This is a genomic window from Albidovulum aestuarii (genome assembly GCF_029961185.1).
GTDB lineage: Bacteria > Pseudomonadota > Alphaproteobacteria > Rhodobacterales > Rhodobacteraceae > Albidovulum > Albidovulum aestuarii.
Genome location: NZ_JASBQQ010000002.1, coordinates 501,084 through 558,754 on the forward strand (window position 1 = coordinate 501,084; position 57,671 = coordinate 558,754).

At 62.5% G+C, this 57,671-nt stretch carries 53 protein-coding genes (2 of these 53 cut by a window edge); 20 read left to right on the plus strand and 33 right to left on the minus strand.

Annotation, left to right across the window (positions count from 1 at the left end):
* Positions 1-244 carry the end of an acetylornithine deacetylase gene (gene argE, locus QKW60_RS07250; RefSeq protein WP_282367592.1) on the plus strand. 905 nt of this gene lie to the left of the window's left edge, so 244 of the gene's 1,149 nt are visible here — the last part of the coding sequence; its start codon lies off the left edge, out of view; it ends in the stop codon at positions 242-244.
* Positions 245-258: 14 nt separating this feature from the next.
* Here argE and QKW60_RS07255 read toward each other — a convergent pair whose 3' ends face one another.
* The 5 genes from QKW60_RS07255 to QKW60_RS07275 form a co-directional block, all read right to left on the minus strand.
* Entirely contained in the window at positions 259-1,200 is a 942-nt protein-coding gene (locus tag QKW60_RS07255) for a hypothetical protein (RefSeq protein ID WP_282367593.1), read from the minus strand.
* 10 nt (positions 1,201-1,210) lie between these two features.
* Entirely contained in the window at positions 1,211-2,527 is a 1,317-nt protein-coding gene (locus QKW60_RS07260; RefSeq protein WP_282367594.1) for a TRAP transporter large permease, read from the minus strand.
* A gap of 9 nt (positions 2,528-2,536) precedes the next feature.
* Positions 2,537-3,007: a TRAP transporter small permease gene (locus QKW60_RS07265; RefSeq protein ID WP_282367789.1), complete on the minus strand. Its 471-nt coding sequence runs from the start codon at positions 3,005-3,007 to the stop codon at positions 2,537-2,539.
* A 127-nt stretch (positions 3,008-3,134) separates the two neighbouring features.
* Entirely contained in the window at positions 3,135-4,100 is a 966-nt protein-coding gene (locus tag QKW60_RS07270; protein WP_282367595.1) for a TRAP transporter substrate-binding protein, read from the minus strand.
* 54 nt (positions 4,101-4,154) lie between these two features.
* Positions 4,155-5,402, minus strand: coding sequence for an NAD(P)/FAD-dependent oxidoreductase (locus QKW60_RS07275; RefSeq protein WP_282367597.1), 1,248 nt, complete (start codon positions 5,400-5,402; stop codon positions 4,155-4,157).
* A gap of 205 nt (positions 5,403-5,607) precedes the next feature.
* Between QKW60_RS07275 and QKW60_RS07280 the strand changes: the two genes are divergently transcribed.
* A complete protein-coding gene (locus QKW60_RS07280; RefSeq protein ID WP_282367599.1) occupies positions 5,608-6,516 on the plus strand; it encodes a LysR family transcriptional regulator in 909 nt (302 codons plus the stop codon).
* Positions 6,517-6,541: 25 nt separating this feature from the next.
* Here the strand turns inward: QKW60_RS07280 and QKW60_RS07285 are convergent, their stop codons facing one another.
* Complete coding sequence (locus tag QKW60_RS07285; RefSeq protein WP_282367601.1) at positions 6,542-8,233, minus strand: thiamine pyrophosphate-binding protein; 1,692 nt, start codon at positions 8,231-8,233, stop codon at positions 6,542-6,544.
* A 105-nt stretch (positions 8,234-8,338) separates the two neighbouring features.
* Here QKW60_RS07285 and QKW60_RS07290 point away from each other — a divergent pair, with 105 nt between their 5' ends.
* Positions 8,339-9,076 carry an aspartate/glutamate racemase family protein gene (locus tag QKW60_RS07290; RefSeq protein WP_282367790.1) on the plus strand — a complete coding sequence of 246 codons (738 nt, stop codon included), beginning with the start codon at positions 8,339-8,341 and terminating at the stop codon, positions 9,074-9,076.
* Between the two features lie 150 nt (positions 9,077-9,226).
* The gene (locus QKW60_RS07295; protein ID WP_282367602.1) at positions 9,227-10,246 is read left to right on the plus strand and encodes a hypothetical protein; all 1,020 of its coding nucleotides are present in this window, start codon (positions 9,227-9,229) and stop codon (positions 10,244-10,246) included.
* Positions 10,247-10,252: 6 nt separating this feature from the next.
* Here QKW60_RS07295 and upp read toward each other — a convergent pair whose 3' ends face one another.
* The 6 genes from upp to QKW60_RS07325 all read right to left on the minus strand — a co-directional run bounded on the left by upp (position 10,253) and on the right by QKW60_RS07325 (position 16,438).
* On the minus strand, positions 10,253-10,885 hold the full coding sequence (gene upp / locus QKW60_RS07300) for a uracil phosphoribosyltransferase (protein ID WP_282367604.1): 633 nt from the start codon (positions 10,883-10,885) through the stop codon (positions 10,253-10,255).
* Positions 10,886-11,265: 380 nt separating this feature from the next.
* Positions 11,266-12,246, minus strand: a complete 981-nt coding sequence (locus QKW60_RS07305) for an adenosine deaminase (RefSeq protein WP_282367606.1) — start codon at positions 12,244-12,246, stop codon at positions 11,266-11,268.
* A gap of 144 nt (positions 12,247-12,390) precedes the next feature.
* Entirely contained in the window at positions 12,391-13,599 is a 1,209-nt protein-coding gene (locus QKW60_RS07310) for a phosphopentomutase (protein ID WP_282367607.1), read from the minus strand.
* Positions 13,599-14,906: a thymidine phosphorylase gene (locus tag QKW60_RS07315; RefSeq protein ID WP_282367609.1), complete on the minus strand. Its 1,308-nt coding sequence runs from the start codon at positions 14,904-14,906 to the stop codon at positions 13,599-13,601. Before QKW60_RS07315 ends, QKW60_RS07310 begins: the two co-directional genes overlap by 1 nt.
* A complete protein-coding gene (locus QKW60_RS07320; RefSeq protein ID WP_282367610.1) occupies positions 14,906-15,298 on the minus strand; it encodes a cytidine deaminase in 393 nt (130 codons plus the stop codon). The genes QKW60_RS07315 and QKW60_RS07320 overlap by 1 nt, the downstream gene beginning before the upstream one ends.
* 54 nt (positions 15,299-15,352) lie before the next feature.
* Positions 15,353-16,438: a cupin domain-containing protein gene (locus QKW60_RS07325; RefSeq protein ID WP_282367611.1), complete on the minus strand. Its 1,086-nt coding sequence runs from the start codon at positions 16,436-16,438 to the stop codon at positions 15,353-15,355.
* A gap of 134 nt (positions 16,439-16,572) precedes the next feature.
* Between QKW60_RS07325 and QKW60_RS07330 the strand changes: the two genes are divergently transcribed.
* The 4 genes from QKW60_RS07330 (at position 16,573) to QKW60_RS07345 (ending at position 24,040) form a co-directional block, all read left to right on the plus strand.
* On the plus strand, positions 16,573-18,852 hold the full coding sequence (locus QKW60_RS07330; RefSeq protein ID WP_282367613.1) for an NADP-dependent malic enzyme: 2,280 nt from the start codon (positions 16,573-16,575) through the stop codon (positions 18,850-18,852).
* Positions 18,853-19,081: 229 nt separating this feature from the next.
* Positions 19,082-20,974 carry a propionate-CoA ligase PrpE gene (gene prpE, locus QKW60_RS07335; RefSeq protein ID WP_282367615.1) on the plus strand — a complete coding sequence of 631 codons (1,893 nt, stop codon included), beginning with the start codon at positions 19,082-19,084 and terminating at the stop codon, positions 20,972-20,974.
* 172 nt (positions 20,975-21,146) lie between these two features.
* The gene (locus QKW60_RS07340) at positions 21,147-22,664 is read left to right on the plus strand and encodes a response regulator (protein ID WP_282367616.1); all 1,518 of its coding nucleotides are present in this window, start codon (positions 21,147-21,149) and stop codon (positions 22,662-22,664) included.
* Positions 22,661-24,040 carry a sigma-54-dependent transcriptional regulator gene (locus QKW60_RS07345; protein WP_282367617.1) on the plus strand — a complete coding sequence of 460 codons (1,380 nt, stop codon included), beginning with the start codon at positions 22,661-22,663 and terminating at the stop codon, positions 24,038-24,040. Before QKW60_RS07340 ends, QKW60_RS07345 begins: the two co-directional genes overlap by 4 nt.
* A 4-nt stretch (positions 24,041-24,044) precedes the next feature.
* Here QKW60_RS07345 and QKW60_RS07350 read toward each other — a convergent pair whose 3' ends face one another.
* Positions 24,045-24,899: an NAD kinase gene (locus QKW60_RS07350; RefSeq protein ID WP_282367618.1), complete on the minus strand. Its 855-nt coding sequence runs from the start codon at positions 24,897-24,899 to the stop codon at positions 24,045-24,047.
* Between QKW60_RS07350 and QKW60_RS07355 the strand changes: the two genes are divergently transcribed.
* Together QKW60_RS07355 and glyA are read left to right on the plus strand one after the other, a co-directional pair.
* Positions 24,898-26,352, plus strand: coding sequence for a multicopper oxidase family protein (locus QKW60_RS07355; RefSeq protein WP_282367620.1), 1,455 nt, complete (start codon positions 24,898-24,900; stop codon positions 26,350-26,352). The two genes, QKW60_RS07350 and QKW60_RS07355, sit on opposite strands and share 2 nt — an antisense overlap.
* A 146-nt stretch (positions 26,353-26,498) precedes the next feature.
* Entirely contained in the window at positions 26,499-27,794 is a 1,296-nt protein-coding gene (gene glyA / locus QKW60_RS07360; protein ID WP_282367621.1) for a serine hydroxymethyltransferase, read from the plus strand.
* A gap of 113 nt (positions 27,795-27,907) precedes the next feature.
* On the opposite strand, the gene QKW60_RS07365 is transcribed toward glyA, so the two are convergent.
* Positions 27,908-29,668: a CAP domain-containing protein gene (locus QKW60_RS07365; protein WP_282367623.1), complete on the minus strand. Its 1,761-nt coding sequence runs from the start codon at positions 29,666-29,668 to the stop codon at positions 27,908-27,910.
* 200 nt (positions 29,669-29,868) lie between these two features.
* Positions 29,869-30,234 (minus strand): hypothetical protein, encoded by a 366-nt coding sequence (locus QKW60_RS07370; protein ID WP_282367625.1) that lies wholly within the window; start codon positions 30,232-30,234, stop codon positions 29,869-29,871.
* Positions 30,235-30,320: 86 nt separating this feature from the next.
* On the opposite strand from QKW60_RS07370, the gene QKW60_RS07375 reads away from it, so the two are divergent.
* A complete protein-coding gene (locus QKW60_RS07375) occupies positions 30,321-31,094 on the plus strand; it encodes an alpha/beta fold hydrolase (RefSeq protein ID WP_282367626.1) in 774 nt (257 codons plus the stop codon).
* Here the strand turns inward: QKW60_RS07375 and QKW60_RS07380 are convergent.
* Both QKW60_RS07380 and QKW60_RS07385 read right to left on the minus strand, forming a co-directional pair.
* On the minus strand, positions 31,083-31,265 hold the full coding sequence (locus QKW60_RS07380; protein ID WP_282367627.1) for a CTP synthetase: 183 nt from the start codon (positions 31,263-31,265) through the stop codon (positions 31,083-31,085). The two genes, QKW60_RS07375 and QKW60_RS07380, sit on opposite strands and share 12 nt — an antisense overlap.
* 72 nt (positions 31,266-31,337) lie before the next feature.
* Complete coding sequence (locus tag QKW60_RS07385) at positions 31,338-31,676, minus strand: hypothetical protein (protein WP_282367628.1); 339 nt, start codon at positions 31,674-31,676, stop codon at positions 31,338-31,340.
* A gap of 27 nt (positions 31,677-31,703) precedes the next feature.
* On the opposite strand from QKW60_RS07385, the gene QKW60_RS21000 reads away from it, so the two are divergent.
* On the plus strand, positions 31,704-31,913 hold the full coding sequence (locus QKW60_RS21000) for an entericidin A/B family lipoprotein (RefSeq protein WP_336619153.1): 210 nt from the start codon (positions 31,704-31,706) through the stop codon (positions 31,911-31,913).
* Positions 31,914-31,932: 19 nt separating this feature from the next.
* On the opposite strand, the gene QKW60_RS07395 is transcribed toward QKW60_RS21000, so the two are convergent.
* Both QKW60_RS07395 and QKW60_RS07400 read right to left on the minus strand, forming a co-directional pair.
* Positions 31,933-32,112: a hypothetical protein gene (locus QKW60_RS07395; RefSeq protein WP_282367630.1), complete on the minus strand. Its 180-nt coding sequence runs from the start codon at positions 32,110-32,112 to the stop codon at positions 31,933-31,935.
* Positions 32,113-32,464: 352 nt separating this feature from the next.
* Positions 32,465-33,466, minus strand: a complete 1,002-nt coding sequence (locus QKW60_RS07400; RefSeq protein WP_282367792.1) for a GlxA family transcriptional regulator — start codon at positions 33,464-33,466, stop codon at positions 32,465-32,467.
* A gap of 146 nt (positions 33,467-33,612) precedes the next feature.
* On the opposite strand from QKW60_RS07400, the gene QKW60_RS07405 reads away from it, so the two are divergent.
* Positions 33,613-34,620: a GlxA family transcriptional regulator gene (locus tag QKW60_RS07405; protein WP_282367632.1), complete on the plus strand. Its 1,008-nt coding sequence runs from the start codon at positions 33,613-33,615 to the stop codon at positions 34,618-34,620.
* A 107-nt stretch (positions 34,621-34,727) separates the two neighbouring features.
* Here QKW60_RS07405 and QKW60_RS07410 read toward each other — a convergent pair whose 3' ends face one another.
* The 9 genes from QKW60_RS07410 to QKW60_RS07450 form a co-directional block, all read right to left on the minus strand.
* Positions 34,728-35,159 (minus strand): hypothetical protein, encoded by a 432-nt coding sequence (locus tag QKW60_RS07410; protein WP_282367634.1) that lies wholly within the window; start codon positions 35,157-35,159, stop codon positions 34,728-34,730.
* Positions 35,160-35,751: 592 nt separating this feature from the next.
* Positions 35,752-35,958 (minus strand): hypothetical protein, encoded by a 207-nt coding sequence (locus QKW60_RS07415; RefSeq protein ID WP_282367636.1) that lies wholly within the window; start codon positions 35,956-35,958, stop codon positions 35,752-35,754.
* A gap of 100 nt (positions 35,959-36,058) precedes the next feature.
* Positions 36,059-36,799: a glutamine amidotransferase gene (locus QKW60_RS07420; RefSeq protein WP_282367794.1), complete on the minus strand. Its 741-nt coding sequence runs from the start codon at positions 36,797-36,799 to the stop codon at positions 36,059-36,061.
* Positions 36,799-37,959: a M20 aminoacylase family protein gene (locus tag QKW60_RS07425; RefSeq protein ID WP_282367637.1), complete on the minus strand. Its 1,161-nt coding sequence runs from the start codon at positions 37,957-37,959 to the stop codon at positions 36,799-36,801. Before QKW60_RS07425 ends, QKW60_RS07420 begins: the two co-directional genes overlap by 1 nt.
* Before the next feature lie 66 nt (positions 37,960-38,025).
* Positions 38,026-39,357 (minus strand): NAD(P)/FAD-dependent oxidoreductase, encoded by a 1,332-nt coding sequence (locus QKW60_RS07430; protein WP_282367639.1) that lies wholly within the window; start codon positions 39,355-39,357, stop codon positions 38,026-38,028.
* A gap of 11 nt (positions 39,358-39,368) precedes the next feature.
* On the minus strand, positions 39,369-40,187 hold the full coding sequence (locus QKW60_RS07435) for an ABC transporter permease (protein ID WP_282367641.1): 819 nt from the start codon (positions 40,185-40,187) through the stop codon (positions 39,369-39,371).
* Positions 40,184-41,080, minus strand: a complete 897-nt coding sequence (locus QKW60_RS07440; RefSeq protein ID WP_282367642.1) for an ABC transporter permease subunit — start codon at positions 41,078-41,080, stop codon at positions 40,184-40,186. Before QKW60_RS07440 ends, QKW60_RS07435 begins: the two co-directional genes overlap by 4 nt.
* A gap of 10 nt (positions 41,081-41,090) precedes the next feature.
* Positions 41,091-42,230: an ABC transporter ATP-binding protein gene (locus QKW60_RS07445; RefSeq protein ID WP_282367643.1), complete on the minus strand. Its 1,140-nt coding sequence runs from the start codon at positions 42,228-42,230 to the stop codon at positions 41,091-41,093.
* 64 nt (positions 42,231-42,294) lie between these two features.
* Positions 42,295-43,377 (minus strand): polyamine ABC transporter substrate-binding protein, encoded by a 1,083-nt coding sequence (locus QKW60_RS07450; RefSeq protein ID WP_282367644.1) that lies wholly within the window; start codon positions 43,375-43,377, stop codon positions 42,295-42,297.
* 174 nt (positions 43,378-43,551) lie between these two features.
* Between QKW60_RS07450 and QKW60_RS07455 the strand changes: the two genes are divergently transcribed.
* The 3 genes from QKW60_RS07455 to QKW60_RS07465 all read left to right on the plus strand — a co-directional run bounded on the left by QKW60_RS07455 (position 43,552) and on the right by QKW60_RS07465 (position 47,070).
* Positions 43,552-44,223, plus strand: a complete 672-nt coding sequence (locus QKW60_RS07455) for a GntR family transcriptional regulator (protein WP_282367645.1) — start codon at positions 43,552-43,554, stop codon at positions 44,221-44,223.
* Between the two features lie 137 nt (positions 44,224-44,360).
* The gene (locus tag QKW60_RS07460; protein WP_282367646.1) at positions 44,361-45,761 is read left to right on the plus strand and encodes an aspartate aminotransferase family protein; all 1,401 of its coding nucleotides are present in this window, start codon (positions 44,361-44,363) and stop codon (positions 45,759-45,761) included.
* A 10-nt stretch (positions 45,762-45,771) separates the two neighbouring features.
* Positions 45,772-47,070: an NAD(P)/FAD-dependent oxidoreductase gene (locus QKW60_RS07465; protein WP_282367648.1), complete on the plus strand. Its 1,299-nt coding sequence runs from the start codon at positions 45,772-45,774 to the stop codon at positions 47,068-47,070.
* An 83-nt stretch (positions 47,071-47,153) separates the two neighbouring features.
* Here QKW60_RS07465 and QKW60_RS07470 read toward each other — a convergent pair whose 3' ends face one another.
* Positions 47,154-48,494: an NAD(P)/FAD-dependent oxidoreductase gene (locus QKW60_RS07470; protein WP_282367649.1), complete on the minus strand. Its 1,341-nt coding sequence runs from the start codon at positions 48,492-48,494 to the stop codon at positions 47,154-47,156.
* Positions 48,495-48,823: 329 nt separating this feature from the next.
* Between QKW60_RS07470 and QKW60_RS07475 the strand changes: the two genes are divergently transcribed.
* Complete coding sequence (locus tag QKW60_RS07475; protein WP_282367650.1) at positions 48,824-49,891, plus strand: YeeE/YedE family protein; 1,068 nt, start codon at positions 48,824-48,826, stop codon at positions 49,889-49,891.
* On the opposite strand, the gene QKW60_RS07480 is transcribed toward QKW60_RS07475, so the two are convergent.
* The 4 genes from QKW60_RS07480 to QKW60_RS07495 form a co-directional block, all read right to left on the minus strand.
* Positions 49,839-51,116, minus strand: coding sequence for a DUF3422 family protein (locus tag QKW60_RS07480; RefSeq protein WP_282367651.1), 1,278 nt, complete (start codon positions 51,114-51,116; stop codon positions 49,839-49,841). The genes QKW60_RS07475 and QKW60_RS07480 overlap by 53 nt on opposite strands.
* Positions 51,117-51,291: 175 nt before the next feature.
* A complete protein-coding gene (locus QKW60_RS07485; RefSeq protein ID WP_282367652.1) occupies positions 51,292-52,725 on the minus strand; it encodes an NAD(P)(+) transhydrogenase (Re/Si-specific) subunit beta in 1,434 nt (477 codons plus the stop codon).
* Positions 52,726-52,738: 13 nt separating this feature from the next.
* Positions 52,739-54,313, minus strand: coding sequence for a Re/Si-specific NAD(P)(+) transhydrogenase subunit alpha (locus tag QKW60_RS07490; protein WP_282367653.1), 1,575 nt, complete (start codon positions 54,311-54,313; stop codon positions 52,739-52,741).
* A gap of 112 nt (positions 54,314-54,425) precedes the next feature.
* Positions 54,426-54,866, minus strand: a complete 441-nt coding sequence (locus tag QKW60_RS07495) for a methyltransferase family protein (RefSeq protein WP_282367654.1) — start codon at positions 54,864-54,866, stop codon at positions 54,426-54,428.
* Positions 54,867-55,096: 230 nt separating this feature from the next.
* On the opposite strand from QKW60_RS07495, the gene kynU reads away from it, so the two are divergent.
* The 3 genes from kynU to QKW60_RS07510 all read left to right on the plus strand — a co-directional run.
* On the plus strand, positions 55,097-56,263 hold the full coding sequence (gene kynU / locus QKW60_RS07500) for a kynureninase (RefSeq protein WP_282367796.1): 1,167 nt from the start codon (positions 55,097-55,099) through the stop codon (positions 56,261-56,263).
* A 153-nt stretch (positions 56,264-56,416) separates the two neighbouring features.
* Positions 56,417-57,253: a tryptophan 2,3-dioxygenase gene (gene kynA, locus QKW60_RS07505; RefSeq protein ID WP_282367655.1), complete on the plus strand. Its 837-nt coding sequence runs from the start codon at positions 56,417-56,419 to the stop codon at positions 57,251-57,253.
* A gap of 254 nt (positions 57,254-57,507) precedes the next feature.
* Positions 57,508-57,671: the 5' portion of a Hint domain-containing protein gene (locus QKW60_RS07510; RefSeq protein ID WP_282367656.1), read on the plus strand. Its footprint extends 3,112 nt past the window's final position; 164 of the gene's 3,276 nt are visible here — the first part of the coding sequence; it begins with the start codon at positions 57,508-57,510; the stop codon falls past the right edge of the window.

Sequence of the window (57,671 nt, forward strand, 5' to 3'; positions counted from 1 at the left end):
GCTGGAGATCGCGGCGGATGCGCAGGCGGTGCGGCTTGCCTGCGACCTTTCTCCGGTGGCGGGCATCACCAAGGTGGCCTTCGGGACGGAGGCGGGCGTCATCGGCGCGCTTGGCATCCCGACCGTCGTCTGCGGTCCCGGCTCCATGGCCGGTCAGGGCCACAAGCCGGACGAATATATCGAGCTATCGCAGTTGAGCGCCTGCAAGGCCATGCTGGACCGGGCCGTCGGCACCCTGACCTGACTACCGGGTCCCGGTCAGCCCCGCGCCATCCACCTGTAGAACCCCGACAAGAGAAGGGGCGTCGTGTACATCGGAATCTGGTAACAGCCGATGAACATCAGCACCTGATCGGTCACAGAGGGCGGCAGCGCGATCAGGAAAAGCGCGATGTTCCGATTGCCCGCGACAATCGCCAGCGATGGCAGATCGTGGCCCACCCCGCACCGCCCCAGCGCAAAGGCTGCAAGGACCTGACCGCCGATATTCACCACAAAAGCGAGCGCGAGCCAGCCAAGAAGCACGTCAGGCGCCGTGCGCAATGCAGGGCCGATGGCCGACATCAATCCGACGACGACCACCGCCATCGCCAGCGCCGACGCCCCGTCGAGCGCGGCCATTCCCGCAGGGCCGGGATTGACGAGCACAGTCTTGCGCAAGGCGAATGCGGCAAGGGCCGCCACGGCAATAACCATCAGAAGCCGCGCGGCAGGCAACAGCACCTCCGCCCCCCGCCCCAGCGCGGGCATCAGGTGAAAGACCGGTATGACGGTCAGCGGCAGCAAGGCCGTGCCCACGATCAGCAGCCGGAAGGCCGGCGCAGGGTCGGCGCCCGAGAGGATTGCGAGGTTGGGGCTTCCAGCAATCGAGGCAGCGCTGAGGACCAAGACCACCGCCAGCGCGGCAGGCGTCGTCGCGATACCCGCCGCATGGGCGATGCCAACCGCCAATAGCGGCAGGACAAGCTGGTAGATCAGCACCGTGAGAACTGCCGGCAGCGTTCTTTGCAGCGACCCGGCAAGCCGCCCCGGCCCGACCCGCAATGCGGCGAGAAACAAGAGAAGCGCCACCAGATCCCGCAGCCAAGGCTTCATCGCCTGCGCCAGCCCCGGCAGCAAGGCCCCGGCCAGCAGGCCGAGGATCAGGAACAGTCGCCCATGCTTTGCGGCAAGACCCAGCCCCGCGACGACCGCGTTCACCCCTGCCGCCTCATCCGCCGGGTCGCTGGATGATGTTCTCAGGCAGCCACGTCGCAAGCCCGGGGAAGGTGATCAGGACAAAGACCATCACCACCATGATCAGGAACATCGGGATCGCCGCCTTAGCGATGAAGTTCATCTCATGCCCCGTCATGCCCTGCAGCACGAAGAGATTGAAGCCGATCGGCGGCGTGATCTGCGCCATCTCGACCACCACGACGATGAAGATGCCGAACCAGATGATGTCGATGCCCGCCTGACGGATCATCGGTTCCACCACCGCCATTGTCAGCACGACCGACGAAATACCGTCGAGGAAACAACCAAGCACGATGTAGAAGACGAGAAGCGCCATCAGAAGTTCCAGTCTGGTCAGCCCCAGCGACCCGATCCATGTGGCCAGTGCGCGCGGCAGGCCGGTGAACCCCATCGACAAGGAGAGGAACGCCGCGCCCGCAAGGATCAGCGCGATCATCGCCGAGGTGCGCGTGGCTCCCATCAGGCTATCCTTCAGGCTCTGCCAGTTGAGCGACCCCTGTGCTGCCGCCAGCGCCATCGCGCCCAGCACCCCGAAGGTCGCGGCCTCGGTCGCGGTGGCGAAGCCGAGATACATCGACCCGATGACAAGGGTGATCAGCAGAAGAACCGGGATCAGGAAGCGGGAATTCTTTAATTTTTCGGCCAGCGTCGTTTCCGGTTCGGGTGTCGGTTCAAACCGGGAGGACAGGCGCGAATAGATCGCGATATAGCCCATGAACATCGCGGCCAGCACTAGGCCCGGCAGGATACCCGCCATGAACAGCTTTGAGATGCTTTCGTTGATCGTCACCCCATAGACGATCAGTGTCAGCGACGGCGGGATCATCAGCCCCAGCGTCGCTGCCCCGGCAAGCGTGCCGATCACCATCGGCTCAGGATAGTTGCGCTTCATCAGTTCGGGGATCGACATCTTACCGACCGTGGTCAGCGTCGCCGCCGATGAGCCGGAGACGGCGGCGAAGACGGTGCAGCCCACCACGTTGGTGTGCAAAAGCCCCCCGGGCAGCCGTGCCATCCACGGTGAAAGACCGCGGAACATGTCCTCGGACAGCCGGGTTCGGTAAAGGATCTCACCCATCCAGATGAAAAGGGGCAAGGCGGTCAGCGACCATGAGGAGGAGGACCGCCAGATCGTCGTCATCATCGCGTCGCCGACGGGCCGGGTGGTGAACAGCTCCATTCCCACGAAGGCGACGCCCAAGAGCGCCAGGCCAATCCAGACGCCCGACCCAAGAAGCATAAAGAGCGTGAAAAGAAAGATCGCCAGAGGCCAGAATTCCTGTGCCATTCCCGCCCCCTATTCCGCGTGGCTCTGAACCGCGACATTGTCACGGATATTGTCGCGCCCGGTCAGGATTAGCGTGATCAGGTTGTCGACGAAGGCCACAGCCAGCAGGCCCGCCCCGAATGCGACCGGGATCTGCACGATCCACAAGGGCGTCGCGTCCTGCCCCTGGCTGACATCGTTCAGCTTCCACGACCAGTAGACCAGCCGGATCGCGTACCACGACAGGAAGAGGGTGGCCGCCGTGCCGACCAGCAGGCACCAGAGCTCGCCCCAGTACCGGCGTTCCCCGAGCGCGTTGAGGAACAGGCCCACGCGGATATGGGCACCGGAATTGAGCGCTCCGGCGAAGGCGAGGAACGAGGCCGCCGCCATCAGGTAGCCCGCATAATCCGTGGCCCCCGGGAAGGTGAAGGATGACCAGCGCGCGATCATCTGCACCACGATCACGCCCAGCATTGCGACAAGGCAAAGTGCGGCCATCGCAGCCGAAGCGTCATAAAGCCGGTCGAGCGCCCGGCGCAACACGCCGGTACGGGGTGATTGATCCACTTGGATATCCTCCGTCGCGGGTGGTGCTGGGCCTTTACCCGGCACCACCCATGCCCTGTTACTGGGCCATATAGGCGTCGACCACGGCTTTGCCGGCGTCACCGGCGGCGGCAATCCACTCTTCGGTCATCGTGGCACCAAGACCCTTGAGCCCGTCCTTGAGTTCGGCCGAAGGCTCGGACACGGTCATGCCGTTCTCAGCCAGCGTCGCCAGATACTGCGCCGTCAGTTCGCGCGCCCGCGCCTCGCCCGAGGAAGCGGCCTGCGCACCGCAATCCATGATCGCAGCCTTGCCCGCATCGTCGAGCCCGTTGAAGCTGTCCTTGTTCACGAAGATCGTGTTGCGCGGCAACCAGGCCTGCACGTCATAGAAATGCGTGAGGCTCTCCCAGACCTTGGAATCGACGCCGGTCGAGCCCGAGGAGATGAAGCTTTCCGCAACGCCCGTGGCAAGCGCCTGACTAAGCTCCGCCGCCTCGATCTGCACGGGCGTCATGCCCGCAAGTTCGGCAATGCGCGCGGTCGCGGCATTGTAGGCGCGGAACTTCACGCCCGCCATGTCGGCAACCGCATTGACCTCTTTCTTGAAGTAGAAGCCCTGCGGCGGCCACGGCACGGAATAGACATAGACGAGGTTCTGTTCATCCAGCGCCGCGACAATCGCGTCCTTTGCGGCTGCGGCCAGCTTGTTGCTGTCATCGAAGGAGGTCGCGAGGAAGGGGATCGAATCCACTCCGAACATCGGGTTTTCATTGGCATGGGCCGAAAGGAGACGCTCGCCGATCGGGGCCTGCCCGGTCTGCACCGCGCGCTTGATATCGCTGCCCGAGAAGAGCGAGCCGTTCGGGTGGACCACGATCTCCAGCGCCCCGCCTGTGCCTTCCGTCACGCATTGGGCAAAGGTCACGCCATTCTCTGTGTGATAGTTCGTGGCCGGATAGGCCATCGGCATGTCCCATGTCTCGGCGGCAGCACCGGTAGCGGAAAGCGCCGTCGCGGCGAGCAGATAGGTCAGTTTTTTCATCTCGTTCTCCCTGATTGATTGTTGTGGTCGTTCCTTTGGCTTCTTTGTCCGGTGTTATTGAAAGCGGTCAGGCGCATAGGGCGCAAGGTTTATATTCGGGGCCGTGCCGGCAATGAGCTGCGCAAGGATGCGGCCCGTCTTCGGCCCACCGGTCAGCCCGACATGGTCATGGCCGAAACCGAGGAAGGCCCCTTTGATGCCCGGCACCGCGCCGATGACAGGCGTGGAATCGCTGAGCGAGGGACGATGCCCCATCCATTCCACCGTCTCTTTCCACGCGATCCCCGGGATCGCCGCGCGGATCGAGCGTTCCAGTAACCGGAAAGGCGCGCGAGAGGGCGGCGCGTCCAGCCCGCCGAACTCGACAATGCCTGCCAGCCGCAAGCGCCCCTCCATCGGCGTGACGACGAACTTGCCCGAGGCCACCATCACCGGCGAGCGTGGTATGATGTTCGGCTCCCACAATTCCAGATGATAACCGCGCTCGGCTTCCAGCGGCACCTTCAGGCCCAGCTTTTCGGCGATGGGTTTCGACCAGACCCCGGTCGCGAGAACCGCAGCGTCGCAGGCGATGGTCTCGCCCCCGACCCGAACGCCGGTCACGCAGCCTTTTTCCCGCACGATATCAGTGACTTCGCCGATGACCAGCCGCGCACCCTCGGCCTCGGCATGGGCGGCAAGGTCCTTCACATACCGGCCGGGGTCCGCGATGCGGCCATGGTCTTTCAACCGCGCGGCGCATCCCAAGGCGGGCGAATAGGCCGGGTCATAGGCACGGAACGCCTCGCCTTCCAGAAGATCCCACTCGATGCCGTGCTCGGCCCGAACCGACCAGCCAAAGGCGTCGCCCTCGTAATGCGCCCGGTCGTTGTACAGAAAAAGGTAATCCGCCGGATGCAGCCATTTCTCGGCCCCCGTCCCCTTCGACAAGGCCTGATGCTCGGCAAGGCTGTCACCGATGATCGGGGCCATCGCCGCCGCCCGGCGTCGCACGGCGTCGGCATTGGCATGACCAAGGTAACTGATGAGCCATGGCGCGAGTTTCGGCAGATAGCCCCATTTCAGGAACAGGGGCTGGTTCGGATCAAAGAGCATTCGCGGCGCTTTGCGCAACAGACCCGGCACCGTCACCGGCACGATGGAGCAGGAGGCAAGCACCCCGCCATTGCCATGGCTCGTGCCCTCGCCCGGCCCCTTGCGGTCGATCAGGATCACCCGGTGCCCGCCCCGTTGCAGCCAGATCGCGGTCGAAACACCGACGATGCCTGCGCCGATTATGGCGACTGTCGATCCGGCGCTCATACCGTCCGCCCCCTTGGCTGGACGTCTTCGTCGCGGACCCGCCCGGCCTGCGTTACAGCGCGTTGCGCCTGCGGGCCAATGATCATCCTGTCAAAAGCGTCCATGCTTGGCAGCCTCCCGGTTGCGACCAGAATGCCTGCCACATTGCATCATCTCAAATACTAATATTTCGCGACTCCATAATCAAAAATGATATAGTTACGGAATGAGTGCCCCATTCCGCCAATTTCAGGCCTTCCATGCCATCATCGAGCACGGCACCGTAACGGCCGCCGCCGAACACTTAGGCATTTCACAGCCCGCGATCAGCAACCTGCTTGCGCAGTTAGAGCGGAGCACGAAGCTCAAACTGTTCGAGCGCACGCGCGGGCGGCTGGTTCCCACACCCGAAGCGCATGTGCTCTTTGACGAAATCGATACCGTCGTGCGCGGCCTCGACCACGTGAATCAGGCTGTCGTCGACCTTCAGAACCAGACCGCCGGACAATTGCAGATCGCCACGAGCCACGCGCTGGCATTCGGCTTCATGCCTGCCGAGATCGCGAAATTCAGCGCCGGGCGGCCAAATCTGACCATCGCGTTTCAATCGCAGTATTCCAGCAAGATCCAGGAATGGGTGACGGCCGGTCTCTTTGAAATCGGCATCTGCGAGATGCCCGTTCGCATGGAAGGCCTTGAACAGCACCCATTCACCATTGAGACCTCATGCGCGATCCCGCGTTTCGCCGACGTGGCTGAACATGAACGGTTGAACCCGATGTTATTGAACGATTTTCCGTTCATCATCATGGGTGCCGATCACATGGTAACGCGCCGTACGCGCGAAGCGTTTCACACGGACGGCGCAAACTTTCGTATTCGCGGCCATACCGACCTCTTTCACAACGCGCTCAACCTCGTGAAGCAGGGCCTCGGAGCCGCGATGATCGACCCGTTCACGCTGGCCGCCGATGGCGGCGGGGAATATCTGGTCCGCCGGTTCGAGCCCGCAATCTACCTCGACATCGTGCTCATCACCGCCCGCGGACGGCCACTTTCCATCATTGGCCAGCAATTTCTTGATCAGGTCGTGCCGCGGCTGACGCAAATCGCGGTAAACACTGACGGTCAGTAATCCGCACCCGGGCGCTCTTCCAGCTTCATCCCATCCACCGTCTGACCGGGGCGGCAGCTTCTTCCAAAGGCTGGGTGACGATATCGACCAGTGTCGGCCCGTCATGCGCCAATGCTTCGCGCAATACGCTTTCCAGACGGGCCGGGTCCTCCACCCGCCAGCTTTTCACGCCGAAGGCGGCGGCGATGGCGGCCTGATCGCTGCGGCTGAAATCCACGTTGTAATAACGCGCGCCCTTGTCGGCCTTCTGGCTGGCTTTGATCCAGCCGAAACTCGCGTTGGAAAAGACGATGTAGGTGATATCGGCCCGTGCCCGGCAGATGGTCTCCAGCTCGCCGCAGCTGAACCCGAATGACCCGTCCCCCATCAGCGCCACGACCTTGGCGTCCGGCCGCCCGTACCATGCGCCAAGCGCGGCGGGCAGCGCGTAGCCGAGCGCGCCGTGGGCGCGGTTGGTGATGAAATGCCGCCCCGCCTGCGGCAGTTGGTAATAGGCCGAGAAATAGGGGCAGCTTGTACCGGGGTCGGAAAGGATCACCGCGTCCTCGGGCAGAACGCGTTGAAGCGTCGCGATCACCCGTTCGGGCCGGATGGGGGCGTCGTCGCTCTCGGCAAGCGCCCGGAACCGGTCGAACTTGCAGCGGCGGATTTCCGTGACCTGCGCCGCGCCGCCGAAATCGGCGCGGGTTTCGGGGCGCTGATCCAGAAGCCGGTTTATCTCGGCCAGAGCCAGCTGCAGATCGGCCACCACGCCGACCTCGGTCGGATAGTTTGCGCCGATCACCATCGGGTCGCTGTCGAAATGCACGATCCGTGCGCCGGGTCGCGGGGCCTCCCACCGCGCAGTGGTCGTGGACCCTGCCCGGCAACCCATGAAAACCACGAGGTCCGCCGCCTCCATCGCCGCCCATGTCTCATCCGTACCGCCGTTCGACCCGACGACGCCCACCGCATTCGGATGGGTCTCGGCCAGCGACCCCTGCCCCGAAATCGACGTCGCGACCGGGATGTCGAGCCGGGTGGCAAGGCGCGCCAGTTCCTCCATCGCGCCTGCGATCACCACGCCGCCACCACAGACAATGAGAGGGGATTTCGCCGACAGGATCGCCTCCAATGCGGCCTCGACCGCGCCGGGCGCGGGGGCGGCGGGATAGGCGGGGAATGTCTGCAAGGCTGGATCGGCCCAGAGATCGGCGGAGTCCACCGGATCGTATTGAATGTCATAGGGCAGACCGATATGCGCCGCCCCCGGCCGACTGGTCACCATCGCGCGGAAGGCCGCGCGGACCATGCGCGGAATGTGATCGGCCCGCCGGATCACCGTGTTCCACTTGGTCAGGGGCCGCATCATCGCCTGCTGATCGACCTCGGTCAGCGGATATTTCCCGTAGCTCGCGACCGAGACATCACTGGTGATGCCCAGAACCGCATAGCTCGACTCCGACGCCTCGATCAGCCCCGGCAGGATATAGGTCGCCCCGCCGCCCGACGGCCCCTCGCAGACGCCCGGCCGCCCGGTGACGCGGGCATAGGCATCGGCCATGTAGGTGGCCGACCGTTCGTCGCGGGTCAGGATATGAGTGATGCCGTGGTCCAGTTTCAGCAGGCTGTCATAAAGCGGCAGGCTGGTGTCGCCGCACAGGCCGAAGATATGGCGGACGCCATGCGCCTCCAGCATCCGCACCATCGCGTCGGCGCCGTTCAGGGTGTTGGACATCCGCTCCCTCAGCCGTGGGCTTGTTGCAGGACCGTTGCACGGGGCTGTTATTGCGTCAACGGGCGCGGTAGACTTTACAATGAGTTGCGAGAGGCGGTGGCTATGATCGAAACTGGCGGCAAGACGGTCTATGGCGCGACACTTGGCATCCTGATGCTTGAGACGCAGTTCCCCCGCATTCCCGGCGATATCGGCAACGCGCTGACCTGGCCCTTTCCGGTCCAGTACCGCATCGTGCGCGGCGCCACGCCCGACAATGTGGTGCGTGGCGACGCCGAAGCGCGGCTGGAGGATTTCATCGCGGCGGGCCGCGATCTGGTCGCCCATGGCTGCGACGGCATCGCCACGAATTGCGGGTTCCTCGTGCCCCTGCAAGACCGCATGGCCGAGGCCCTCGGTGTGCCGGTCGCCAGTTCGTCCCTGATGCAGGTGCCGATGGTCAGGCGCACCCTGCCGAAGAAAAAGCGGGTCGGCGTCGTCACCATTTCCCGCGCGACGCTCACGCAAAGACATCTCGCCGCAGCAGGCATTCCCGCCGATACCCCCGTCGTCGGCACCGACGAAGGCAAGGAGTTCACGCAGAAGATCCTCTCCGACGCCCCCGATATCGACTTCGCTCAGGCCCGTGCCGATGTCGTCGACGCCGCACTCCGCCTGCAGAAAAAGACGCGGGACCTTGGCGCCATCGTTCTGGAATGCACCAACATGGTCCCCTATGCCGCCGATGTGCGCCGCGCGACCGGGCTGCCGGTCTTTTCGATCTATACCTACCTCGTCTGGTTCCAGGCCGCCCTGATGCCGCGCCGGTTTTCGCCAGAACTGGATGATGGCGGACACGCATAATCCGACCGCACCGGCCGTCAGGCACGCCCCGGCCGCGCGGCAGGATCCGGCACCCCGCCCCCGCACAAATGCGCACCGCCGCAATTGTTCGCGCAGCCCCGATCGGCTATCCTCACCACCAACAGAGGCAGCGAGCAGGCCCACCCGCCGATGACGGCGCTCAAGGAATATCAGCGGCTGGAATGCACCGGCCTGTGGCGCGACACACCCGACGCGCAACGGCGCGAGGTCATCGTCGCGTTCGGCGATGCCACGCTCGTCATCTCGGATGCCCGCAACACCCGCGCGCTGGCCCATTGGTCGCTGCCCGCCATCATCCGGCTGAACCCCGGCGAACAGCCGGCCATATTCACCCCCGGCACCGATGCCGGCGAAGAGCTTGAGATCGAGGACGAGACGATGGTCGCCGCCATCGCCAAGGTTCATGCCCTGATCGAGGCGCGCCGCCCGCATCCGGGGCGGTTGCGCACGGTGCTGCTCGGGATCGTTCTGGCCCTCGTGATCGCGCTTGGCCTCTTCTGGATGCCGCGCACGGTGATCGAACACACTTCGGCCGCTTTGCCCCATGTCAAACGGCAGGAAATCGGCCTTGCCGCTTTGGCCGACATGACGCGCCTCACCGGGCTTGCCTGCGATGCGCCCGAGGGCCGCGCGGCCCTTGCGCGCCTTAGCACCCGGCTTCTCGGCCCCGGCGGGCGTATCGTCGTCCTGCCCGAAGGGCTCGACGCCACCGCGCATCTGCCCGGTGGCCTGATCCTCGTGCCGCGCCGCGCGGTCGAGGAGGAAACCAATCCCGATATCCTCGCAGGCCGGATCCTTGCCGAGGATCTGCGCCGACAGGCGGGCACGCCAATGGCCGACCTTTTGCGCCATGCCGGGCTGCGCGCAACCTTGCGGCTCCTGACCACCGGCGACCTGCCCGGTGAATCCGTCTCGGGCTACGGCGAAACCGTTCTCGCCGTCACGCCGCGCCCGGTCGACCTTGCGAAACTCGTCGGGCGTTTCAAGGCAGCGGGCGTCTCGTCAACCGCCTATGCCTATTCCGTCGACCCCAGCGGCGAGGCCGTTCTGGCCCTGATCGAGACCGACCCGTTCCGCACGACACCCGCGCCGGAACCGCTGCTCAGCGATAGCGACTGGGTCGCGCTTCAGGGCATCTGCGACGGGTAAAGCCGCTCACTTCGTCCCGAACATGCGGTCCCCGGCATCGCCAAGACCCGGAACGATATAGCCGTGATCGTTCAGATGGCTGTCGAGCGCCGCGGTGACGATCGGCACATCGGGATGCGCCTCCTTCATCCGGGCGACGCCTTCCGGGGCGGCCAGAAGGCACATGAAGCGGATATTCTTCGCCCCCGACTTCTTCAGAAGGTCGATGGCCGCAGCCGAGGAATTGCCGGTCGCCAGCATCGGGTCGAGCGCGATGACCAGCCGGTCCTCAAGGTTCGCGGGAACCTTGTAGTAATATTGCACCGGCTGCAGCGTCTCGGGGTCGCGGTAAAGCCCGACAAACCCGACCCGCGCCGCCGGGATCAGTTCCAGCACACCGTCCAGAAGGCCGTTGCCCGCCCTGAGGATCGAAATCAGCGCCAGCTTCTTGCCGTCGATCACCGGCGCGTCCATCGGGCACAAGGGCGTCTCGATCCGCTTCGTCGTCATCTCCATCTCGCGCGTGATCTCATAGGCCAGAAGCTGGCTGATCTCGCGCAGAAGGCGGCGAAAAGAATTGGTGGAAGTGTCCTTTTCCCGCATCAAGGTCAGCTTGTGCTGCACCAAGGGATGGGTGACGACGGTCAGATGGTTGTGCATGGCGGCCCCCGGGATGATGTCTGGCAATCACCCGAGGCCTGACCGATCCACCCGCCCGCGTCAAGTCCGGGTACTGTGGTCAAGGTAGGAGGTGTCTCGGCTTGCGAACGAAGCGGACGTTCAGGCAAGCCCACTTTCGCCCGGAATCAAGCCGAAGGCGCCGGGCGAGCGCCTGCCCGTCCCGGCGGGCTGGCGCTTTTGCAACCGTGCGCTTCGCGTGAAGGCGGAGGAGTTTTGCGACGATAAACTGCCCTGAATATAGGTCGCCGCGCCACCCCACGGGCAGTCGACCGCCAGGCTTACGCTGCGAATGGAGCAAATGCCCGCTGAAGGCCCCCAAGCGGACGTTGGAACTGACAGGGCAGGATGGCGGTGAGGACCTACCCCGCCAACCGCTTCGCCACCGCTTCACGCGTCGCATCGTCGCAGAAGGCCGCCGCGATGGAGGTCCTCGCGACCTCCTCGAACACCCCGTCATCCCAGTCGAACGCCTCGGCCAGCATGTGGTATTCGCGCGCCATCGTTGTGTGGAAGAAGGGCGGATCGTCGGTGGAAACCGTCACCTTCACCCCGCGTTCCCGGAGCCGGTGAATCGGATGCGCGCGCCAACCGGGATAGAGCCCGAGGGCGATGTTCGAGCCCGGACAGACCTCCAGCACAATCCCCTTCTCGGCAATCTCATCGACCAAAGCGAGGTCCTCGATAGCGCGGACCCCGTGGCCCACCCGTTCGACCCCCAGATCGCGGATCGCATCGCGCACGCTGTCCGGCCCGCCCCATTCCCCGGCATGGGCGGTCAGCCTAAGCCCCGCCTCGCGCGCCGCATCGAAGGACCACGCAAAATCCTTGGGCTTGCCCATCTTCTCGTCCCCGGCAAGGCCGAACCCGACGAGCCAGTCGCCCGCCGTCTCGGCGGCACAAAGCGCGGTCTCCTTCGCCTTCTCCGGCCCGAAATGGCGGATCGCCGTGACGATGCCGCGCAGCACGATCCCGTCACGTTTTTCCGCCAGACCGGCTGCCTCGCGGATCGCGTGCAGGTATTCCCGCCATGCGCCCACATCGCGCCCACCGCAGAAATCCGGGCTGAGAAACGTCTCGGTATAGATCACGCCAGAGGCGGCACTTTCCTCCAGCACGGCCAACGTCAGCCGGTGGTAGTCCTCGGGTGTCTTCAACGTCTCGGTCGCGGCCTCGTAGACTTTCAGGAAGTGCCAGAAGTCGGTATAGCTGTAATTGCCCCGCTCATCGAAAATGCCGGAGATATCCATCTTCTTCTCGGCGGCAAGGCCGCGGATGAAGGCAGGCGGTGCGGCACCTTCCAGATGCAGGTGAAGTTCCACCTTCGGGTGGGTCCGGGTCATGTCAGCACTCTCAGGCTTGGATCGGCGGGTCTTTCCACAGCCGTCAGCCCGTTGCAAGTCCGTGAACGCGGCGCGCGCCCTGTCGGGACGGATGCCATACGCAGGCCATACGCTTGCGGGACGGCCGCCATACGGGGATTCCGGTCACAGAAAGCTGCGCCCCGGCCCCTGTGGCGGCACCCCCAGATGCGCCGCGACCGAGGCCCCGACATCGGTGAAGGCGATCTGCCCGACGGGCTTCAGGCCCAGTCCGTAACCGACGACCGGCACCCTCTCGCGGGTATGGTCGGTCCCGGTCCAGGTCGGATCATTGCCGTGATCGGCGGTAAAGATCGCAAGGTCGCCGGGTCGGAGTTTGGGCAGAAACTCTCCCACCCTTTTATCGAACCATTCCAGCGCCTTGGCGTAACCAGAGACATCCCTCGGATGGCCGAAAAGCGTGTCGAATTCCACGAAATTCGCAAAGGTGAGGGACCCATCCTCTGCCGTCTCCACGGCCGCCATCAGATGGTCGAACAAAGCCGCATCCGGCCCCTTCTTCACGTCATCTATACCCCGCATGGAGAAGATATCACCGATCTTGCCGATACCATGCACTTTGCGCCCAGCGCCCTGCACCCAGTCGCACAAAGTGGGCGAAGGCGGCGCGATGGCAAAGTCCTTGCGATTGGCGGTTCTCTTGAACTTTCCGCACGTTCCGATGAAAGGACGCGCGATCACGCGACCCACCTTCATCGCATGAAGAGTAGGCGCCAAGTCCTTGCAAAGTTTCAGCAAACGATCGAGGCCAAAAGCCTCTTCATGGGCTGCGATCTGAAAGACGCTGTCGGCGGAAGTATAACAAATCGGCCATCCGGTCCGCAGATGTTCTTCGCAATGCGCCTCGATGATCGGCACGCCGGAGGCATGGCAATTGCCCAGCGTTCCTTCCGTTCCGGCCAGCCGCGCGACCTCTGCCATGAGGTGATCCGGGAAGGCGGGTTGCGCGTCGGGAAAGTAGTGCCAGTCCCACGGAACCGGCACCCCAGCCAGTTCCCAATGGCCTGATGGCGTATCCTTTCCCTTTGATATCTCGGTGGCTGCCCCCCAGATCCCCATCGGCGTCGCATCAAAGCCCGGCATCGCGGCACCCGAGGCCAGCCGCACTGCCGCACCCAAACCCAAAGCGTCGAGATTGGGCATCCTGAGTGCCCCCGACCGCCCGTCTTCGGCCCGGCCCGCCGCACAGGCATCGGCGATATGGCCCAATGTATTGGCCCCGGTATCGGGCCGTTCGCCATTGAAAAACCGGTCCGCATCCGGCGCGCCGCCTGCACCGACGCTGTCCATCACGATCAGAAACGCGCGTGCCATCAGCTGATCCTCTGATGGATCAACGGCGGTTCCTCGGGCTCATCCGGGCTGATCCGGATGGCCGCCTGAACCACCTCCCGCGCCTTTTCGGCATCGCCCGGATTGGCGGCATGGATACGGACGATCGCCTCGCCCGCTTCTACCGGCTCGCCGATGGGCATGATCTCTGACAGCCCTACCGAGGGGTTGATCCTGTCGCCGCCCCTCAACCGTCCGCCACCAAGGTGGACGACGGCATTACCCAGAGCCTCGCTGTCGATTTTGGCAATGAATCCATCCTCTTCAGCGACGACATCAAAGAGGACAGGCGCAGCGGGCAGCCGGTCGGGATAACGCTCAACAAAGTCCGTCGGTCCACCCAAAGCTGCCACCATGCGACCAAAGGTTTCCGCAGCGCGGCCCGATTCCAGCGCCTCTTCGATCTGGTCCGCGCCATCGCCCGCGTCTTCGGCAAGCCCGGCCAGAGCCAGCGCCTCGCCCCCCAAGGCCACGGTCACATCCCAGAGCGCCTGATTGATGGCAACGCCAGTCAGCGTTTCCATCACCTCCAGCACTTCCAGCGCATTGCCCGCCGAGGATGCCAGCGGTTGATCCATGTCGGTGATCAGGGCCGCCGTCCGGCACCCTGCCCCGTTTGCGGTGTCGACGAGCGAGCGCGCCAGTGCCTCAGCCCGCTCAGGTGTCTTCATGAACGCGCCGGAGCCGACCTTGACGTCGAGGATCAGCGCCTCGAGCCCCGCCGCGAGCTTCTTTGACAGGATCGACGCGGTGATGAGGTCGATGCTTTCCACCGTCCCGGTCACGTCACGGATCGCGTAAAGCCGACGGTCGGCGGGGGCGATATCGGACGAAGCGCCGACGATGGCGCAACCGATTTCAGCGACAAGCCGGTGCAGTTCCTCAACTGAAACATCGCAGCGATAGCCCGGGATCGCCTCCAGCTTGTCCAATGTGCCACCGGTATGGCCAAGGCCGCGCCCGGAGATCATCGGCACACAGGCGCCACAGGCGGCCAAAGCAGGCGCGAGCAGCAGCGAGGTGCTGTCGCCGATCCCGCCGGTCGAATGCTTGTCGACGACCGGCCCGGGCAGGTTCCATTCCAGAACCGAGCCGCTGTCGCGCATGGCCAGGGTCCAGCCGACGCGCTCTTTCTCAGACAAGCCGTTCAGGAACACCGCCATCGCGAAGGCCCCAGCCTGCGCGTCGGTCACGTCGCCGGAGGCAAGGCCGCCCGCAAACCACTTGGCGGATTTCGCGGGCAGGCCTTTGCCGTCGCGGACACCCGCGATGATCGTGCGGGCGTCCATCAGGTCCGCTCCATATGCTCGACGGAAAAGACGCCGGGCAGAAGGTCGCCGATGGTGGTTTCAAAGACTTTGCCGTCGGTCGTGGCCAGAGTGACCTTCACATCGTGCCGCCCGAACTCTGCCAGCTTCTGGCGGCAGCCGCCGCAGGGTGAAACCGGCATGGGGCTGTCGGCGATGACGGCAACCTCGGTCAGTTCGGTTTCCCCGGCGGCGACCATGGCGGCAATCGCCCCCGCCTCGGCGCAAGTCCCTTCAGGATAGGCTACGTTTTCCACGTTGCAGCCACGATAAACGGCACCGGACGCCCCGCGCAGGGCAGCGCCGACCTTGAAATGCGAATAGGGGGCATAGGCGTTTTCCCGCACCTCGCGGGCGGTATCGATGAGTGACATCTCATTCTCCTTCTTGCCTGCCGAGACTGCGCCCGCGCCCGGCCGGATGCAAGCCTATCCGGCAAGCGTAGTCGCAAAGGCACCGGGCAGGCTGACTTCGAGAATTTCGATGTCATCCGTAGGCTCCGCCCACCGCGTCCGCATCCCCGGCGGGATGACGAAAGCATCGCCGGGCGACAATCGGAAAGGCTCCTTGCCTTCGCCTTCCAGCGTCATGCCGCCCTCCATGACGAAGCCGAAAAGGATATCGCTGTCATGGACCGCCCATTGCGCGCTACCTTTCCCCCGGCGGATGACCTGCACACCTGCCACACCTTTGGTGTTCGCATTGATCGTCGTGTCGCGGCAGATATATCCCGGAAGGCGGAAGTCCTGCCATTCCGCCCCCTTGGCGAGGTTATGGACAAAGCGTTGACCATCCCATTCGCGGTCGGGGCGGTAATTCGGCGTGGGCAGCGTCATCTCGTGGTCGATCTCGGTCACATGTTCGGCTGGAACGCCGATCTCGATCACCTCGATATCATCGCCCGCCTCCAGTACCCGGTGGCGGATCTGCGGCGGCTGGATGAAGCAATCCCCCGCGGTCAGACGACGCGTATCACCTTGATCTTCATAAAGAACATCGACCCAGCCGCGATAGCAGAAGATAAGTTGAAACCCCACTTTGTGGAAATGCACCATGTCCGGGACCTTGCCATCCGGCACGCGGATATGACTGGCGATGATCGCCCCGCCAAGGCGAGAGGGGATGAGATCGCGGTATTTCATACCCGCCCGCCCGATCACCCAGGGCGCTTGGTCGGCAAGGCGGCGGACGACGAAGGCGTGGTCGGTGGGCGGCTGAATGACGGGCGGGTTCAACGTGTCGATCTCGACGACCGTGCCACCGGGAGAGGTCAGGTTGCGCTGACCCTCGGCAATTGCGTCCGGTTCATCAGTCAGAATGCGCAGATGTCCCGGGCCGCCTGTCGCCGCTGCATCCAGCCGCACGCGCACCCCGTGGCCGGACATGATCGCCACGGCCGGGTTGTCGGCCGGCCAGATCGCATCGAGCCGCATCTGCAGCACTTTGGTGAAAAACGGCAGGTCCTTGGCGAGACTTGATGTGGGCAGCACTGTTTCAGCACGAATTTCAGACATGATGGCTCCTGTCATGCTATTGGGAAGTTGTGCGGAGCCGGTCGGTTTGGCAAGCGGGTTCCACCGCAAGCAAACACCCTTTCGCGGCGATTGAATGTAGTTTAATGCTAAACCAGTTTTGACGGGAGGTTGGCGTGGACGACGCAAGACAGGAAAATGCACGGCAGGCGGCGCTGGACTATCACGAGTTTCCCAAGCCCGGGAAGCTGGAGATTCGCGCGACGAAGCCCATGGCCAACGGCCGCGACCTTTCCCGCGCCTATTCCCCCGGTGTCGCCGAAGCCTGCCTTGAGATAAAGGACGATCCGTCCACCGCAGCGCGGTACACCGCGCGCGGCAACCTTGTCGCTGTCGTCTCGAACGGCACCGCAGTACTTGGTCTTGGTAATATCGGCGCGCTGGCCTCCAAGCCGGTGATGGAGGGCAAGGCGGTTCTGTTCAAGAAGTTCGCCTCCATCGACTGTTTCGATATCGAACTGAACGAACCCGATCCCGAAAAGCTTGCCGATATCGTCTGTGCGTTGGAACCGACCTTTGGTGCGATCAATCTTGAGGACATCAAGGCACCGGATTGTTTTATCGTTGAACGAATTTGCCGCGAGCGGATGAACATCCCGGTTTTCCACGACGATCAGCATGGCACTGCGATCGTCGTCGGCGCCGCCGCGACCAATGCGCTGCATGTGGCGGGCAAGAAGTTCGATGAAATCAAGGTCGTCTCCACCGGTGGCGGCGCGGCGGGGATCGCCTGCCTCGACATGCTGCTGAAGCTCGGCGTGAAGCGCGAAAATGTCTGGCTCTGCGATATCGAAGGGCTGGTCTATGAAGGGCGCGAAGCCCAGATGACGCCACAGAAGGCGGCTTATGCGCAAGGAAAGAGCCCAGCCACACTGGATGACGTGATCGGCGGCGCAGATCTTTTCCTCGGCCTTTCCGGCCCCGGGGTGCTGAAGCCTGAGATGGTAAAGAAGATGGCGGATAACCCCATCGTCTTTGCGCTCGCCAACCCCACGCCCGAGATCCTGCCCGATGAGGTCCGGTCGGTCGCCCCCGACGCGATCATGGCGACGGGGCGCTCGGATTTCCCCAATCAGGTCAATAACGTCCTCTGCTTCCCTTTCATCTTTCGCGGTGCGCTGGATGTCGGCGCGACGACCATCAACGACGAAATGGAAATCGCCTGTATCGAAGGCATTGCAGCGCTGGCCCGCGCCACGACGAGTGCCGAGGCCGCCGCCGCCTATCGCGGCGAAAAACTCACCTTTGGCCACGACTACCTGATCCCGAAACCCTTCGACCCGCGCCTGATCGGCACAGTGGCCAGTGCTGTTGCCAAGGCCGCGATGGAGACCGGCGTCGCCACCCGGCCCATCACCGATCTCGATGCCTACAAGGAACGCCTGCAGGGCTCGGTTTTCAAATCGGCCCTGATCATGCGGCCGGTTTTCGAGGCCGCCCGCACTGCCAGCCGCCGGATCGTCTTTGCCGAGGGCGAGGATGAGCGTGTGCTGCGCGCGGCGAACGCGATGCTGGAAGAGATGACTGACCGGCCGATCCTGATCGGGCGGCCCGAGGTGATCGAGCGGCGCTGCGAACGGGCGGGCCTACCGATCCGGCCCGAGCGGGATTTCGAACTGGTGAACCCGGAAAATGACCCCCGCTATCGCGACTATTGGGGCAGCTATCACGAGGTGATGGCCCGGCAAGGTGTCACGCCGGACCTTGCCCGCGCGATCATGCGCACGAACACGACCGCCATCGCCGCCATTGCCGTTCACCGGGGCGATGCCGACAGCATGATCTGTGGCACGTTCGGCCAATACCTCTGGCATCTGAACTACATCCGTCAGGTTCTGGCGCGCGACGGGCTGACCCCGCATGGCGCCCTCAGCCTGATGATCCAGGAAGATGGTCCCCTTTTCGTCGCCGATACCCATGTGAATGCGGTGCCGACCCCGGAAGAGATCGCAACAACGATCTGCGGTGCCGCCCGCCATGCCCGCCGCTTTGGCGTGACACCGAAGGTCGCGCTCTGCGCTCATTCCAATTTCGGCAACCTCGACACCGACAGCGCCCGCCGGATGCGCGCGGCGCTCGCGCTGCTTGATGCAAAGGGGGTCGATTTCGCCTATGAGGGCGAGATGTCGGCCGATGCGGCGCTGGACCCCGAACTGCGCGAGCGGATCTTCCCCGGTGGGCGGCTGGAAGGCGCAGCCAATATCCTTGTCTTCGGCTATACGGACGCCGCCAATACAGCGCGCAACATGCTGAAGATGAAGGCGGGCGGGCTGGAAGTCGGACCGATCCTGATGGGGATGGGCAACAAGGCGCATATCGTCACGCCGTCGATCACCGCGCGGGGCCTGTTGAACGTCTCAGCCATCGCGGGCACGCCGGTCGCGCTTTACAGCTAGGTAGAATCACCTCGGAGTCACTTCGCAGCACTTCACTGCAAATATTTGCAAACTCCTCGCGCCTTCGCGCACCTCTTCGCTGTCTTGAAGGCTTTGCAAAAGTTTGCGAAAGGTTTGGGAAAGATTCTGCAAATTTTTCGCACTCCCGAACGCATGTGACCGGTAACGGCGTTGCGCGGACGCCCTGCCGTCGCGTAACACTTCCTCAAGCTTTGGAGGAGGCACGATCATGGGATATTCCGAGATTTATTCCGGCTGGAAAGCCGATCCGGAAGGCTTCTGGATGCAGGCGGCGGAGGCCATCGAATGGGAGCGGAAACCCTCGCGCGCGCTTTTTGCCGACAACGCACCGATTTATGAATGGTTCTCCGACGGCATGGTCAACACCTGCTGGAACGCCGTCGACCGCCATGTCGCGGCAGGGCGCGGTCAACAGGTCGCCATAATCCATGACAGTCCCATCACCGGAGCCAAGCGCGAGATCACCTATGCCGCCCTGAAAGACCGGGTGGCGAGCCTCGCGGGTGCGTTGAAGGCCAAGGGCGTCGAAAAAGGCGACCGGGTCATCATCTACATGCCGATGGTGCCCGAGGCGGTCGAGGCGATGCTGGCGTGTGCGCGGCTCGGCGCGATTCATTCGGTCGTCTTCGGCGGTTTTGCCGCCCATGAACTGGCGGTCCGTATCGACGACGCGACGCCGAAAGCGATCATCGCTGCGTCCTGCGGTCTCGAACCCGGGCGGGTTGTGCATTACAAACCGCTGGTCGATGCCGCGATCGAACAGGCCAAGCATAAGCCGGACTTCACGCTGATCTTCCAGCGCGACGAAGAGGTGGCAAAGCTGATCCCGGGCCGCGACTTTGACTGGCACGAGGCGCAGGCGGGCGTGGCCCCGGCGGACTGCGTTCCTGTCGAAGGCAATCACCCGGCCTATATCCTGTACACTTCGGGAACGACGGGCGCGCCCAAGGGTGTTGTCCGCCCGACGGCGGGCCATCTGGTTGCCCTCAACTGGACCATGAAGTCGATCTACAACGTCGATCCCGGCGATGTCTTCTGGGCGGCCTCGGATGTGGGTTGGGTCGTAGGGCATTCCTATATCTGCTACGCGCCCCTGATCGCGGGCTGCACCACAATCGTCTTCGAGGGCAAGCCGGTCGGCACACCCGATGCAGGGACCTTCTGGCGGGTCATCTCCGAGCACAAGGTCAAAAGCTTCTTCACCGCGCCGACCGCGCTTCGCGCCATCAAACGCGACGACCGTGAGGGCGAGTTCATCAAGAAATATGACCTGTCTGGAATGAAGGCGCTGTTCCTGGCCGGCGAACGGGCCGACCCGGACACGATCCAGTGGGCGCAAAACCATCTTGGTGTCCCAGTCATCGACCATTGGTGGCAGACCGAAACCGGCTGGGCTATTGCGGCAAATCCGCTCGGGATCGAACAATTGCCGGTGAAAATCGGCTCGCCTTCGGTCGCGATGCCGGGATATGACGTGAAGGTCCTGGACGAAGGCGGCCATCCGGTCGCGCCCGGCACGCTGGGCGCTATCGCGGTCAAGCTGCCGCTGCCCCCGGGTACGCTTCCGACGCTCTGGAACGCCGAGGCGCGGTACCGCAAATCCTACCTCACAACCTTCCCCGGCTATTACGAGACCGGCGATGCAGGCATGATCGACGAGGATGGCTACCTTTACATCATGGCGCGCACCGATGATGTCATCAACGTCGCGGGCCACCGCCTGTCGACCGGCGCTATGGAAGAGGTTCTGGCCAGTCACCCCGATGTCGCCGAATGCGCGGTGATCGGGGTCGGCGACCAACTCAAGGGTCAGATGCCCGTCGGCTTTCTGTGCCTCAACAAGGGCTCCAAACGCGAACATGGCGATGTCGTGAAGGAATGCGTGAAACTGGTGCGCGACCAGATCGGCCCGGTCGCAGCCTTCAAGCTCGCCACAGTCGTCGACCGCCTGCCCAAAACGCGATCGGGCAAGATCCTGCGCGGCACGATGGTCAAGATCGCTGATGGCGAGGCGTACAAGATGCCCGCCACCATCGACGATCCGGTGATTCTGGATGAGATCACGGTTGCACTGAAGGGAATTGGATACCCCGCAGGTTAATCTGATCGCAACAATGTTGGGCGTTGCCGGACACTAGTTCCATAGCTCCGCCCGACATGGCGTTTCAGACAGGTTGGCGTAGGAAATTTCCTCGCGTACAACCAATCTATGATGCAACCGAAACTTGTATTCGATTGTCTAAATAGCATTGCCGGGCGGGTGGGGGCCAGTCATGCGGGATGAGAGTTCCGAACAGGACCCTGCGAGTTCCCGTCCGGCAGATCACGGCCGGATGATCCTGCTCGGTCATGATCTGCGTGCGGCGGTCTCGGACATCATTGGCGGCCTTCGGCTGGTGGATCAATCCGCGCTGGACAGCGCCATGCGACTACAATTGGAACGTGTGCGGGCCTCAGGCGAAATCGTGGCCCGTCTACTGGAGGAAGGCCTGTCGATGATGCTCGGCGAAGACGACTTCGCCGCCACGCATCCGGCCAACCTTCAGATGAGCCGATTTCTCTATGATATCGAAATGCGCTGGTCTGGCCGGGCAAGCGAAATGGGCCTTCAGTTTCAAATGACCCGGGGGCCGGACGTGCCCGAAGTGCTGACGCTGGACCGGGTTGCGCTGGAGCGCGTGATTTCCAACATCCTGTCGAACGCGTTCAAGTATACCGATACCGGTACGGTCGATCTCGATGTGAGCATGTCGCGGACCGGCGCGTTGCAGATTGCCGTGACGGATCAGGGGCCGGGCTTCTCCCCCGAGGCGTTGGCCCGGCTCTTCGAATATGAGGGGCGGCCAGACGGAAACGCAAAGCCGGGGCAAGGCCTCGGCATGCACATCTCGAAACACATGACAGGCAGGCTTGGCGGATCCATAAGCGTCGAAAATCTGCCGAGACAAGGCTCACGCGTCATTCTGGAACTGCCGCCGGACACCTGGACAATCGCGGCGCCTTATCATGGCGTCGAACTACCGGACCTGCGTGACACCAGGGTGCTTGTGGCGGAGGATAGCCCGACAAATCAGACGATTATCAGTCATCTGTTGGCTAAAATGGGTGCCCGGTTCGAATTCGCCAATGACGGTGTCGAAGCGTTGCAATGGCTTGAGCGCGAAAACTTCGACCTCGCGCTCATCGATATCGAGATGCCGAACCTAACCGGTCTCGACGTGATCAGGGCGGTTCGCGCCAGCAAACATCGCCATTCCGAAATGCCGGTCATCGCGATCACCGCATATGTTCTGCGCGCAAACCGGGATGCCATCTATGCCGCCGGTGCAGACGCGATATTGGCAAAACCGTTTGCCGGGCTGGAGACTTTCGGCTTGTCTATCGCGAATGCGCTGAACGGTCACCGCGATATGGCTGCGGACGCGGTGCTGGTTCGCGAAACAGATCTGGACTTCGATCGGGCATGTTTTGACCGGCTTCTCGACGTTGCGGGCCCCGACGCGGCAAATGAACTTCTCGACCGCCTCAGTGCCGATCTGAGAAGTTGCGAACGGAATCTCGTTGCCGCATTGGCTGAAGACAACAGGAAAGCGCTCAGGGCTGAAACTCACATTCTGATCGCACTCGCTGCAGCCGTCGGTGCAACGCGCCTGCAGGCACTGGCCCAGTCGCTGAACTCAACCGCGCATCGGAGCGACGTTTCAACACCGGGAAATGAAGCGCTCGCGCATCTGGATCGACTGATCCACTTTGTCGAACAGGAGCGGACGCGCCGGGGTGACGCGGAATGAACGCGCGACCATTGCTGCTGGTGGAAGACACACCGTCACTTCAGCTTGTTTACGAGTCCGTTCTGCGTTCGGCGGGCCACAACGTCGCATGTGCGGCCGACGCCGCGACCGGTCTGGCCGCCTTCAGGAAACTGCGCCCGCCCGTCGTCCTGCTGGACCTGATGCTGCCGGACCGGGACGGGCTTGACCTGATGCGAGACTTTCTTGCGATCAATCCCGACACGCATGTCATCGTCATCACCGCCAATGGTTCGATCAACAAGGCTGTAGCTGCGATGCGTGCCGGAGCGCACGAATTCCTTGTGAAACCGTTTGACGAACAGCGATTCCTTGCAGCGATTGACAACGCTTTGACGGCGAACAGGCGGAATGGCGCAACCATCGAGCCCGACCTGACAATGCAACCGCCCGATGAGTTTATCGGCTCATCTGCACAAATGCAGCAGGTCTATGCCAAAATCCGGTCGGTCGCGCGATCAATGGCAACTGTGTTCATCACTGGCGAAAGTGGGACGGGCAAGGAACTTTGCGCGCAGGCGGTCCACGACCAGTCCAGCCGTGCAAACGGGCCGTTCGTGCCGTTGAATTGTGGCGCGATACCGTCTGAACTCCTCGAGTCCGAGGTGTTTGGGCACGTGGAAGGCTCCTTTCTGGGCGCAATCAGCGACAAGGCCGGCGCTGCGGCGGACGCACATGACGGGACACTTTTTCTGGATGAGATTTGTGAACTGGATCTTAACCTTCAGTCCAAACTTCTGCGCTTCCTTCAGACGTCCACGATCCAGCCGGTCGGCGCGACGCGGTCACGCAAGGTCAATGTCCGTATCATCTGTGCCACGAACCGCGATCCGCTGGAACAGGTCCGCCGCGGCCGCTTTCGCGAGGATCTCTACTACCGATTGCATGTCGTGCCGATCCGAATGCCACCCTTGCGCGAGCGGGGCGACGATGTCCTTGCCATCGCCGATGCTGCGTTGAAGCACTTTGCCCAGGAAGAAGGGCGTTCATTCGAGGCTTTCGACCCCGACGTCGTCGCACTGTTCCGTAGACTAAGCTGGCCTGGCAATGTGCGGCAGCTTCTCAACGTCATTCGGCATGCTGTGGTGTTGAATAGCGGACCGCTTGTGACCCGAGACATGCTGCCCTTTGAACTTCACCACGAGCTTGAGCACAAGGAGGCCCGCGCGGTTGAGGTCGAAAAGCCTCGCGTCACGCTCAATGGCCTGATCGGGCGCACCTTGGCCGAGGTGGAGCGGATGGTGATCGAGGAAACCATTGCCAGCCATGGCGGCTCCGTCCCCAAGGCGGCGCGGGTGCTGGATGTGTCACCCTCCACACTCTATCGCAAGATAGAAGGCTGGAAATCAGACACCTGACGGATCAGACAAACTGTTCGCGCGTCAACCGTTCTTCCAGCCCGTGACCGGGATCGAAGAGAATACGATGGCGGATCTTAGGCTCCGACTGTACTTCCACCGAAACGACGTTCGGGGCCGAGCGACCATCCGCATCGGCCATGACCGGTCGCTTTTCAGCATCAAGCACGTCAAAGCGCACCACGGCCGTTTTCGGCAACAGCGCCCCGCGCCAGCGGCGCGGCCGGAATGCCGCCATCGCGGTCAGCGCCAGCACCTCGGCGCCGATGGGCAGGATCGGGCCATGGGCGGAGTAGTTGTACGCCGTCGAACCGGCGGGGGTGCAGACCAACGCCCCGTCGCAGACCAGTTCTTCCATCCTGACCTTGCCGTCGATCGTGATTCTGAGCTTTGCCGCTTGCGGACCCGCGCGCAGAAGGGAAACCTCGTTGATGGCCAAGGCCTCGCGAATATCGCCATCCGCGGTCTTGGCCCGCATGGCAAGGGGGTTGATCACCTCTTCTTCGGCCTCGGACAGCCGCGCAGGCAAGCCTTCCTCACCATATTCGTTCATCAGGAAGCCGATCGTGCCGCAATTCATACCATAGACCGGCACATCCATCGCCTGTGTCGCATGCAGCGTCTGAAGCATGAAACCGTCGCCACCAAGGGCAACGATCACGTCGGCCTTGTCCACCGGAACCGAACCGTAGGCCGCGGTCAGCTTGGCCAAGGCCTCCTGCGCGACAGGGGCATCGCTTGCCAGAAATGTGATATTCTCAGCCAAAGTCTGCCCTAGCACCGTGGTCGATCCTTGTGCATTGATCCACTGACAGGACCGCGAAGACAACCCCATCCGGCCAAACGGGTCCGGTTTCATGAAAGCCTTGCTGATGTCGCATGTACCTCACTTGTCTCGCCGTGCCACGCTGTTCGGGCTGACCGCGCTTGCCGCACCCGCACTGATCCGGCCGCGCGCCGCCTTCGCTGGAACCGGCAACCCCTTCGTTCAGCCCCGACTGAACGAAGGCCGGATGGAAGATGGTCATCGCGTCTTCGATCTGACCGTCGCCCCGGGTGTGCATGAGTTCCGCCACGGCATTGCTACGGAGACCGTGGGGATCAACTCGACCTTCCTTGGCCCGATCCTCGCGGCCCGTGCGGGCGACCGGCTGCGGATGAAGGTCGCGAACCATATCGGCGAACCGATGACGCTGCATTGGCACGGGCTGCACCTGCCCGCCGCTGCCGATGGCGGCCCGCATCAGGAAATCGCGCCGGGCGCTGTCTGGTCGCCGGAATTCGACCTGATGCAGAAAGCTGGAACCTTCTGGTTCCACGGCCATCAGCATGAAAAGACCGGCGCCCATGTCTGGGCCGGCATGGCGGGTGTGCTGCGGGTAGCGGATGACGAAGAGGCCGCACTGCCCCTGCCCCGCACCTATGGCGAGGACGATTTCACCCTCGTCCTTCAGGACCGCCGTTTCGACGCCGAGGGCCAGATGCCCTATGCGATGAACATGCATGACCGCATGGCCGGGATGCAGGGCGATGTGATGCTGGTGAACGGCCAAACCAGCCCTGTTTTGGAGGTCGATGCCCCTCTGATCCGCGTGCGTATCCTCAATGGCGCGAACGGCACCTTCTACGGGCTGCACTTCGCCGACAACCGGACCTTCCACCAGATCGCCTCGGATGGCGGGTTGCTGGAGGCGCCCGTCCCGATGCAGGGCGCGATCCTCAGCCCCGGCGAGCGGGGCGAGTTTCTCGTCGATGTCGCGGATGGCGTAGCGATAATGCTGAGGGCCGAGACCTTCGGCGCCGAGGTCGCGATGATGGGCACGACCGGAACGCCCGATGTAATGGAAATCCGGCCGCGATCGACCCGCCCTGCGCCCGCCCTGCCCGACCGGCTGGTCGAAATGCCACCGCCACCCGACGCGACGGGAGAGGATCGGCGGTTCGAACTGGCCATGACCGGTATGGGCATGATGGGCGATTTCACCATCAACAGTCGCCGCTTCGACCATTCCCGCATTGATTTTGCCGTGCCGCTCGGTGCGACGGAGACGTGGACCTGGACCAACACCACACCGATGCTGCACCCGATCCACATCCATGACGTGCAGTTCCGCATCCTGTCGCGGAATGGCCAGCCACCCGCTGCGCAGGAGGCAGGGCTGAAGGATACAGTACTGATCCGGCCTCAGGAAACGGTCGCGCTCAGACTTTCCTTTACCGACTTTGCCGACCCGGTTCTTCCATACATGTACCACTGCCACATCCTCGAACACGAAGATGCCGGAATGATGGGCCAGTTCACGGTCGTCTGACTGATCAGGCTTGACCTAGGGTCAGCAAAAAGTTTCCTATAGTGGAATTCGTTTCGCGTGTGACCCAAAACATGTCGGATTCCACGCTTCCCGGCCCAGCCCTCCTCCGCTACAACGCGCACAACTTCAGCCTTCAGGAGACGCCTATGAACGCCCCGCAACGTGACTCCGGTTTCTTCACCGAATCCCTCGAAACCCGCGACCCCGAGCTCTTCGGCTCGATCCGTAACGAACTCGGCCGCCAACGTGACGAAATCGAACTGATCGCGTCCGAAAACATCGTGTCGCTCGCCGTGCTTGAGGCACAGGGCTCGGTCCTGACCAACAAGTACGCCGAAGGGTATCCCGGCAAGCGCTATTATGGCGGCTGCCAGTATGTCGACGTAGCCGAAACGCTGGCGATTGAGCGGGCAAAGGAACTGTTTGGCTGCAACTACGCCAACGTCCAGCCGAACTCAGGGTCGCAGATGAACCAGGCCGTGTTCCTGGCGCTCTTGAAGCCCGGAGACACGTTCATGGGCCTCGACCTCAACTCGGGCGGTCACCTCACCCATGGCTCGCCTGTCAACATGTCGGGCAAGTGGTTCAATGTCATCTCTTACGGCGTGCGTCAGCAGGACCAGCGGCTGGATATGGACGATGTCCGCGCCAAGGCGCTCGAGCATCGGCCGAAGCTGATCCTCGCCGGTGGCACCGCCTATAGCCGCGAATGGGACTGGGCGGCCTTCCGCGCTATCGCCAACGAAATCGGCGCCTATCTGCATGTCGACATGGCCCATATCGCGGGCCTCGTGGCGGGCGGCGTTCATGCATCGCCCATCCCGCATGCCCATGTCTGCACCACGACGACCCACAAGTCATTGCGCGGTCCGCGCGGCGGCATGATCCTCTGCAACGACGAGGATATCGCGAAAAAGATCAACTCCGCCGTCTTCCCGGGCCTTCAGGGCGGGCCGCTGATGCATGTGATCGCCGCCAAGGCCGTGGCCTTCGGCGAGGCGCTGCGCCCTGAGTTCAAGGCCTATGCCGCGCAGGTCAAGAAGAACGCCGCCGCCATGGCGGACGAACTGATGAAGGGCGGCATCGACGTTGTATCGGGCGGCACCGACAACCACCTCTGCCTCGCCGACCTGCGCCCGAAGAAAGTGACCGGCAAGGCCGCCGAAGCGGCACTTGGCCGCGCCCACATCACCTGCAACAAGAACGGCGTGCCGTTCGACCCGGAAAAACCCTTCGTCACCTCGGGCATCCGCCTCGGCGCGCCCGCAGGCACGACGCGCGGCTTCGGCGAGGAAGAGTTCCGCCAGATCTCGCGCTGGATCGTTGAGGTTGTCGACGGGCTGGCCGCGAATGGCGAAGACGGTAACGGCGCGGTTGAAGAGAAGGTGAAGTCGGAAGTCGCGGCCCTCTGCGCCCGCTTCCCGCTTTATCCGAGCCTCTGAGGCACCGGCCCGACTGATTGAAAACCCCCGCAATTGCGGGGGTTTCTTTTTTGGGGGTACAAAACATCCGCGCCGGACGAACCGGCGCGGCGTCGTCAATCGGCCATCAGGCGTCAGGCCATGAGCGTCATGCTGTCGCCAAGTGTGGACAGATCGCCACTCCAGACCAGAAGCGCGGCATCGTCGTCGAATTCGAAAAGCTTGCCACCGCCACAGACATCAACGGCATTGTCGATGACATCCTGCAAGGTCTGCCCTTCAGTCAGAAGTGCAGGATCGATCTCGAGCGCATCGGAGCCTGCCTCGAAGTCGAGGACCATATCCCAGCCTCCAGTGAAGACGAAGGTATCCGCCCCGCCGCCGCCGATCATGAGGTCGTGGCCTGCGCCGCCATCAAGCCGGTCGTCGCCGCCCTGCCCGACCAGGACGTCATTGCCGCACCCTCCCTCAATCTGGTCGGCCTCGTCAGTACCAAAGAGCCAGTCGCTCCACGGCGTTCCTTTGACAAGGTTCAGTTTGGGCTCGGGGTCCGGTGTCGGCTCTGGGTTCGGCGTCGGCTCTGGGTCCGGCGTCGGCTCTGGGTCCGGCGTCGGCTCTGGGTCCGGTGTCGGCTCAGGGTCCGGCGTCGGCTCTGGGTCCGGCGTCGGTTCGGGGTCCGGTGTCGGTTCGGGGTCCGGCGTCGGCTCAGGGTCCGGCGTCGGCTCTGGGTCCGGCGTCGGTTCGGGGTCCGGTGTCGGCTCTGGGTCCGGTGTCGGCGTGCTAGCATCCGCCATTGCATCCAGCTCGGTCGCTGACAGCGTCCCGTCGGTGAAGCGGAAAGTCTCGACATTGGTATAGGTATCGGTCCCATCCGCCGAGGTCACAACGTGGCCATTCGCCGTCCGCGAGACCTGAATGCCGGTCGTCGCCGCATTGATGATCACCTCGTCGCCGCCAGCGCCGCCGTCGATCACGTCATCTCCGGCCCCGCCTTCGATGACATTCGCACCGTCATTCCCGGTAAGAGTATTGGCCGCGTCATTGCCGGTCAGGCCCAGATCGGCCACGCCCAGAAGCTGCGCGTCGTCGAAGCCGGAAACCAGTTTCAAGTCGGCCGAACTCAGCACTTCGGACCCATTGACCACGTCGAGCTTCACATTGCCCGCCGAGAGATCGACCATCACCTTGCCACTGCGGCTGCCTGAAGTCAGCGACACTTCGGTATCGGCCGCGCCGGAGGCCAGCTTCAGCGCGTAACCGCCCGCCTGCTCTGACACCGCCTGTTGTCCTCCGACCGAGATGGTCGTGCCGCCAGTACCTTCGCCCAGAGAATAGAAGGCGTCATTGTCGGCATCGTCATAGACCACGCCGGTCAGAAACACGTCGTTTCCATTGTCGCCGAAATTCTCGGTGATCAGGGAACTGTGCTGGTACTGCCGGAACGGTCCGGTTTCATGGCCGACGCCGATCTCCGAAAATCCGTCATTCATGATCGCCGTACGGTGGCCGGAGCTTTTCATCAGCCCCTCATGCTGCGCCCGGATCGTATCGTTCATGTCGAGCGCGCCGGTCGAGGCCTGGTAGTAGATGTTCTCACCCGCGCGGGATCCCGCGCCGAGATCATATCCGGCCGCCTCCATCCGGTCGCCCGGGCTCGTCCCGCCCGCACCGCTATGGTCGAACGTGCCGGTCGTGCGCATCCAGTCCGAGTGATCTTCGGCGGCCTGGGCCAGCGCGTCACTCGGCGCCAGAACCTGTTTCGGCGCGCCGTCTATTGTGCCGGGGGCAAGCCCGTCATTCAGGCCGATGCCGGCCCGCGCCGCTTCGCCCTGCGGGTCGAGACGGGCGCGGTTGATCAGTTCGATCATCAGCTGCTCTGTTTCACTATGTGCCATGTGTTTTCCTTTCGGCTGCCCCAGCCGAGCGGCACAGAACGGCATCTGGAAACGGCGATCAAGACCGGATCCCATTCGGGGTTGAAGGCAAGCGAAGAGGCGCGGATCGGGTTAGTGAAGGTGCGCGACCCTCCGCCGCAGAACAGAAAACCGCCAATGGATTCAGAAGGTTTCGGCCGATGCCTGCCGAATATTCCCGGTCAAAGCCGCCAGATCACGATGAGAACCACAGCGGCCAATATGGCAAACACCGCAAATCCCGCGCTCTCCAGGACATCGAGGAACAGAGCGCGACGGCGCCCCGCCGCGCCAAGCGGTTTCAAGTGGGTCAGGCATGCCTGATAGGCGCTGGCGATACGGTCCTGATCAAGCTGCATCCTGAGTTTCGGTATCCGGTCCTGTTCGCAGGCATGAAGCAGATATTCTGCCTCGCGCCGGACCTTTCGCGGCAGCAGGCGTCCACCCCGGCGCAGCTTTTCAGCCAAACCCTGGCCACGGATACGCAGCCGAACCGCCATCAGCCCGGCAACGTCATCTGCCATCTCCGTTACGGTCACAACCGACACCCCTTACCCCCGCCAGACAGGTTAGCGCCCGAACCGTCACGTCGCAATGGTCTGGAAGCGGCCGCGTCGCCGGTTTAGGAAGGGGCATGCTGAGACATGTCGAATACGGAACCGCCACCGATCTGCCGACGCTTCTTATCGTGCACGGGCTCTACGGCTCGGCACGGAACTGGGGGGCTATTGCGCGCCGCATGGCCTCGGACCGGCGCGTTGTGGCGGTGGACATGCGCAATCATGGCGAAAGCTTTCATGCGCCGAGCCACAGCTATGCCGACATGGCGGGAGACCTTGCCGAATTAGTGGACGAGATTGGCGGGCCGGTCGATCTGGTTGGCCATTCCATGGGCGGCAAGGCGGCGATGCAACTTGCCCTCACGCGGCCCGAACTGATCAGGCGGCTGATCGTGGCCGATATTGCACCGGTCGCCTATGGCCACAGTCAGGCGCACCTGACCCAAGCGATGCGGCGGCTTGACTTGACCGGGCTCAGTTCGCGCGGCGAGGCTGATCAACGGCTTGCGGCAGAGGTCGAAGATCCGGGTGTCCGCGCATTCCTTCTGCAATCGCTCGACCTTAAATCCGACCCGCCCCGGTGGCGGCTGGCGCTCGACGTGCTGGAAGCCGAGATGGACAAGATCATCGGCTGGCCGGGAACCGGCGGGCGCTTTGACGGGCCGACGCTGTTCCTGACCGGTGCGCTGTCAGACTATGTCCGCCCCGAATATCGGGACGGAATCAAGAAACTTTTCCCTAAGGCGAAGTTCGCCAAATTGCCGGGCGCGGGCCATTGGCTGCATGCCGACAAGCCGCGGGAATTCGAGGCCGCGCTGCGGACCTTCTTCGGCCCGTCAGATAGCTGACAGTTTCTTTGTGACAGTCCAGGCGACAGGCATAGCGGCAACCGCACCGATCACCGCCGCGACGACAATCGGACGTGCTCCGAACATTCCCAGTGTCAACGCCGCGACAATGGCCGATCCGGCCAAGGTTACCGACGCAAGCGTGTATATGACAGAAAACAGCCTGATCATGGGCTTCTCTCTTTCTCAGCGCGCGTTCGCTCGCTGCCTACACTCGGCGATAAGCGAGGTCCTTGATCTGGGTCAGGCTCTGCAATCAAGGTCGAACCGTGCCTCACCGGTATCGCCCGGAATCGCCGTTCTCATGGAATTCGGGATGACCCTGCAACCGGTCGTGCTTTCCACCGCCTCTTCCATCAGCCGCGGTACCACCGCCCGGCGCGCCCGCGTCAGATAGCCCATCCGCACAACTTCGGCCCGGCTGCCCTTGTGAAAGACAATGAAATCTATCCCGCCCCTTGTGACCTCGTGACGCGCCGCACCAAAGAATTGCGGCGCGGGCGAGCCGCACGCGGCGAGGAAAAGGAGAGAGAAAAGAAGGCGCATGAGCAGAGGGTCGCCCAACGGGGTTAACAGGGTCATAACTTCCGCTCAGATCAGGTCACGCGCGTGACGCGCCTCTTGACCGTTGTCACCGATGGGGTCAAACCGGGTTTGATCATCAAGCATGAGGCCAAGGTGAAAAACCGTCTTATCCTGTTGCTGCTTGCAACGCTCGCACTCGCCGCCTGTGAAACCGTCAAGGGCGCCGGGCGCGATATCGGAAGCGCCGGTAACGCAATCAGCTCTAGTGCCAACAAAGTTCAGTCGCAGCTCTGACTGTCCGGTCGTTTCAGGACTAGTTTCCGAACTGCCCCGCAAGACCGATAGCGACAGATCCTACGCTGTTTCCGGGGGTTGTGGGCGACGCAGTCAGCGTGACTACGGAACCAAGCCGATACGGTGTGCCGGATCGCTGGCTGTCATAGATCGCGTAAACCCCGATGAGCACCGCTGCGGCAGCAAGTAGCTTTGCCATGGGAAACCTTCCGTTCCTTCGTCGGAAACGATAGACACGGAATCAGGCAGTTTTGGGACAATTTCAGGTCGCAATGGGTCCCTAAAAAAGACTAGCGGGGCCACCGCCACCGATGACCCCGCCTGTCAACCACACTTCGGAAACAAAACCCCGATACTCGCACTACTATTTCGGTAATCGTTAACAGTCATTACTCGTTATAGGTGCATATAGCGCTCATATTCAGGATTCGGAAACTAGGATTTTGGGACATGTCTAAAAGTTAGTTTTCAAACAATTTCCCTCAATAGGCATTGGTCAATCGCAGTCAAAAGCGGTTCGCACTGACGTTGAAAAAACCGCGCGCGGATTGTCAAATTGACTTGGCCCCGCGCGTCGTGCGCTTCTTCCTGTCCTGACGCCACACCTCAGGCGTCACGCCCTCAACGGAACGAAAAACCCGGATGAGATGCGAGCTGTCACAGAACCCGGTTTCGGCCGCGATGTCGGTCACAGACCGGCCATCCCGCTCCAGCAGGGCCCGCACCTGCGCCAGCCTGATCCGCAGCCCTGCATCAGCAGGTGTGATACCGAGCGAGGCCTTGAAGTGCCGTTCAAGTTTTCGCCGGCTCACCCCCAGCCTCTCGGCAAGCCGGGATACCGGAAGTGGCGTATCCTGTGTCTGCTGCATCCAGAGAAGCGCACGTTTGACCAAGGGGTCACTCGCCGTCAGATCCAAAGGCAGGCCCGGTTGCGGACGTTCGGCTGCAATGGCCTCATCCATGATCATGATCGACAGGCTTTTGCGCGCCGCTGCACGGCCGATGTGACGATCGACGAGAAACGCCGCAAGATGCGCCGTTGACGCGCCGCCTGAACACGTCAAGCGATCACGGTCGACGACAAAAACCTGATCTGAAATCGGGATCAACCCTTCGAACTCGTCGAGGAAATCCTGCCGGTGGAACCAGCTGACGCAGCACCGGTACCCCTGCATCAGCCCCGCCCGGTATAGAATGAATGCACCAGTGCAAAGACCGATCAGCGGTATTTTCGCCGCCGCCGCCGCGCGCAGGAATGCCGTCACTTCGGGTCCGACCTGCTGCGCTCCGCCGATCAGGCCGCCAGCCACAACCACGTAATCGAACCGCCGGGGATCACCGAGGCGCTCTTCCGGCTCTACGGCAACTCCACAACTGCTTTCTATGGGTTCCAGCGTCGGCGCGATCAGGCGCCAACTGGACAGAATCGGCCGCGACCGGTCGCCCTCATCCGCGGCGAGGCGAAGAACATCAATGAAATTCGCGAGCGCCGCCAAGGTGAAGCGGCGCGCGGGAATTATTCCGACCCGCAGGCGCGGGCGTGGTGGAACCATAGTATCCGGCAACAGAGCCTCTTGTCACATTGGCGCATATCTAACGCCATAATGCCGCAAATATACAATCACGAATCCCGGAAATGCCGCAACTAGCGCGGAACGCTCGCATCCGCCCGGTGCGGCCCGTCAGGGAGGCCAGTCACATGTCTCACCAAAGCCAGATCCGCGCACTCCACAAGGTCAGTCTTCCCCCCCGGGAAGAGGCCAACACCGGACAGCGATTCACGTTTCTCCTGAACGACGGTTTCGCACATCTGCCGCTGGCATCCGCGCTTGAGCCTATGCGTCTTGCAAATCAGCTATTGGGCACCCGCGCCTATTCCTGGCGGATCGCAAGCCTGACCGGTGCCCCCGTGCTCTGTTCCTCCGGGCTGACGATGATGACCGACGGCCCGTACAGCCCGCTCGCGCGTGGTGACACGCTTGTCGTCATCGGCGGCCCCGCACTGCGCCGGAACGCGGACCCGCGTCTCAGCCACCTCTTGAGACGGGAGGCGGCACACGGCGTCCGGATCGGCGGCTTTTGCATGGGGGTCTACGCCCTTGCCCATGCTGGCCTGCTCGACGACGAAGAATGCGCTGTTCACTGGGCCGACATCGACGGTTTCGCCGAGGAATTCCCAAAGGCCCGCATCAGCCGCAACGCCTTCGTCATGGGCCGCCGTCCGACCGCGCCGGGGGGCGCGGTCGCCGCCGACCTGATGATGCATCTGATTGCCGAGGCCCATGGCGCGGAGCTTGCGACCCGGATCGCCGACATGATGGTCTGCAACGGCGTGCGCAGCCCCAAGTCGCAGCAAAAGGTATCGGTCCAGTCACGATACGGGATGCGCAATCCGCGTCTCGTGAAGGTGCTGAAATGTATGGAGGCCAATCTTGAAACGCCGCTGACGGCGCAGGAGATCGCCGATATCGCCGCCATGTCGATCCGGCAGACAGAGCGGCTGTTTGCCCGCTACCTCAACACCACGCCGATGAACTTTTATGCCAATATGCGGCTGGAAAAGGCGCATACTCTGCTGTCGCAGACCGAGCTTTCGGTCACCGAAGTCGCGGTGGCCTGCGGCTACAAGTCGACGTCGCATTTCACCAAGAGTTTCCGTCTCGCATACGGCGTTACACCGAAACGGATGCGTGCGGTCGGGACCTGATCGGCATACGGAGGCGCGAACCAATGCGATCGGCTCAGCGAAAACAACATTTTTTAGGATGTCCGGAATGCCTGCATAGGCAATGGAAATACTTCGGGTTTGGTCGGTCAGAACCGAATTCCCCCGCTTGGCCAAACGATGCGGGCAGTTCCGCCTCGGGATTTTGGGGTCGGAACGCCCGTATTCCGACAGGTTGACTCTCCTTCTTCCAGTCCAGCCTTGGACCGCACCTGGTTGAAAAAGCTGATATCCCGCAAAATGCGCTTCCCGTTGAGCTCTACGACCGCCCTGCGCAGCATGCGCCGAATGCCGACCGCGCTGCTCGCATCGGGAAAATAAGACGCGCCGCACACGGCAAGCTGGCCACCATTGTTGAACACGATCCAGCGATATTCGTATGCGCGACCGTATCCGCTCACCGTTATCGAGCCGCCACCGAACGAGTCGTCAATTGAAAGTACGAATTCCTCTGCGGCCATCACCGGCGCCGCGACTAGAAAAAGTGCCGCCACTGAACTTACGATCTTGTCGAACTTCATCGCCCCCTCCCATGCCAGTCACTCTTAAGAGCGTATCCAATGACGTAAGGTCGAACCTTGACGCCGATCACCCTGTGGACAAGTCACCAAGCTATAGACTTGCGAAATCCTCATTATGCATTCCGGCCAGCAGGCGCCGCTGACACGACGGCGAGGATCAGGGGGATCAGCACCATCGGGCGAGAAATCTGCGTCGCATGTCACCAACATCGTCCGCACACAGCATTACCCCAAGCCGACATGTACTGTCGGAAACGGAGCGAAAAGGTCACTTCATCGCAGCTTCCGGATAACGCCTTGACGCGCAGCCCCCGGGTCAGACCCGGGGGCGCATACTGCCGTTTGTCGCCACTCAGAGGGCTACTAAGCCCTAAAACTGGACGAACCCGCTGGGAAATTTGACATCGACGTCAACATCCCCAGATTTCGGTGTTGGAAAGCCTGTCATGACACAATTTGCCGGGCCGACTTCCAGCGCCGCTTCGGACCGGACCTGAGAAAAGAAGCTTAGATCGCGGACCACTTTACGCCCGTTGATCCGTACCTCTGCCTGCCGCAACAGGCGTCGAACACCGACTGCACTGCTCGCATCCTAGAAATATCCAGCGCCACAAACGGCAATCTGTCCCTGCTGATCCGAAAGCAACATCCGATAGACATACCCTTTGCCATAGCCGGGAAACGTGAGTGAACCGCCGCCGAAGCGCTGATCGACCGGCATCTGACATTCACCGGCGGCCATTGCAGGCGCGACCAGCGACAATGCAAGGAAAGCGGCTGCAACCGTTCGAAACCTCATTGAAGTACTCCATAATCAGTAAACGCAATCAAATGGATATATCTACGGCTTGAATTTTCGAGCGGATATCACGCATCGGTTGTATGGCGTTGCGCACGGTTCACGGCGTCCGGTAGCGCTCGACGAAATTTCGAAGGATAATCTCGGGCATATGCACGTCGCTTGCCCGGCAAAGAGCAATGAGACGGTCTGCATCTTCGGGCGGGAAATAGCCCTTGTTGCGATAGATCCGAATGCGCAGTTCGAACCCGTCGCTGTCGGCTTCGGGGTGGAACTGGGTGGCATAGACATTCCGGCCATAGCGGATCATTTGATAGGGACATGGGTCCGAGGACAGCAGGTGAACTGCCCCGTCGGGCAGGACCTGCAACGCCTCCTTATGACCGACAAAGGCCTGAAACCGTGCGGGCAACCCGGACAGGAGCGGGTCCCCTGCACCGTCCGGCGTCACTTCGCACAGGGTCGCGCCGACCGGTTCGCCAAACCTCTCCTTGCTGATCCGGCCGCCAAGGTGATGACCCAGGACCCCGATCCCATAGCAGCATCCGAGAAACGGAAAATCGCGCCCGGTAATCTCGGGCATGAGGCCAAGAACCGCGTCCTCGATCTTCTTCTCGACCGATGTTTTTTCTTCCGGCGCATCACTGACGCAGCCGGGCCCGCCGCCGACAATGACGCCGGAATAGTCCGACAGGTCCAGATCGGCGGGGATCGCGTCTAGATCCAGACGGATTCGATGCACCTCATCCGGTGCCAACCCACCTTTCGTCAGGAAGGCCGCGAATTCGTCGTCCGCCGCCTCGGCCTCGGGGCGGAGTTGCAGGATCAGGAACGGCTTTATCACGCAGGCATCCGCTCCTCGACGATGCCCGCCCACCAGGAGCATCCTGCAGGGATTGCATCGTCGTTGAAGTTGTATTCGGGGTGATGGACCATCGCCGTATCGCCATTGCCGACAAGGATATAAGCGCCGGGCCGTTCCTCCAGCATATAGGCGAAATCCTCGCCGCCCATGATGAGGGGCGCGGTGCCACAGGCGCCCGAAACCTTTTTCGCGACGCTGGCGGCGAATTCGGTCTCGGCCTCGGAATTCACCATTACCGGATAGCCGAGCATGTAGTTGACCTTTGCTTTCGCCCCATAGGCATCCGCCGTCGCCTCGGCGATCTTGACCACACGTTCACGGGCGAGCTTGCGCACGTCGCGGTCAAGCGTGCGGACGGTCCCTTTCAGCTTCACCCGCTGAGGAATGACGTTGAAGGCCTTCGACTCGGTCTCAAAACTGGTCACGGAGACGACGACCTGACTGACCGGATCGACATTGCGGCTGGCGATGGTCTGCAGCGCGATCACGATCTGGCTGGCGACGACGGTCGTGTCGATCGTCTCATGCGGCTTGGCGGCGTGGCCGCCTTTGCCTTCGATGTCGATCTCGAACTGGTCGGTGGCGGCGAAGAATGCGCCGGGGCGTATGGCGAAGGATCCAACTGGCACGCCTGGCCAGTTATGCATCCCGTAGACCTCCTGGATCTTGAACCGCTCCATCATCCCGTCTTCGCACATCTCGCGCCCGCCGCCGCCGCCCTCTTCGGCGGGCTGGAAGATCACAACGACCGTGCCGTCGAAATTGCGCGTCTCGGTCAGGTATTTGGCGGCCCCCAACAACATCGCCGTATGGCCGTCATGGCCGCAGGCATGCATTTTCCCGGGCGTCTTCGAGGCATAGTGCAGACCCGTCGCCTCGATGATCGGCAGCGCATCCATATCGGCGCGCAGGCCAATGACCTTGCCCTTGGTATCGGACCTACCCTTGATCACGCCGACGACGCCGGTGCGGCCAATCCCCTCGACCACCTCGTCGCAGCCGAAATCACGCAAAAGGCCAGCGACCTTGCCAGCCGTCCGGTGGGTGTCGAACAGAAGCTCTGGATTCTCATGGATATCGCGCCGCCATTCGGTGATTTCCGGCAGCAACTCGGCAAAGCGGTTCTTGATCGGCATGGGTCCTGACCTTCGGGTAGAGTGCGGCGGGATCGTCGGCGAAATCGCCCCGGGCCGCAAGGGCGGTCAGCGGTCGATGAGCCCGTACCAGCTATAAGCCATTGGCAGGAGCATCCGCCGGAAGCGGTCAAAGGGGAATCGCGCGGGCGGCGCGGTCATCAGCGCAGGCACGCCCCCCTGCCCTGTTGCAAGGCCCGCCAGAAGCTTGCCGGTGTAGGAGCCGAGCGCAACGCCATTGCCGTGATAGGCGAAGCCCGCCCAGGCATCGGGCCAATTGCCAATGGGACCGGCATAGGGGGTGAGGTCCCGCGACAGGCAGACGAAACCCGACCAGTAATGCGGCGTCTCAACATGGGCCCAGGCGGGAAACATCTTGTCGAAGTTGGAGCGTACCTTCGCCTTCATCTGCGCAAGGGCGGTGACGGATGCGCTGGTCCCTCCCCGCATGCCAAAGAGAAACCGTCGGTTCGGCATCAGGCGAAAATAGTGAAGCAGATGGCGGGTATCATAGGCCATGAGGTCACTCGACCAGCCCTGCGCCGCGATCTCGTCTTCCGTCAGCTCGCGCGTCACCAGCACGGCCGACTGCGCCGGAAGGTAGCGCCCTGCCATCCAGTCCGGCACATCCTCGCTCGAATAGCCATTGGTTCCGATGATCAGTTTCTTCGCGATCAGCGTGCCCTCGGGCGTGGTCAGACGGTATTCCCCGTTCTTGCGCACGACACCGGTGACGGGAGAATTCTCGAAAATCCGCGCGCCCGCCTCCTGCACCTCGCGGGCGAGGCCGAGGACGTATTTCAGCGGATTGAGCGCGAAACCCAGGGGAAAGCGGATCGCGCCATGAAAGCCTGCGCCTGCCAACCCCTCGCCCGCCAGTTCCCCCGGTCCGATGACATCGACCTTGACGCCATAGTCACGCTCACGGTCCCGCGCTTCGGCGCGCAAGCCCACAAAATCTTTCGGCCGGTGCGCCATGACCGCCTCGCCGCCGCGCGAATGGGCATCGGCATCGACCGAATAGCGTTCAAGGAAATCCGAGACATGCTCGGCCGAGGCGATCTGTGCCCGGTGCCAGTCGGACATGCCGCCTGCCCCGAAACGCCGCGTCAGTACGGCATCGCTGGCCTTGGTGCCACCGATACAGGCAAATCCGCCATTGCGGCCCGAGGCGCCCCAACCGATGCCGTTGGCCTCCAGCACTGCGACATCGGCACCCGCATCGCGCGCCAGATGCAGAGCGGCGGTCAGACCAGTATAACCGCCGCCAATGACCGCAACCTCGGCCCGCACTTCGCCCTGCAGCGCCGGACCGCGCGGCGGTCGGGCAATCGTGGTGTCCCAGTAGCACTCCGCTACCGGGCCATCACCATAACCGTGTTCTTCATAGATGCGCTTCATTGTGGCCGCGATCAGGTCCTGACCGCCGCCTGCTCATCCGCGCGCTGCTTGGCGATCGAACGCTTGGAAATCAGCGAGGCCGTGATCACACCCACTGTCACGATAGAGATCATGAGCGTCGACAGCGCGTTGATTTCCGGGCTGACGCCAAGTCGCACAGACGAAAAGATCTTCATCGGCAAGGTCGTAGAGGACGGACCCGCCGCAAAAGAGGCGATGACGAGGTCGTCGAGCGACAGCGTGAAGGCCAGAAGCCAACCCGAGATCACTGCAGGCGCGATGATGGGCAGCGTCACCGACTTGAACGCGTCGAAGGGCGTACAGCCGAGGTCCAGGGCCGCCTCTTCCAGTGACTGGTCGAAGGTCACCAGCCGTGATGAGACAACGACCGAAACGTAGCACATCGTGAAGGTCGTATGCGCCAGCACGATCGTGGTCACGCCACGGTCTAGCCCGATGGCGATGAACAAGAGAAGCATCGCCAGACCGGTGATCACCTCAGGCATGACGAGCGGCGCATAGATCATCCCGGAGAACAAAGTCCGCCCCCGGAACCGCCCGGCCCGAACCATCACATAGGCTGCCAATGTCCCTAGGATCGTCGCCAGCGTTGACGACAGCACCGCGACCTTCAGCGTCACCCAGGCCGCGTTCAGGAACGCGTCGTTCTGCAACAGTTCACCATACCACTTGGTCGAGAAACCGGCCCAGACCGTCACCAATTTTGACGAGTTGAACGAGAAGATCACCAGAATGATCATCGGCAGGTAGAGAAACACGAAGCCCAGCGTCAGCGAGGTCGCGTTGAACCATGTGAACTTGCGGTTCATAGCCCGGCCTCCCTCTGCTTCTGCTCGTTCCGCTGGAAGAGAATGATCGGGATGATCAGGATCAGAAGGAGCACGACCGCCACCGCAGAGGCCACCGGCCAGTCGCGGTTGGAGAAGAACTCTTCAAACAGCACCTTGCCGATCATCAGGGTCGAGGACCCACCCAGAAGCGACGGGATGACGAATTCGCCCAAAGCAGGGATGAAGACCAGAAAACAGCCCGCGATGATGCCCGGTTTCGACAGCGGGATCGTCACCAGCCAGAAGGCCTGCGCGCGCGAGCATCCCAGATCCTCGGCCGCCTCGATCAGCGACCCGTCAAGCTTTTCCAGCGCCGAGTAGATCGGCAGGACCATGAACGGCAAATAGGTATAAACGATGCCGACATAGACGGCGATATTGGTGTTCAGGATCGTCAGGGGGCTGTCGATCAGCCCGATCCCCATCAGCGCCTGATTGAGGAAACCTTCGTTCGACAGGATGCCGATCCACGCATAGACGCGGATCAGGAACGAAGTCCAGAATGGCAGGATGACCAGCATCATCAGCGTCGGACGCCATTCGTCCGACGACTGCGCCATACCGTAGGCGACCGGATAACCGACCAGCAGCGTGATCAGGGTCGCGATCGCCGCGATCTTAAGGCTGGAGAGATAGGCCGAATAGTAGAGCGCGTCGGATGCGAGGAACGTGAAGTTCTCGAAATCCAGTTCGCCGAAGAAGCTCTTGACCCCCTCCCATCCGGCCGACAGGTCCAGTTGCGGCGTGTAGGGCGGGATCGAGATTGCATAGTCCGACAACGCGATCTTGAAGACGATCGCGAACGGGACAAGGAAGAAAACCAGAAGCCACGTATAGGGCGTCAGGATCAGGAAGAGGCGGCGGAAGTTCATGGCCCCCTCCTCAGTTCAGGAGGACAACGCCGGCGGTATCCGTAAAGGAAAGCCAGACCTTGTCATCCCAGGAAATGTCGCGCCGCGCTATGCGGCGGTCATTGGCGACCTGCGCCTTGATCATGCGCCCGCCTGCGACCTCGACCTTGTAGGTGGAGATATTGCCGAGATAGGCGATGTCGTGGACCGTGCCTTCGATCACGTTGGCCTTGCCCTCGGGGCGATCCGAGGAAATGGCGACCTTTTCCGGCCGGATCGCGAAATGGACCTTGGTGCCGAGCGCGACCCCGTTGGCGAGAGTGGCGGATATCTCGGGTTGCCCCTCGGCCCAGGCGATGGAGACCTTGCCGTCCCCTTTGGCCGATGCGGTCCCCTCGATGATGTTCACATCGCCGATGAAGTCCGCCACGTAAACCGAATTGGGTGTTTCATAAATCCGGTCCGGCGTATCGACCTGAATCATCTTGCCGTGATCCATGACCGCAACACGGCTGGCGACCGTCATCGCCTCTTCCTGATCGTGTGTCACGATGACGAAAGTGGTGCCGGTCTTTTCCTGAATGTCCATCAGTTCGAACTGCGTGTCCTGCCGCAGCTTCTTGTCGAGCGCGCCAAGGGGTTCGTCGAGCAACAATAGCTTCGGCGCTTTTGCCAGCGACCGGGCAAGCGCCACACGCTGACGCTGACCACCGGAGATCTGGTGCGGCTTGCGTTTTGCAAACTTCTCCAGCCGGACGAGGCGCAGCATCTCTTCCACACGCGCCGGGATCTTCTCCTTCGGCATGTCCGAGCGCTTCAGACCGAAAGCGATATTGTCCCAGACCGACAGATGCGGAAATAGGGCGTAGCTTTGGAACATCATGTTCGTGGCCCGCTTGTTCGGCGGGATCGGTGCGAGGTCGACGCCATCCAGCAGGATCGTACCCTTGGTCGGCGTCTCGAACCCGGCCAGCATTCGCATCAGTGTGGTCTTGCCGCAACCAGACGGACCGAGAAGCGCAAAGAACTCTTTGCGGTAGATGTTCAGTGTCATGTCGTCGATCGCGGTGAACTCACCGAACTTCTTGGTGACGTTCTTGAACTGGATCAGCGGTTTTTCATTTGGATCCGTCCAAGGCGCAAAGACCGGGCGGTTTGCGGGCTGGGCCATGATATCCTCGATGCATAAGAAATGCCCCGCGCCGGGCGGCACGGGGCTGGGATGGCGCGGGCGATTAGGTGCCCGACTTGATCTTGGTCCAGAGCCGCGTAACGTTGCGGTTCACTTTCGGATCCCAGGTCGTGGTCGTGTAGAGGTTGTTGACCGTTTCCTCATCCGGGTAGATCGCCGTGTCGCCGATCACATCCTCGTTCAACAGCGCCTGCGACGCCATGTTGCCGTTCGCGTAATAGACATAGTTCGAGGCTGCGGCAGCGTTGTTCGCGTCCATGATAAAGTTGATGAACTTGTGGGCCGCATCCGTGTTCGGCGCATCGACCGGGATCGCCATCTGGTCGAACCACATCAGGGCGCCTTCCTTCGGGATATGATACTCGATCTCCACCCCGTTGTCGGCTTCGGCAGCACGATCGCGGGCCTGAAGGATGTCACCCGACCAGCCGAAGGCGACGCAGATGTCACCATTGGCCAGAGCGTTGATATATTCGGACGAGTGGAACTTGAGCACATAAGGCGCGATCGCGGTCAGGACCGGCTCCACCTTCTCGATCGTCTCGTAGTCCTGGGCATCCGATTCTTCGCCAAGATAGGTCAGCGCCGCCGGAATAACCTCGGTCGGAGCGTCGAGCATGTGGACGCCGCACGACGCGAGCTTCTCCATGTTCGCCGGATCGAAGAGCAGCGCGAGCGAGTTCACCGGAGCGTCATCGCCAAGGACTTCCTTGACCTTGTTGATGTTCACACCGATGCCGGTCGAACCCCACATGTAGTTGACCGAGTACTCGTTGCCGGGATCGTACTTCTCGGTCCGCTCCTCGATCGCATCCCACATATTTTCGATGTTCGGAAGCTTCGACTTGTCGAGCTTCTGGAACGCGCCGGCCTGAATCTGCCGCGACAGGAACGTGCCCGACGGCACGACCACGTCATAGCCCGAGCCACCCGCGAGCAGCTTGGTCTCAAGAATCTCGTTCGAGTCGAACACGTCGTAGATCAGGTCGATCCCGGTCTCTTCCTCGAACTTGGTCAACAGCTCTTCGTCGATATAGTCCGACCAGTTGTAGACGTGGACCTCTTCGGCGCCAGCTGCACCGGCCGCCACCAGGGCCGCTGCCATCGTCATCCCCGTAAACTTCATAGTACCTCCTAGTGAGTTGTATTCGACGGCCATTCGGGGCCATCTGTCGGTCTTTGCCTTCTTGTCGCTCTATTTTGATCAAATTTTGCGACTCAAATCAACATGGCATTTTCGTGATGCCTAAATTATTATGGCAGAAACGGAATTGTGCGCAGCCCCCTAGAAGGAGCACGGATGAAAAACCTTCGTGACGCCGACGAATCCCCCCGCAAGGTGCCGTCACATGAAGTGACCTATTGTCGGCTCCGCGACATGATTCTCTTCGGGCAACTCACGCCCGGGCAGCCGGTCACGATCCAGGGGCTTACCGCAACGCTTGAAGCCGGCATGACACCGGTACGCGAGGCGATCCGCAAGCTGACCGCAGAAGGCGCGCTGGACCTTCAGGGCAACCGACGGGTCTGCGTTCCACAACTGACTGCATCGCAGTTGGACGAGCTTGCATTCGCGCGCCTGACGATCGAACCGAAACTGGCATTCATGGCGGCCAGGAACCTGACGGCTGGCGATGTTTCGCGGCTCACCCGCATCGACGCCGATATCAACGAAGCGATCGCGACGGGCGATGTTCACCGTTACCTGATGAACAATTTCCGCTTTCATTTCACGCTTTACGAACATGCCGGGGCGCCGATCCTTCTGTCCCTTGCGCAGATGCTGTGGCTGCGCTTCGGCCCGTCACTGCGCGTCGTCTGTGGTCGCTACGGAACGTCCAACCTGCCGGACCGCCATGACGAGGCACTCGCCGCAATGCGCGCGGGTGACGCGGAAGCCGTTGCTACGGCCATCCGGGAGGATATCGAACAGGGAATCAGTCAGATCAATCTTTCCCTGACATCGCAGTAAATTTGATCAAATCTAGTTGACAATCGGCGTTTTGATCATATCCTGAGCGCCAAGGACAGCAGGAATGCGCCGGTCTATTCGGCGCTTCCTTTGCTGCAACACCCCGCCCAACAGGCCCAGATATCATAGGTTATGCGATGACCCAGATTACCAATCATCTGCCGACAAAAGAGCTTCAGGCCCTCGATGCGGCCCATCACATGCACCCGTTCACCGAGGATGCCGCGCTGGCCAAGAAGGGCGCGCGAATCATCACCCGCGGCAAGGGCGTCTACCTGACCGACAGCGAGGGGCATGAAATTCTCGATGGCATGGCCGGCCTCTGGTGCGTGAACCTCGGCTATGGCCGCAAGGATCTTGCCGAGGTCGCTGCCCGGCAGATGGAGGAGCTCTGCTATTACAACACCTTCTTCCAGACGAGCCATGTCCCCGCCATCGCACTCGCCGCGAAGATCGCCGAACTGGCACCTGGCGATCTGAACCACGTCTTCTATGCGGGCTCCGGTTCCGAGGCGAATGACACCAATATCCGCCTCGTCCGCCGCTATTGGGAAGTGAAGGGCAAACCCGAGAAGAACATCATCATTGCCCGCAAGAATGGTTATCACGGCTCCACAATGGGCGGCGGATCGCTCGGCGGTATGGCGGGCATTCACGCCCAGGGCGGGCTGCCGATCCCGAACATCACCCATATCGGTCAGCCGCACTGGTACGAAGAAGGTGGCGACATGACGCCTGAGGAGTTCGGGCTGGTTCGTGCGCGGGAACTTGAGGACAAGATCAACGAGTTGGGCGTCGACCGTGTCGCGGCCTTCATCGGCGAACCGGTACAGGGTGCCGGCGGCGTCGTGATCCCGCCCTCGACCTACTGGCCCGAGATCCAGCGCATCTGCGACAAATACGGCATCCTCCTGATTGCCGACGAGGTCATCACCGGCTTTGGCCGCACCGGCAACTGGTTCGGCTCGGACACGCTCGGGATCAAGCCACATATCATGACCATCGCCAAGGGCCTGTCGTCAGGCTACGCACCAATCGGCGGATCGATCATCTGCGACGAGGTCTACAACACCGTCGCGAATTCCGGCGAGGACTTCAACCACGGCTACACCTACTCGGGCCATCCGGTCGCTGCCGCCGTGGCTTTGCGCAATCTCGAGATCATGGAAGAGGAAAACATCCTCGACCATGTGCGCAATGTCGCCCATCCCTATCTGGCCGAACGCTGGACCGCGCTGGCCGACCACCCGCTGGTGGGCGAGGCGCGGCTGATTGGCCTTATGGGCACGATCGCATTGACGCCGAACAAGGCAACCCGCGCAGCCTTCGCCTCCGATACCGGCACGATCGGCTATCGCTGCCGCGAGCGCTGCTTTGCCAACAATCTGGTGATGCGCCATGTCGGCGACCGCATGATCATCTCGCCGCCCCTCGTCATCAAACCCGAGGAGATCGACGTCTTCATCGCCCGCGCCACGAAATCGCTCGATGAAACCTATGCCGAGATCAAGGCGGACGGCCTTCTGAAAGCGGCCTGAGCGGGGCCTCATGGACATCCTTTATGCCAATGACAGGACCGGGGAATATCCCCGGTCCTGGTATGCCGACACTGCCGAGGCCCCGGGCCCCTACCCCGAGGCGGCTGGCGATCTGTCCTGCGATGTCTGCGTCGTCGGCGCGGGCTTCACGGGTCTTTCAGCGGCGCTTCACCTCGCGACGCGCGGCTTCGACGTGACCCTTCTCGACGCGCACCGCGTCGGCTGGGGCGCGTCGGGCCGCAACGGCGGTCAGGTGGGGACCGGTCAAAGGCTCGATCAGGAAGATCTGGAAAAGATGGTCGGCCTCGACCATGCCCGCGCACTCTGGGATCTGGCACAGGAATCAGTCGCGCTGACGAAATCGCTAGCTGCCGAGCATTCCCCCGAGGCCGCATTCGCGCCGGGCATCATCCATGCCTGCCACCGGGCGCGTTACGTCCCCCATTCCCGGCACTACGCCGAGAAGATGGCGCGGGACTACAATTACGACCTGATCCGGCCGCTCGACCGCGACGAGATGCGGGACATGGTCGGTTCCCCCGCCTATCACGGCGGCGATATCGACATGGGTGGCGGCCACCTGCATCCTTTGCGCTATGCTTTCGGCCTGGCCCGCGCCGCTCACGCGAAGGGCGTGCGTATCTTCGAACGTTCAAAGGTCACCGGCATTGCCGAAGGCACGCCCGCGACCGTGACGACAGATAAGGCGAAGATCACGGCCCGCCACGTCGTCCTCGCCTGCAACGGCTATCTCGGCCACCTGAACAGCCGAGTTGCCACCCGCGTGATGCCGATCAACAACTTCATCATCGCGACCGAGCCGATGACGGCCAACCAGAAGGAAAGCCTGATCAAGGGCAACCATGCCGTCGCTGACACGAAGTTCGTGATCAACTACTTCCGCTTCTCGGAAGATCACCGCCTCCTCTTCGGCGGCGCCGAAAGCTATGGCTACCGCTTCCCCAATATCGCGAAACTCGTGCGCAAGCCGATGCTGGAGATCTACCCCCAGCTTCGTGACATCAAGATCACCCATGCCTGGGGCGGCACACTTGGCATCACATTGAACCGGATGCCACATTTCGAACGGCTCACGGGCAATATCCTCTCGGCCTCCGGCTATTCCGGCCACGGAGTTGCCATGGCCACGCTCGGCGGCAAACTTGCGGCAGAGGCCATCGCCGGTCAGGCGGAACGCTTCGACCTGATGGCGCAGGTCCCGACCCCGGCCTTCCCCGGTGGCGTGGCCTTCCGCTGGCCGCTTCTGGTCCTCGGCATGGTCTGGTTCTCGCTCCGCGACAAGCTCTGATCCCTTACTTCTTCATTGCGCAAATACCCCCGCCGGACGCCCCGCCCGAGCGGGGCTCAATGCCCCTGAGGGCGGTCACGCTGTTAAAGAGACGGGCCGAGGATGATCTTCGATCCATCCGAAAACCGCCCGAAGCGGAACCGCGACAGGTCATGACCCGGCGCGCGGCCCTCGACCAGATCGGCGACAACGCGCCCCACACCCGGCCCGATGCCGAAACCATGGGCCGACATGCCCGTCGCCATGGTCAGACCTGGCAGCGCGGCGACATGGTCGATCACGGGCACCACATCGGGCATCGTATCGATCATCCCGGCCCAGGCCAGAGCAATCCCGGGCCGTCCGGCCGAGGGGAACGCGGCCGCAAACCGGGCGCGCAGCCGCTCGACCATGGTCATGTTCGGGTCAGGACTGAGAATGCGCATCCGCTCGAACGGACTCTCCCCGTCCTCGTCCCAGAACCGCTTCGTGCCCCAGGCGTCGGGGTAGCCCGCCGGTGCGGCCAGCAGGAAGCGCGTGCCCGAGATGTCGGTGCGGATCTGCGTCCAATAGGCGCCGAGATGCCGGAACGCATCCGGCCCGACGAAAAACTCGTGGAAATGCCCGCCCGCGAGGGTATAGCCGCCATCCTCCCGGCGTCTGATTGCGAAACCGCTATCGGCCACCGCGCCCGGCCAGATCTCCGGCATCGGCACGGTCGCCGTCACCGTCGCCCTTACTGAAAGCTGCGGCAGGTTCACCCTGTGCCGCCGCGCCAGCAGTGACGACCACGCACCACCCGCCAGCACCACCCGGTCGGCGCGGATGCGGCCTGCCTCGGTCACAACACCGCTGACCCGCCCTGCAGAGACATCCAGCGCCCGGACCGCACAATTCTCGACGATGCTGACACCCTTCGCTGCCAGAACATCCGCAAGGCGCGTCACCGCAATCCATGGCTCGGCGCGGGCATCTGACGCCGTCCATAACCCACCGACCCATCCGGCAGCATTGGGCAGCATCGCCTGAAGCTCCGCCTGCCCCAGAAGCTTTGTATCGAGCCCATGCGCCCGTGCATGAACCATCCACGCCTCATACCCCGCCATGGCCTTCGCGGTATTGGCGGCGTAGAGCACCCCGGTCTGGCGAAAGCCAAGATCGGCACCCACCTCTTCTGCAAGCCCCTTCCAGATCGACATGGCCTCGATCATGATCGGCAGTTCCGCCGGATCACGGCCCTGCTTGCGCACCCAGCCCCAGTTGCGGCTCGATTGCTCCCCGGCGATCCGTCCCTTTTCGCAGAGGACAACCTTCACGCCGCGTTTGGCAAGGAACCATGCCGTCATGACCCCGATGACACCACCGCCGATCACGACGACATCGGTCGCGCCAGGTGGCGGTCCGGGGAATCGCACCGGGCTTGAAACATCGATCGGGAAAGGCATCAGGGGGCTCCGGGAAGGATGATCCGGGCGACCGTGGCGCGGGCAATTGCTGCGGTCAAGAGCCACGATTCGACCTGCAATCAGGCCCCTGGCTCCTGTGTCCGGCCCAGCACGTCCGGCGGCCTGAAATAAGAACAATATTCCACACTGCATGGCAGCAGGAATGACGCTATTCCCACAACAAACGAGATCAGGAACATCCCGACCAATCAAGTGTCATGTCAGATATGTTGTTCCCGTATCTTCGCCGAACACAGACAGATGTTCTCTTTGAATTGCTCAAACCTCCAGCTATCTGGGAACAAATTCCGATATCCGGAGATGTAGAGATGTTCGAGACGCTTGGATTCGAGACACTGGGCCCGCGTGAGGTCTCTGTCTTCTTCGGCCTTGCCGTGGGTGCCCTCTTCGGCGCGCTGGCCGAGGCGACGCGGTTCTGTCTGCGCCGTGGCCTTGTGGGTGAGGCGACCGAGCGGCGCTCGGCCCTTGGCGTCTGGCTGATGGCGCTGGCCATCGCGGTGGCCGGTACACAAGGGGCTGTCCATGCCGGATGGATCGGCTTTGGCGAGCATCGTTTCATGGCAGGCGACCTGCCCGTCCTCGCCATCATCGCAGGCGGGCTCATTTTCGGCGCGGGCATGGTCCTGACACGCGGCTGCGCCTCGCGGCTGACGGTGCTGGCGGGCACCGGCAATCTGCGCGCGCTGACGGTCCTCGCGGTCTTTGCCATCGCTGCCCATGCGACGCTGAAGGGCGTCCTCGCGCCGCTGCGCACGACGCTTGGCAGCTACACGGTCGCTTTTGGCGATACGGTATCGCTGGACGCCCTGCCCGGTGGCGCGCTGCTCTGGGCGGCGCTCATCGCTGTGGCGGCGTTCATCTCCGCCCTGCGGTCGGGCAACCGGCCTACAATCCTTCTCGGCGCTGCCCTGATCGGCGCTTTGGTGCCCGCCACATGGATCGGCACAGGCTTCGTCCTTTATGACGAGTTTGACCCGATCGCCTTCGAAAGCCTCTCCTTCACCTCGCCCGCCGCCGAAACGCTCTTCTGGACCGTGGCCTCCAGTTCGATCCCGGCAGGCTTCGGCACCGGACTGATCGGCGGCGTCATCGCCGGGGCTGCCGTACTGTCGTTTCTGGCGGGCCGCTTCCGTTGGCAGAGCTTCAGCTCACCCCGCGAAACGGGACGCTATCTGGCGGGCGCGGTCCTGATGGGTGTGGGTGGTGTGCTGGCCGGTGGCTGCACCGTTGGCGCGGGGCTTGCGGGTATCCCGACCCTGTCCGTCGCGGCGATCCTCGCCCTTCTGGCCATCGTCGCCGGGGCGCGGATCACCGACCGGGCGCTTAGTGCATCCCCTTCCGGATCCGCCGGGTCGCTAGCCACACCAGCAGAATAACTGCCGGCGTCAGAAGCGCCGTCATCAGCCCCTTGGATATCCCGAGGGGTTCCGTCACCGGATAGGCTGCATAGGCGGCGAGGTTGACCGCGTAATAGCTGATCGCCACGACCGAGAGCCCTTCGACCGTATGCTGAAGCCGCAGCGCAAGATCGGCGCGGCGGTCCATGCTTTCCAAGAGCTTCTGGTTCTGGGCCGAGCGTTCGACATCGACGCGGGTCTGCAACAGTTCCCCCGCCCGTTCAGCACGTTCGGCCATCTGCTCCAACCGCTTTTCGGCGGATTTCACCGTGCGCATCGCCGGATCGTAGCGGCGCATCATGAACTCGGCGAAGGTCTGACGGCCGTTGAACCGGGTTTCGCGCAGCACAGCCACCCGCTGGTTCACCAGCGCCTCATAGGCCCCGGCGGCACCGAAACGGAAGGCGTGGCGCACGGCCTGCGCCTCCAGCGCCGCAGAGATTTCCAGCAATTCATGCAGAGTGTCCTCGGCATCCCGATCCTTGTCGGACATCGTCGCCACGAGGTCGGACAATTTCGGGTCCAGCGCATTCAGGTGCTTGTTCAGTTCCCGCGCCCGCTCAAGGCCCAGCATCGACATCGCGCGATAGGTCTCGATCTCGCACAGCCGCTGCACGATGCGACCGATGCGGCGGGCGCCAGTTCCGGGGCGCGCGAAAATTGCAAAGCGCATCTGCCCTGCCGGATCGATCTGGAAATCGCCCGCGATGATCGCGGTTTCGTCCAGAACCCAGGAACAGGCCATGCTTTCCGGCACGAACCAGTCCTCAAGCCGCGATTTGACCGCGACGAGGTTTTCGGGCAGCGGCTCCACCCGGATCAGGATCGCGGCAATACGCTTGCCGGGCGCGTTGGCCATCCAGTCGGCGGGAAATACCTCGGCCTCGGCGGGGTTGAAGGCGCGCTCACCCACGCCCTTGCCGAAGGCGGAATAGGTCACGAACTCCGTATGGCTTTCCCATTTCAGATCATGCCGCCCGATCCGCGCGGCGTGATGGGTCGCGCCTTCGGGCGGATGCGCCGCCCCGTGGCGGTCGAGCAAAGCCAGAAGATGCGCGCGGTCCTCCGCCCGGTCGCGGTTATGGGCATCCACCGGCTGCTTCACCGCGAAATAAACGGCATGACAGGGCAGGTCGAGCGACGGGAAGGGCCGCGCGTGCAATTCGTTCACAAGCGCATAGCGCTGGGGATGGTCGTCGATCATGGTTCAGAACCGGCTGGATATTGGGCGACACTAGCTATTTTCACAGGATAAGCAGAGCCGTCGACGCGAAAGGCAAGGCACACCAGCGTATACTTGTTTTTCTGCAACGCCACCTCAGGCAAAACGCCCCGCTTGCAGGCGGGGCGCTTCATTTCATCGCGTTTAGCGAACGAAGTCAGTCGATCATCGGCAGCAGGCTGTCCACCGATGCCTTTGCATCGCCGTAGAACATCCGCGTATTGTCCTTGTAGAAGAGCGGGTTCTCGATGCCGGAATAGCCGGTCCCCTGCCCGCGCTTCGACACGAAGACCTGCTTTGCCTTCCAGACCTCCAGCACCGGCATCCCGGCGATGGGGCTGTTGGGGTCTTCCTGCGCCGCCGGATTGACGATGTCGTTGGAGCCGATGACGATCGCCACATCGGTCGAGGGGAAATCGTCATTGATCTCGTCCATCTCCAAGACGATGTCATAGGGCACCTTGGCCTCGGCCAGAAGCACGTTCATGTGGCCCGGCAGGCGGCCCGCAACTGGGTGGATGCCGAAGCGCACTTCCTTGCCCTTGGCGCGCAGCCTACGCGTCAGTTCCGCGACCGATTGCTGCGCCTGCGCCACCGCCATGCCGTAGCCGGGCACAATGATCACGCTGTCGGCGTCGTTCAGCGCCGCCGCCACGCCATCTGCGTCGATGGCAATCTGTTCGCCCGCGATCTCCATCGCCGGACCGGCCGTGTTGCCGAAACCGCCGAGGATGACGCTGATGAACGACCGGTTCATCGCCTTGCACATAATGTAGCTCAGGATCGCACCCGAGGAGCCGACCAGCGCGCCGGTCACGATCAGAAGGTCATTGCCAAGCGAGAAGCCAATCGCCGCCGCGGCCCAGCCCGAATAGGAGTTCAGCATCGACACGACGACCGGCATGTCCGCGCCCCCGATCCCCATGATCAGATGATAGCCGATGAAGAGTGCTGCCAGCGTCATCAGGAAGAGCGGTAAGAAACCGCCGGTATTGAAGTACCAGATGAGGCAGAGGACCGAGAGCGCCGCAGCAGCAGCGTTCAGCATATGCCCGCCCGGAAGTTTCTCGGCCTTGGACGTCACCTTGCCCGCGAGCTTGCCGAAGGCGATGACCGAACCGGTGAAGGTCACGGCCCCAATGAAGATGCCGAGGAACAGCTCGACCCTGAGGATCGACTGTTCGACCGGCGTCTTGTGGGCGAGGACGGCGGCAAAACCTTCCAGCCCGTGGCGCGCCTCTTCGCTCATCGCCAGCACGTTGCCCAATTCGAAATGGGCGTTGAAGCCGACAAAGACCGCCGCCAGACCGACCAGCGAATGCATAGCGGCCACAAGCTGCGGCATCTCGGTCATCTGGACCTTGTTGGCGACATAGGTACCGATGACGCCGCCACCAGCGATCAGGAGAAGCGACAGAAGCCAGAGGCCGGAGCCGGGCCCGATCAGCGTGGCGATGACCGCAAGCGCCATGCCGACGATACCGTACCAGACCGCGCGCTTGGCGCTTTCCTGCCCGGAAAGCCCGCCGAGCGAGAGGATGAAGAGAACCGCCGCAACGACATAGGCGGCCGTGGTGAAACCGAATTCCATCTGTGCGGCCCCCTTACGATTTCTGGAACATGGCGAGCATGCGCCGGGTGACAAGGAAGCCGCCGAAGATGTTGATTCCGGCCATGAAGATCGAAAGCGCCGCCAAAAGGATCACCAGGAACGACCCCGAGCCTATCTGCATCAAAGCACCCAGAATGATGATCGACGAAATCGCGTTGGTGACCGCCATCAGCGGTGTGTGCAACGAATGCGAGACATTCCAGATCACCTGGAAGCCGACAAAGACGCTGAGCACGAAAACGATGAAGTGCTGCATGAAGCTCGCCGGTGCCACGAGGCCGATGCCCAAGAGCAGCGCCGCGCCGACGGCAAGCAAGGTCACCTGGCTGCGGGTCTGCGCCTTGAAGGCCGCGACTTCCTGCGCCCGCTTCTCCTCAACCGTCAGTTCGCGCGCCTTTTCCTTCGGCTTCTGCGCCGCGATGGCCGCGATCTTCGGCGGCGGGGGCGGGAAGGTGATCTCGCCCGCGTGCGTGACCGTCGCGCCCCGGATCACGTCGTCTTCCATATTGTGGTTGACGACACCGTCCTTGCCCGGCGTCAGGTCGAACATCATGTGGCGGATATTGTTGGCGTAGAGCGTGGAGGACTGCGCGGCCATGCGGCTTGGGAAATCGGTATAGCCGACGATGGTCACGCCATTGTCGGTGACGATCTTTTCATCCGCTTTGGTCAGTTCGCAGTTTCCGCCGCGCTCGGCGGCCAGATCGACGATGACCGAGCCGGGCTTCATCGCCTCGACCATGTCCTTGGTCCAGAGGACCGGGGCATCGCGGCCGGGGATCAGCGCCGTGGTGATGACGATGTCCATCTCGGGCGCAAGCTCGCGGAACTTCTTCAGCTGCGCTTCGCGGAATTCGGGGCTCGAAGGCGCCGCATAGCCGCCGGTCGCCGCACCGTCCGTCTGCTGTTCAGTAAAGTCGAGATAGACGAACTCAGCGCCCATCGATTCGATCTGCTCGGCCACTTCGGGACGCACGTCGAAAGCATAGGTGATCGCACCGAGCGAGGTGGACGTACCGATGGCCGCGAGACCGGCAACACCCGCACCGACGATCAGAACTTTCGCAGGGGGCACCTTGCCGGCCGCTGTCACCTGACCGGTGAAGAAGCGGCCAAAGTTGTTCCCGGCTTCGATGACGGCGCGATAGCCCGCGATATTGGCCATTGAGGAAAGCGCATCCATCTTCTGCGCACGGCTGATGCGCGGCACCATATCCATGGCAACAACGGTCGCGCCCTGCTTGTTGGCCAGTTCAAGAAGTTTGGTGTTCTGAGCGGGATAGAAGAAGGAAATCAGTGTCTGATCCTTCGACAGGCGCTTGGTCTCCGCCTCACTCGGCGGACGCACCTTGGCGACGATGTCGACCTCTTTGAAAAGCGCCGTCGCGGTTTTCACAACGGTAACGCCTGCAGCCTCATAGGCCTTGTCGGAAAACCCGGCGGCAGCGCCCGCACCCGCCTCGACGAAGCATTCGTGGCCAAGTTTCTGCAGGTGCCCCGCAGAGTCCGGCGTCAGCGCAACGCGCGCCTCGCCCTCGAATATTTCCTTCGGTACCCCGATCTTCACTATTCTGTCCCTCTCAGCCCTGGCCTGCCCCTGCCGGACCCGGCCCGTTTCCTCGCTCGCGCAAGATTATTACCCTTTTATGCCGCGCTGCGGCAAGAAGGTTTTCCGCCGATCACAACCAACGTCGCGTCTTCGCCCTGTAGGCGTCGAATTCTTCGCCAAAAAGCTCGCTCAGGCGGGCTTCCTCATCCAGTATGAAACGGCTCTGGATCACGTAAATGAAGACGGCGATCATCGGCAGCGCGATCAGTGCGTCCCATGCGACGTAAAGCCCGGTCAGCAGAATCACATCCGCCAGATAGATCGGATTTCGGCTCAGCCGGAATACACCGCCAGTAACCATCGCGTCGGGATTCCGGCGCGGAATGACCGTGGTCCGCGCAGCCATCATCTGAAGGGCAGCGACCACCATCAGAATGAGCCCCACGATGATCAGGATGGATCCCACCACATCATTGAAGTCCAGATGAACCGGAAATGCGCGTCCGAACAGCCCGCCGATTGCGGCAAAGCCGGCCAGCCAGACCGGCGGGAAGTCAACGTCCTTGGCCATTGAGTGGCGTCCATATCCCCGAAAACAGGGGGACCCTATGATCGCGACGCGGCACAGGCAAGACCACAGGCTACAGTTTGGCGTTTCACCGGCCCGGTTTCCATAATCCGTGTCTGTCGATCAACAAATTACTGGTGAACCTTCCCGAGATATTTTAAACATAAAATAAATCGCGACTGCCGATCAGGACGGAGATCACGTTGGGAACCGATTTCACCGCCACAAGAGCGATGTTTTACCTGCCAGAAGGCGTGATCTATCTCGACGGCAACTCGCTCGGCCCGACACCTGCTGCCGTGGCTGAAAAAGTCCGCGCCTGCATCACGGATGAATGGGGCGAAATGCTCATCACCGCATGGAACCGGGCGGGCTGGATGGACAAGCCGCGCGCACTCGGCGACCGTATCGGCCGGTTGATCGGGGCGGAACCCGGGACGGTCGTTCTTGGCGATACGCTGTCGATCAAGGTCTATCAGGCGCTTGCCGCCGCACTGGACCTACGACCCGACCGCAAGGTTGTCCTCTCGGATACCGGCAATTTCCCTACCGACCTTTACATGGCCGAGGGACTGATCCGAACCCTTGGCCGGAGCCACGAACTGAGAACCGTCGCGCCCGAGGAGGTGGAGGCCGCGATCACCCCGGATATCGCCGTCCTCATGCTGACCGAGGTAGACTACCGCACCGGTCGCAAGCACGACATGAAACGCCTGATCGAAAAGGCCCATGCCGCGGGAGCGCTCGTCGTCTGGGATCTGGCCCATTCCGCCGGTGCCATCGAGGTCGATCTCGCCGGGTCGGACGCGGACTTTGCGGTCGGCTGCACGTACAAGTATTTGAATTCCGGCCCCGGCGGCCCGGCCTTTATCTACGTCGCCCCCCGTATTGCCGAGCGGGTGAAACCAGCTCTGTCCGGCTGGCTCGGGCATGAAGCCCCATTCGCCTTCGACCTCGGCTATCGGCCCGGCGCAGGGATCGAACGCATGAGGGTTGGCACGCCCCCGATCCTGCAGATGGCGGCACTGGAAGCCTCGATGGATATCTGGGACCGGGTCGACATGGCCGATATCCGCGCGCGGTCGATCGAGCTTACCGAAGCGTTTGTAAAGGCCGTCGAGGCGACCTGCCCCACACTTACGCTCGCCTCGCCGCGCGACCCTGAAGCACGCGGCAGCCAGATCAGTTTCCGCCACCCTGAGGGCTATGCAATCATGCAGGCCCTGATCGCGCGCGGCGTGATCGGCGATTTCCGCGCGCCCGACATCCTGCGCTTCGGCTTCACGCCGCTTTACACGACGATGGAGGACGTGAGCCACGCCGCCACCATCTTGGGTGAAATTATGCGGGACAATCTGTGGGACCGGGCAGAATTCAAGACGCGGGCCAAGGTCACATGAACCAGTCCCAGCGCCCCATACCTCCACTCGCCCTGCCCGGCGCCTGGGCCGGGTTCTGGCGCACTTTCGGCGTTCATTCCGTCACGACGTCGGAATTTCTGTAGGATCGATGCCCGACGGGGCCGTTTCCCACAGATTTTCCCGGAGACCGACATGACCCAATCCTACGATCCAGGCACCGAAGGCGCGAAGATGTCCTTCGACGATGCCATGTCCTACGGCGACTACCTGTCGCTCGACACGATCCTGACCGCGCAGCATCCAAAATCGGACGCCCATGATGAAATGCTTTTCATCATCCAGCACCAGACCTCCGAGCTTTGGATGCGGCTGATGCTGCACGAGATGGACGCCGCCCGCCGATCGATCGCGGCCGACGCGCTGCAACCTGCGTTCAAGATGCTCGCCCGGGTTGCCCGGATCATGGAACAGCTCAATTCCGCATGGGATGTGCTGCGCACAATGACACCGTCGGACTACACCCGGTTCCGCGCCGCCCTTGGCGCCTCGTCGGGTTTTCAGTCCTGGCAATACCGGATGATCGAGTTTGCCGCCGGAAACCGCAATCCGGCGATGCTGAAACCGCACGCCCACCGGCCCGACATCACCGCCCTGCTCTCTGCCGAACTGGCCCGTCCATCACTATATGACGAGGCATTGCGGGCGGCCCATCGCGCGGGCCTGCCCATTCCGGAACAGGTCCTGAGCCGCGATGTCGGTGCGCCCTGGACCCCGCATGAAGGCGTCGAAGCCGCCTGGCGCCGCGTCTATGCCGATCCCGAGACTTACTGGACGCTCTACGACCTCGCCGAAAAGCTGGTTGATTTCGAAGACTATTTCCGTCGCTGGCGATTCAATCATGTCACCACGGTCGAACGTGTGATCGGTCTGAAGCGCGGTACCGGTGGCACTGGCGGTGTGCCCTACCTTCGGCGCATGCTGGAGGTGGAGCTTTTCCCCGAACTCTGGCGGCTCCGGACGGGCCTTTAGTCTATTGCTGACCCCGTCTTGCATGTGTGCCGAAGCGGGGTCAGGCACCCTATGAGGCTGGGCATTGCTTCTCCGCCGCGAACAAAGCGGCGGAAGGACCGCCCATAAAAGAATCTGCAGGACTATCTTCATGGTGCTGCCGCAGGCCTGTCTAATTTCCGCCTTCCGCAATTTTTAACCAGTCCGCGTAATGGTGTGACGACTCGGTCCGGAGCCCGTGGTTCCGGCATGTTAAATGGTGAAAGGTCTGCGATATGCCCTCCGGCTATCTCGTTTCCCTTGGCGGGAACAATGCCCTCAACAGCGGCGATGTGATCAGTGGCGGTACCGTCACCTTCACGACGCAAACATCGCTCGGCTCGGGTCAGTGGACATGGAGCGGCACTTACCGCGGAACCACCTATACCAATGAGGTTGA

Coding starts and splice junctions, on each gene's coding strand:
- QKW60_RS07260 (WP_282367594.1), bottom strand. CDS start 2,527: ATGGCACAGGAATTCTGGCCTCTGGCGATCTTTCTTTTCACGCTCTTT.
- QKW60_RS07265 (WP_282367789.1), bottom strand. CDS start 3,007: ATGGCCGCACTTTGCCTTGTCGCAATGCTGGGCGTGATCGTGGTGCAG.
- QKW60_RS07270 (WP_282367595.1), bottom strand. CDS start 4,100: ATGAAAAAACTGACCTATCTGCTCGCCGCGACGGCGCTTTCCGCTACC.
- QKW60_RS07275 (WP_282367597.1), bottom strand. CDS start 5,402: ATGAGCGCCGGATCGACAGTCGCCATAATCGGCGCAGGCATCGTCGGT.
- QKW60_RS07280 (WP_282367599.1), top strand. CDS start 5,608: ATGAGTGCCCCATTCCGCCAATTTCAGGCCTTCCATGCCATCATCGAG.
- QKW60_RS07285 (WP_282367601.1), bottom strand. CDS start 8,233: ATGTCCAACACCCTGAACGGCGCCGACGCGATGGTGCGGATGCTGGAG.
- QKW60_RS07295 (WP_282367602.1), top strand. CDS start 9,227: ATGACGGCGCTCAAGGAATATCAGCGGCTGGAATGCACCGGCCTGTGG.
- upp (WP_282367604.1), bottom strand. CDS start 10,885: ATGCACAACCATCTGACCGTCGTCACCCATCCCTTGGTGCAGCACAAG.
- QKW60_RS07305 (WP_282367606.1), bottom strand. CDS start 12,246: ATGACCCGGACCCACCCGAAGGTGGAACTTCACCTGCATCTGGAAGGT.
- QKW60_RS07310 (WP_282367607.1), bottom strand. CDS start 13,599: ATGGCACGCGCGTTTCTGATCGTGATGGACAGCGTCGGTGCAGGCGGC.
- QKW60_RS07315 (WP_282367609.1), bottom strand. CDS start 14,906: ATGGACGCCCGCACGATCATCGCGGGTGTCCGCGACGGCAAAGGCCTG.
- QKW60_RS07320 (WP_282367610.1), bottom strand. CDS start 15,298: ATGTCACTCATCGATACCGCCCGCGAGGTGCGGGAAAACGCCTATGCC.
- QKW60_RS07325 (WP_282367611.1), bottom strand. CDS start 16,438: ATGTCTGAAATTCGTGCTGAAACAGTGCTGCCCACATCAAGTCTCGCC.
- prpE (WP_282367615.1), top strand. CDS start 19,082: ATGGGATATTCCGAGATTTATTCCGGCTGGAAAGCCGATCCGGAAGGC.
- QKW60_RS07340 (WP_282367616.1), top strand. CDS start 21,147: ATGCGGGATGAGAGTTCCGAACAGGACCCTGCGAGTTCCCGTCCGGCA.
- QKW60_RS07345 (WP_282367617.1), top strand. CDS start 22,661: ATGAACGCGCGACCATTGCTGCTGGTGGAAGACACACCGTCACTTCAG.
- QKW60_RS07355 (WP_282367620.1), top strand. CDS start 24,898: ATGAAAGCCTTGCTGATGTCGCATGTACCTCACTTGTCTCGCCGTGCC.
- QKW60_RS07350 (WP_282367618.1), bottom strand. CDS start 24,899: ATGAAACCGGACCCGTTTGGCCGGATGGGGTTGTCTTCGCGGTCCTGT.
- glyA (WP_282367621.1), top strand. CDS start 26,499: ATGAACGCCCCGCAACGTGACTCCGGTTTCTTCACCGAATCCCTCGAA.
- QKW60_RS07365 (WP_282367623.1), bottom strand. CDS start 29,668: ATGGCACATAGTGAAACAGAGCAGCTGATGATCGAACTGATCAACCGC.
- QKW60_RS07375 (WP_282367626.1), top strand. CDS start 30,321: ATGCTGAGACATGTCGAATACGGAACCGCCACCGATCTGCCGACGCTT.
- QKW60_RS07380 (WP_282367627.1), bottom strand. CDS start 31,265: ATGATCAGGCTGTTTTCTGTCATATACACGCTTGCGTCGGTAACCTTG.
- QKW60_RS07385 (WP_282367628.1), bottom strand. CDS start 31,676: ATGACCCTGTTAACCCCGTTGGGCGACCCTCTGCTCATGCGCCTTCTT.
- QKW60_RS07395 (WP_282367630.1), bottom strand. CDS start 32,112: ATGGCAAAGCTACTTGCTGCCGCAGCGGTGCTCATCGGGGTTTACGCG.
- QKW60_RS07400 (WP_282367792.1), bottom strand. CDS start 33,466: ATGGTTCCACCACGCCCGCGCCTGCGGGTCGGAATAATTCCCGCGCGC.
- QKW60_RS07405 (WP_282367632.1), top strand. CDS start 33,613: ATGTCTCACCAAAGCCAGATCCGCGCACTCCACAAGGTCAGTCTTCCC.
- QKW60_RS07410 (WP_282367634.1), bottom strand. CDS start 35,159: ATGAAGTTCGACAAGATCGTAAGTTCAGTGGCGGCACTTTTTCTAGTC.
- QKW60_RS07415 (WP_282367636.1), bottom strand. CDS start 35,958: ATGAGGTTTCGAACGGTTGCAGCCGCTTTCCTTGCATTGTCGCTGGTC.
- QKW60_RS07425 (WP_282367637.1), bottom strand. CDS start 37,959: ATGCCGATCAAGAACCGCTTTGCCGAGTTGCTGCCGGAAATCACCGAA.
- QKW60_RS07430 (WP_282367639.1), bottom strand. CDS start 39,357: ATGAAGCGCATCTATGAAGAACACGGTTATGGTGATGGCCCGGTAGCG.
- QKW60_RS07435 (WP_282367641.1), bottom strand. CDS start 40,187: ATGAACCGCAAGTTCACATGGTTCAACGCGACCTCGCTGACGCTGGGC.
- QKW60_RS07440 (WP_282367642.1), bottom strand. CDS start 41,080: ATGAACTTCCGCCGCCTCTTCCTGATCCTGACGCCCTATACGTGGCTT.
- QKW60_RS07445 (WP_282367643.1), bottom strand. CDS start 42,230: ATGGCCCAGCCCGCAAACCGCCCGGTCTTTGCGCCTTGGACGGATCCA.
- QKW60_RS07450 (WP_282367644.1), bottom strand. CDS start 43,377: ATGAAGTTTACGGGGATGACGATGGCAGCGGCCCTGGTGGCGGCCGGT.
- QKW60_RS07455 (WP_282367645.1), top strand. CDS start 43,552: ATGAAAAACCTTCGTGACGCCGACGAATCCCCCCGCAAGGTGCCGTCA.
- QKW60_RS07460 (WP_282367646.1), top strand. CDS start 44,361: ATGACCCAGATTACCAATCATCTGCCGACAAAAGAGCTTCAGGCCCTC.
- QKW60_RS07465 (WP_282367648.1), top strand. CDS start 45,772: ATGGACATCCTTTATGCCAATGACAGGACCGGGGAATATCCCCGGTCC.
- QKW60_RS07470 (WP_282367649.1), bottom strand. CDS start 48,494: ATGCCTTTCCCGATCGATGTTTCAAGCCCGGTGCGATTCCCCGGACCG.
- QKW60_RS07475 (WP_282367650.1), top strand. CDS start 48,824: ATGTTCGAGACGCTTGGATTCGAGACACTGGGCCCGCGTGAGGTCTCT.
- QKW60_RS07480 (WP_282367651.1), bottom strand. CDS start 51,116: ATGATCGACGACCATCCCCAGCGCTATGCGCTTGTGAACGAATTGCAC.
- QKW60_RS07485 (WP_282367652.1), bottom strand. CDS start 52,725: ATGGAATTCGGTTTCACCACGGCCGCCTATGTCGTTGCGGCGGTTCTC.
- QKW60_RS07495 (WP_282367654.1), bottom strand. CDS start 54,866: ATGGCCAAGGACGTTGACTTCCCGCCGGTCTGGCTGGCCGGCTTTGCC.
- kynU (WP_282367796.1), top strand. CDS start 55,097: ATGTTTTACCTGCCAGAAGGCGTGATCTATCTCGACGGCAACTCGCTC.
- kynA (WP_282367655.1), top strand. CDS start 56,417: ATGACCCAATCCTACGATCCAGGCACCGAAGGCGCGAAGATGTCCTTC.